The following is a 54,673-nucleotide window of genomic DNA, read 5'->3' on the forward strand; positions in this document are numbered from 1 at the left end:
GGCTCTACACGTCTTCGCTGCCGGTGTCCATGCGGACAATCCGGGGCTGGAAGGTGCCGACCACGTCCACCAGATCGCGCTGGCGGCCAATCACCTCTTCAATGCGCTTGTAGGCCTGGGGCGCCTCGTCAATGCCGCCGCCCAGCAGCGTCACGCCGCGCTCTTGCAAGTAAGCCTGCACGTCCTTTTTGGCCAGGGTGCGCTCGGCGGCCTTGCGGCCCAGCACGCGCCCGGCGCCGTGGCTGGCGCTGCCCAGCGCCTGCGGATTGCCCCGGCCGCGCACCACGAAACCGGGGTCGGCCATGCTGCCGGGAATCAGGCCCAGCTGCCCGGCTTCGGCGGGAGTGGCGCCCTTGCGGTGCACGATCAATTCCTGCTCGCCCACCGTCTGTTTCCAGGCGAGGTTGTGGCTGTTGCGCACCTGCGCCAGCGGCTGCACGTTCAGGGCGCGGGCCAGCCGGGCGTGAATCAGTTCGTGGTTGGCCAGCGCGTAGCGCCCGGCGAGGTTCATGGCCTGCCAGTAGGCCTGCCCCTCTTCGTGGTCCAGGGGCAGCCACGCCAGCTTCTTGGCCTTGGGGGCCAGGCCAGGGTGCAGGCGCTCGGCCAGCCCTGTGAAGTGCCCCGCCACCTGCGCGCCAAAACCCCGGCTGCCGCTGTGCGACAGCACCGCCAGATACTCGCCAGCCTCCAGGCCCAGGTCACCTTCCGGCAGGGTGAAGGTGCCGAACTCCACGAAATGGTTGCCGCTGCCCGAGGTGCCGATCTGGGTGGCCGCCTTGTCGAACAGGTGGCGCAGCAGCGCCTGATCGCGCCACGTGCCTTCGTGCAGCACCTCGTGGTCCGGGCGGTCCCGCTTCTCAAAGGCCACGCCCGCCCCAAAGCGGGTGTGCTTGAGCAGCAGCGCCTTGCCGTCCTCGGCGTGCAGGCCCTGGGGGGCCAGCGGCAGCACGCTGAGCATCATGGAGCAGCCGATGTCCACACCCACGCCGTAGGGAATCACCGCGTTTTCGGTGGCCAGTACGCCGCCAATGGGCAGGCCGTAGCCCACATGGGCGTCGGGCATCAGGGCGCCGGCGCGGCTGACCGGCAGGCGCATCGCCACGTCCATCTGGGTGCGGGCGCCCGCTTCAATCAGGTCCTCGCCCCACACCGGGTAGGGCAGAGGCGTGGGGCGCAGTTCGGCGCCTTTTTGCGCGTCACGCTTGGCCTGCTGCGCGGCCAGTTCGGCGGCCAGCGCGGCGTAGACGCCGCCCGCCAGGTACGCTTCGGGGTTGGCCTGCACCGCGCGCAGTTCCGACAGAATCTCATCGCGTTCCAGGCCCGCTTTTTCACGGGTGGCGGCGGCGGTCTGCGCCAGGGCAATGGCTTTTTTCTCCAGGCCAAGTTTTACAAGGTGTTTGCCGTTCATGGGGGTCTCGTTTCAGGGGGGAGAGGGGGCGGGAAAGTGGTCAAGGGAAGGGCGATCAGCGCCGTCTGCTGGGTCGGTCATGGGGGGCCTCCTGTGCCCTGCACTGTGGCGCGCGGCGCCGGAGCGCGGCATCGGCCAGACGGCCGAGGGGACGCTAGGGCAATTCGCCAGCCCGGCCCAGGGGCATGGTTCATTTCATCCCCCAGGTCCCCCTGGGCAGATGAGGCGACGCTGGCCGGGCGTGAAGCTTGGGACCGGGCCATTAAGGCATGAAGGCTGTGCAGAGGAGGACCGGGCCTGGTCTGGGCGAAGCGCGGGGGCCGTGGCGCTCTACAGGACAGGAGCCGTGGAGCAGCGCCTAGAGCGGTTGACGAAAGAGTCCCCTCATGAGGATTCCGGTTGATCAGTTATTCCATAACTGATCAACCCGACCGGAGGGAGAAGGAAAAACGGTGACGGGTAGGAGTGGAAGCACCGAAGCGAAGCGGAGGGACTGTAACGGATTATCCGGAATCCGTATCACCCCTCGCTGCGCGAGGCCCTCTCCCACGAGGGGAGAGGGTCAAGAACCAACAGCATCTTTATGTCAAACGCTCTAAGCCCCCCGTGGCCCTCAGCGCACCGCGGGCCAGCCGCGTGCGTCTAACGCCAGTTGCCGCGCTTGCACGGGCACGCGGCGCAGCAGGCGAAAGCCGAAGCTGGTCCAGCGCCACTCGCTCAGGGCCTGCCCGGGGGCCTGCGGGGCTGCGTAGGTGACTTCCAGGGTGACCAATGTGCCGTCCGGGCGCACCGTCAGCGCCGAGACCGGCTGAAACAGCGCGCTGCCCACCCAGACTTCCTGATAGCGCCCCCCGGGCCGGGGCCGCAGCACCGCAATGTGGGCGCTGCGGCCCTGGGCGTCGCGGTTGGCGGTGATGGGCGTGGGGGCCGCCGCCCAGCGCCCGATGGGCCAGTCGCGCCAGGGTCGCCAGAGGGCCAGCACGCATTCGGGCTGCCGGTCGCCCGTCACGTCGGCCCAGGCCTGGCTGCGCACGTCCCAGTCGGGGGGCAGGGTCAGGGCCGGGCAGGGGGGCGCGGGGCGCATCTGGAACGCTGGCCCCCACTGGCCTCCCGGGTTCAGCGCGCGCCAGGGGGGTGATCCGGCGCCGCCGGCCAGGGCCATCGGCAGCGCCAGCAGCAAGATCAGCCCCCACTGCCGGGTCAGCATGGGGGCAGGCCCAGGCGGCGCAGGGCGGCGCGGCGGTCCTCGCCCGTGGCGGGCCCCACGCGCCCCGCGCGAATGCGGGTGGGCACGGCGCAGGCGGCGCCCACCTGCCGCAGCGGAACGCGGACCACCGCGCCCACGCGGGTGGCGGGCAGCGCCTGATCAAACAGCAGGTTGCCCAGGCTGTAGAGCACCAGCGCGGGGCCCCGGGGGCCGCGCCGCACCTCGTGGCCCTGCAGGACATGGGGCCCGCTGCCCGCCACGAGGGTGGCCCCCGCCGCCACGAGTGAGCGGGCCTGCGCGCGCTGCCGGGCCGTGGTCAGGCCGTATTCCTCGCCCCAGTGCGGCAGCACCACCACCCACGCCCCCTGCGCCGCCGCCGCCCGGATGGCCGCCAGGGGGGGCGGCGTGCGCCCGTCGTCCAGGTAGGCCACAAAGGCCACGTGTTCGCCGCCCACGCGGCTCAGGGTGGGTGTGCGGGTCACGGGCACCACCCCGGCGGCGCGCAGGGCGGCCTGCGACTGTGTCTGCCCGGCCGGCCCACCGTCGCGGGCATGGTTATTCTCGGTGCCCAGGTGGGTGAAGGGGGCCAGCGCGGCCACCCCCGCTGGCGGCGCGCGCAGGTCAATGCCCGGGGTCTGGCGCGGGGTAGTCGTCAGAGGGGATTCCAGATTGGCGGCGGTGGCCTCGGCGCGCAGGGCCGGGGCCACCCCCGCCAGCGCGGCGGGCCAGTCGCTGGCATTGGCTGCCGCCACCCCACGCGCGAGGCTCACGTCGCCCGCCACTGCCAGCACCGGACCCGCCGGGGCCCTGTCCCGCCCACCCGACACCAGCAGGGCGCCCAGCGCGAACAGCAGCAGGCCGACCCCTCCCGGCCAGAGGATGCGCACGTTCACGGCGTTCTGGCCTGCCCCGCGCTCAAACGGCCTGCCGTCCATTGCCGGAACAGCCAGAACAGAACGGGCTGTTCCTCTCCTGCGGAGCCTTCCAGGTTCAATTCCCGGAAATCCATATTTCTTCTGTGCTGCGCCGCTCTGCGAGGCCCTCCGGTTGGAGACATTCCAGAACGTCTGATGGAATGGTTCGGAAACCGTCTCACTTCACCACAATGCCGCTCAGCCACGGGTGCAGGGGCGGCACCTTGCCGCTGCGCAGCTGGGCGCGCCACGTCTCGTTGGTCAGGCGGCTGCCAGCCGGCACCGTGAATTCGTACTGGCTGTACACGCCGCCGCGCGCCACCTGCAGGCCGCCCCGGCCATCGGGCACCACCGCGTACAGCTCGTGGATATAGCCGGTGGCCTGTTCCAGCGCCCGGCCGTTGCCCGTGGCGACATCGGCCACCACGGCCGCCATGTCGTTGTCGTCGAACTCGCTGGCGTTCTCGCCGTCCTGGGGGTCAGCGCTGGCCAGTTTCATCTGCTCCAGCCAGCCGCCGTACAGGTGCAGCCGCTCGTAGTCGTCGGCGCTCAGGGCCTGCCCGGCCAGCTGCCGGGTGGTCGCCATGTTCAGGAACGTCAGCATGGAGCGCAGTTCATCCAGGTTCTGCTTGGTGCGGGCCGACAGCACACCCTGGCCGACCAGCACCCGGCGGGTCAGCGCCTCCAGGGTCAGCAGCCGGGTCCACACCGCCGCATTGGGCTCCACGTAGCCGCGCGCGGGCTGGGGCTCGGCGCCGCCGCCCATCTCGGCCATCGTCTGTTTGGCGTACAGGATGGTGTCGTGGCGCAGTTCGGTCCACGAGCCCAGGGCGGTGAGCATCTCCTTGCGGGTCCAGGCCGCCGTGCGCATAAAGGCCGGGTAGCGGGCGTCGCGCGCGGCGGGCCGGGCCAGCGGCTGCAGGGCGTACAGCCAGCCGCTGTACACGTTGGCGGTCCAGTCGGCTTCTTTTAGGGCGGCAAAGCTGGCGCGCACCTTGGCCATCTGCGGCAGGTAGTTGGCGTAGCGGTCCTCGCCCGAGCGGCGTAGTTCGTTCAGCGCGGCGTCGCTGCCCAGGGCCGCCAGCAGGTCCAGGCCGCGCGGCAGCCAGCGTTCCTGGCCCTGGGTGCCCACCTCGCGGTACACCAGCCGCTGAAAGGCCGCGCCGTCCAGGGTGAAGCGCTGGCCCATCAGGCGGAAGCCCAGGGTGTCGCGCTCGCGCGCCTCGCGGCCCTCGCCAGGCCGGACCACGGTGAACAGGCTGTTCACCTGCGGCGGGGGCAGCTTGGCCAGCGCCGCCTGGAAGGTGCTCAGCACCGCCGGGTCCGCCAGCCGGCGCACCTGCCCGCCCGTGGCGGCCTTCAGGGCGTCGGCGTACTGGCGGTAATCCAGGTCGTCGCTGCGGCCAATCAGGAGGGCGGTGGGATCGTAGATGCGCGCCCAGAGCTTCTGGGCCTCGGGGTTGCCGCTGATCAGGTTGGTGAGCAGCGCGGCCACGCGGGTTTCGCCGGGGCTTTTCACGCGCAGGTTCAGGCGGCCCAGCCACATCATGGTGCGGAAATAGCGCTTCAGGGCGTCGCTGCGGGTGTAGTGGCCGCGCGGCACGTACTGCGAGTAATCCTCTTCCAGATTGGTGGCGGCAAAGATGGGCGACGTGGCTTGGCCCTGGTGGGCGTCAATCAGCCGCACCTCCTGGGCCACCAGGGCCGCCACCTCGGCCGGGGGGGTGGTGGCCGGGTCTATCAGTTCCTGCGCCACCGCCAGGTAAGCCAGGGCGCGCCGGGCGTCGCCTTCCAGGGCCGTGCCCTTCAGGGCGGCGTGCTGGCGCCGGGCATCCGCGACCAGCAGCGCGGTCATGCGGCGCAGGGCGGGCGACAGGGCCTCGCGTTCCAGGTCGCGCAGCAGCTTGCTGAACACGAGGTGGTAGGCGTGCAGCATGGAGTCGGTGGTCACGAACACCGGCTGGTTCAGGTAGCGCGTGGCCTCGTACACGCCGTCGAAGTGCGCCCAGGTGGCGGGCGCGATCACGAAGCCGTTCTTGCTCAGGGCCGCGCGCTGGGCGGGGCTCAGACCGCTGGTGCCCACCTCGGGGTCCGAACGCAGCAGTTCCTGGTTCTTGATGGCCGAGAGGTTCAGCGGCAGGGTGTACGAACTGGGGGCGGCCAGGGCGGCAGGGAGCAGGGCCGCGCCGGGCAGGGCCAGCAGCAAGGTGAGGGTCAGGCGGCGCATGGGGCTGTCATACCACGCCGCCTTCTGGTCGTTGTCGGCAGATGCCGGGAGAGAGAAGGGGCTCCTGGGCTGATTCAGGAAAAGGTTGCCTGTTCCGAGGGTTTCCTCGGGTTACGCGATGTCATCAGGTCCCCAGAACTCAAAGGCCCGCCAGACCCGCTGCTTTTCTAGTTGTAGTAAATCTTGTTCCACCACGTCACGCATTGAGGGGTGAAACACCACCTCCAGCGTGCCCAACCCTTTCATCCGAAGTTCCGCCGCAAGGTCAAGGAGGACGCCCAGATACATGACGCGCTCGTCTGGAGTGACCTGTGTCACACCATGATGATTAACACGCAGGTGGGTCAGCACGTTTGGGTATACACACCGTAAACAATCCCAGAAGGCATTGAAATTCCTCCCGAAATACGAACTGTCCTCAAAAATCGGATTCAGGTGCTGACGCTGCCCATCATAAATACACGCGCCATAGCGCTCGAACACCGCCTGGGCAGTCTGTAGACCGGAAGGAAGGTCTACTGTCAGACCATCCATTGCAGGACAGAGTGCCTCTGAGAACGTGAGGCATGACCGCAGCGCCTGGGTCTGCTCTGTGCCCTCCGTCCAGGCCCGTGGATCAAGACTGAATTCGGTTCGGTGCTGCCATAAGGTTGACTGCACGCCTCGCCAGATGGTTCCAGGATGGGTTTCGCTCAGCACAGCAAAGGTTTCCATCCAGGCCTCAAGCGTGGCCCTCTTCGCCTCAGGCATCCCCGCACTCAGAGGGGTCATGGGCACGGCGAAGCAGAACCGGTACCCCACTTCTGTAGGCTCAACCCAACTGGCGCACTCCACGGCTTCAGAGCCCACGCCCAGCGTGGCACCTCGGTAGATTTCCGTCTTGGCACTCCAATTCCAGGTCGTTCGGTCAGGCTCCTGCCGGTCATCGACCCCCTGCTCCAAAAGCCCCTGAGACCAGACCCCTCTCAGCTCTGGATGGCGCCACACGTCCACCCAGACCTCCCCCAACTGGCTCGCCTGCGGCACATCAAGCGTCCACTGCAGGATCGTTGTCCACTGACTGGGAGCGGAGAACAGCCTGGGCATACGATTCCACCATTCGGTGTGAGCAAGGGGATGCCGAGTTTGAGGGCCCCAGTGAGTCGAGCGCTCAGACGCCATAAGCGCACTCTATGATGGCCCGCTGAGCCCTGGGGCCAGAAGGGGAACCCTCAATGCTGCCTACGACGCTGTCTGTGCCAAACACGCACTTGGGTTGCCCCAGAGGCATTGAGGGTCAACCCCTGGGTGGCTCTGGGAGTCGTTATGGGCTGCATGGGTTACAGCAGACAGTGGCGGTCAGCGTTCGTCTTGATGTGGCGCCTAGACCCGCAGCGCGGCTTCGGCCTCGGCGGTTTCGTTCCAGGGGAGGGTCTCGGCGGCGCGTTCCAGCGTGTCTTCGGGGCCCTTGCCCGCCAGCAGCACGGTGTCGCCGGGCCGGGCCCCGGCAATCGCCGCCCGGATGGCCTCGCGGCGGTCCGGAACGCGGGTGAAATTCGTGCGCCCCGCGTCCCGCGCGCCCCGTTCCATCTCGTCCAGAATCTCGTCCAGCGGGGTGTCGCGGCAGTCTTCTTCCGTGAAAAAGGCGTGGTCGGCCAGCCGGGTGGCGACCTCGCCCAGCGGCGCGCGCTTACCCGGGTCGCGCGGGCCGCCCGCCGACCCGATCACCACCAGCAGCCGCCCCGGCGTGGTGGCGCGCAGGGTGCTCAGGGCCTTGTCCAGGCTGGGGGGCGTGTGGGCAAAGTCCACGATCACCCGCCGCCCCTGTGGGTCAGGCACCAGCTGCATGCGGCCGGGCACCCCGGCAAAGGTGGCCAGCCCGGCGCGCAGCTGCGCCACACCCGCCCCCAGGTGCGCCGCCGCCGCCATCGCCGCCAGGGCGTTGGCCACGTTAAAGCGGCCGATCATGGGCAACTGGGCGTCGAACTCGCCCAGCGGCGAGACCACATGAAAGTGCAGGCCGGTGGAGCGCTCTTCAACGCCCCCGGCGCGCCAGTCGGCGTGTTGGCCTTCGGCGGAATAGGTGGTTTCCTGGGGGGCCACGCCGCGCAGCTGGGCGGTCCAGGGGTCGTCCACGTTCAGCACCGCGAAGGGCGAACGCTCGATCAGGCGCCGCTTGTCGGCAAAGTAGCGGTCCATGGTGCCGTGAAAGTCCAGGTGTTCGGGGCTCAGGTGGGTCCAGATGGCCGCCGACCACGCCACGCCGCGCACCCGGTCCAGGGCCAGGGCGTGGCTGCTGGCTTCCAGCACGGCGGCCTGTGCGCCCGCTGCGATCATCTCGGCCAGGGTGGCCTGCACCTGCGGCGCCTCGGGGGTGGTGAAGTGCGCGGGGAAATGGCGCAGTTCGCCGTCCGGCAGCTCGTAGCCAGCGGTGCTCAGCAGGCCGGTGCGCAGGCCAGCGGCGCGCAGCAGGTGGCGGGTGAGCCAGCTGGTGGTGGTCTTGCCGTCGGTGCCGGTGACCCCCACCACGCGCAGGCCCTGGCTGGGGTGCCCGGCCAGGGCGGCGGCGGCGTCGGCCAGGGCGGCGCGGGCGCCCGGCACCGTCAGGTAGGGCAGGGGCGAGGCAACGCCTTCGGGCAGCCCCTCGCCCAGCACCGCCACCGCGCCCGCCTGGGCCACCTGTGCCAGAAAACTGTGCCCGTCAAAGCGCGCGCCGCGAATAGCCACGAACGCGAACCCCGGCTGCACCCAGTCGGCGTTGTGGGTCACCCCGGTGACCTCGGGGTTGGCGTCGGGGGCACTCAGGTGCAGGGCAGCGGCCAGCTCGGCAAGGCGCATGGGGCGCATGATACGGAAAGGCGGTGGCGGCAGGGCCAGAGGGCGTGGTCTGGAGGGGTGCCCAGCGCCTGAGATGCGCCACTGTCGCCGTCTACATGCTGCAGAGAGCCCCCGGCAACCCCGCTGCTTTTTCTTCTGCTCTTGCCAGGAATCCGCAGAACTGCGCGCCCGAGGAGAGAAGCAGGTCAGGCGCCCCACACGATCTTTTCGTCACGGCCACCGCAGCCGCCTTGACCACTGGCCGAGCCCTTGTTCAACCATCGTTCGGACCGTTTTTAAGCGAGGCGAGCAGGCCATGAGGGAAACGTCGTCGGAGCCGCTGGGCCCGCTCACCTCCTCTGCTTCGCATCTCCATGAATCCCCCGCGAGGGGAGAGGAGAGCAACAGCGTGCTCGTCGGGCCGCTCTACACGAACGGCCCAAATTGTCCGAGCGGTGGTGTACACGGTGCCGTTCTTGGGGGACCGGGGCCCCTGATGGCCGCTTGTGGCCCTGTGCTGACCTGCGGCACACTGGGCGGCAGGAGGCCCACCACACCTTGTCTGACCCCATTCATCCCCACACCCTGGCCCAGCTGCAGGCGGCCTGGGCGGGGGTATGTGCGGGCGGGGGGCCGGCCCTGGTGGTGCTGTCGGGCGCGGCGGGCCTGGGCAAAAGCCATCTGGCGCGCGCCTTGCAGGATCACGCCGCGCGCAACCCGCAGGCCGCCGCCGCGTTGGCGACCCCGCCTGCGCTGGTGGCGCCGCTGCTGCGCGCCCTGCCTGAACTGCTGAGCTCGCGCGACCCGGCCCTGATCGCGGCGGCCCGCCCGCACCTGGACCACCCCTGGCCCGCCGTGTTGCCGCCCCCGGCCGGGCCCAGCGACCCGGCCGCCACCCTGGCGCGCGCGGTGTCGGGCGCTCTGGGGCGGGCGCGGCCCCTGCTGCTGATCGCTGAAGACCTGCACGACCAGCCCCCCGAAGCCCGCGCCCTGCTGAACACCCTGTGGACCCGGCTGGTGCTGGACAGCGCCCCGGCCCTGCTGCTGCTCACCACCCGCCCGCTGCCCGAGCATCCGGACGCCGCGCGCACGGTGGAGGACCTGGGCCGCAGCGCCCAGCTGGCCCGCGCCGCCGAGGCCAGCAGCGTGCAGCACCTCGCGCTGGCGCCCCTGGACGCCGCTGGGATCGACGCCCTGCTGCGCGCGGTGCTGGGCGGGCCCGCCCCGCCCGAACTGGGCGCGTGGCTGCTGGCCCACGCCGAGGGCCACCCCCTGCGCAGCGCCGAACTGCTGCGGGTGCTGCGTGAACGCGGCGCCCTGCAGCGCGCCGAGCACCACTGGCAGTTCACGCCGCCGCCCGCCGGGTCGCTGCCTGCGTCGCTGGAAGCGGTGCTGCGCGAGCGGCTGCGCCCGGTGCAGGCCGCGCGCCCCCCCTGGGCCGCCCTGAGCGCCCTGGCGGTGCTGGACGCCCCCACGCCCCCGGCGGTCTGGCGCCGGGTGGCGGGGCTGGGCGAGGGGCCCTTTGCCCAGGCCCGCGACTGGCTGCTGCACCGGGGACTGGTGCGCCTGCACCCGGAGGCGGCCGGCTATATCTGCGCCCATCCCCTCTACCCGCCGCTGGTGCGCGCCGAGCTGGACTGGGCCGAGCTGGAGGGCCTGCACGCCCGCGCCGCCCAGGTGCCGGGCCTGGACCCGCTGGCCCGCGCCCGCCACGCCCGGCACGCCGGGCTGCCCGAAGCCCGCGCCCTGACCGAACAGGCCCTGGCGCTGGCCCAGGCGCGCGCCGCCCCCCACGACGTGGTGGCCGAAGCCCGCGCCCTGCTGGACGAGGCACCAGACCACCCCGCCGCCCAGGCCGCGCTGGTGGCCGCCCTGGACGCCCTGGGCGAGTGGCAGGCGGTGCTGGCCGCCACGGAGGACGACCCGGCCGCCCTGCCACTGGCGCCGCTGGCTTTCCGCGCCCAGGCGCTGGCCGAACTGGGCCAGCTGCCCCAGGCCCTGGCGGCGGCGCGGCTGGGCCTGGAACGGCTGGCCCCCGAAGACCACAACGGGCGCGCCCACCTGCAACTGGAAGACGTGCTGTACCGCACCCTGCTCAACCAGGGCGACCTGGACGAGGCCGAAGCCGGCCTGCGCGCGGCCCTGGGCGTGGCCCACGACCCTCTGCGGCGCATGGGGCTGCTGGATATCCTGGCGCGCCTGTACCAGCGCCGGGGCGACTACCACCTGTGCCTGCACCTGGGCCGCGAGGCAGCCGCGCTGCTGCCCGCCGTTCCCGCGCTGTCCGGGGCAGCGGCCGAGCGCGCGTGGCGCACCCTGAGTTCGCTGGGGGGCAGCGCCATTCACATGTCGCTGTGGGCCGAGGCCGAAACCCACCTGCGCGCCGCCCACAAACTGCTTGTGCGCCAGGGCCATGTGGCCAGCCTGATGGTTGTGGAGGGCAACCTCGCCTATCTGGCGCTGATGCAGGGTGACTACCCGGCCGCCGAGGCCAGTACGTGGCGCCAGCTGCACCGCGCCGTGGCCAGCGGCAACGCGCGGGTAGAGGGCGCCCTGTTGTGGAACCTGGGCATCTGCCGGCTGTGGCGCGGCGACCCCGAACAGGCCCTGGCCCTCATGCGGCGCTCGTACGCCGCGTGGCCCAGCGTGGGGGCGGCCAACCCCAGCGACTTTGCCGAGGCCCTGGCCCTGCTGGGTCGCCTGGACGAGGCCCGCGCCGAACTGGCCCAGCCGGACCACGACTTTTACCCTGAACACCCCAATTCGCGCGCCCGCGTGTACCTGCTGCTGGGCGAGCCAGAGGGGGCCCTGCGCGAGGTGGCCCGCCTGCGCCCGGACGACGGGGCCGGCCTCCAGGCCCGCGCCGCCCTGATCCGCGCCCAGGCGCACCTGCGGCGCGGTGAGCCGGAGGCGGCGGGCCCGGACCTCGCCCAGGCCCTCACGCTGGCCCAGGCTGCGCAGCACCGCAGCGTGCTGGGCGAACTGCTCCTTACCCGCGCGGTGTGGCGGGCGCAGTGCCCCGCAGAACAGCACGGGGACGCCGCCGCCGACTGGCACGCCGGGCTGGCCGCGCTGCAGGCGGTGGACGGCCAGGGCCACCTGCAGTTCGTGCGCGCCTGCTTTCCGGCCCAGGTGGCCCTGCTGGACACGGCCCCCGCGCCGGGCCCCGCCCAGGCCCCCCGCGCCCGGCTGCGGCTGCTGGGCAATGTGGGTGTGGACCAGCCCGGCGGCGCGCGCCCCTGGCGGGCGCGCAAGGTCAAGGAACTGCTGGCCCTGCTGGTGTGTGCCCACTACGGCGGCGCGCCCCCAGCTCTGGGCCGCGACGCCCTGGCCCTGGCCCTGTGGCCCGACGCCGACGAGACCAGCGCCGAGGCCAACTTCCGCAAGACCCGCACCCGGCTGCGCGAGGCGCTGGCAGGCGCCGCCACGCTGACCCATACCCCCCAGGGCTACGTGCTTTCAGGCGTGCAGGCCGACCTGGACGAGTTCCTGGCGGCGCTGCAGGCGGGCCAGGATGCCCAGGCCGCCGCCGCCTACACTGGCCCTTTCCTGAACGATGTGGACCTGCCCGCCGCCGCCGAGCTGCGTGACACCCTGCACGCCCGCTGGCGCGCGGCGGTGCTGCGCCTGACCTACCGCGACCCCCAGGGCGGCCTGCCGCACCTGCGCCGCCTGCTGGCCCACGATCCCCTGGATCTGGACGCCACCCGCGCCCTGCTGGACACCTTTGCGCGCCTGGGCGACCACGAGGCCCACGCCCACACCCTGCGCCGCGTGCAGACGCTGTTTCACGCCGCGCTGGGCGAGGTGCCCCCCGAACTGGCCGCCGTGGCGGGGTAGGCAAAGGGCCGCCGTTGCCGTAGCGGTCAGCGGCACTCTGGGACCCAGCGCTGTGATGGGGCAGACTTAGCCGGGCCTGGAGCGGTTGACCAAAGCATCCCCTCACCCCTCGCGGGAGAGGGTCGAGAACACACATCATCTTCATGGCATCTGTTCTCAAGTGACGTGCTTCTCCCCCGATCGCTTGCCGTGTTCCCCTCTCCCCTGGTGACGCCTGATGTGAAATGAGGGTCAGGGGAGGGCGAGGAGGTCCCACTTGGCGCCCAACGGCCGATCCCAGAGCGCGTTGAGGATGATCCAGGCGTTGTGGGCGGCCACTTTGGCACTCAGGCGCACCCACCAGCCCAGCAGCGATTTGGTGCGGGGACGTTCCAAGGCAAACCAGTCGTGGAGTCGGCTGAAGGCCGACTCGACCACCTGCCGTTTGCCGGCCAACCACCGTCCCAACCTTTGGTGTCTGGCGTGTCTTTGGGTCACGACACGTACGTCGAAGGCCTCGTGCCAATGAGTCTGCCAGGCCTGTCCCGCATAGCCGTCATCCGCCAGGATGACGATGGGCTCAGTCGCTTGCCCGGCGGCGTACCGAGGCCCCAGTGGGCCACTGGGGCCTTTGCGCTGTCCCCTGTGGCGATGCGACGGGCCCAGCAGTGCGGTGAGCGCCTCACCTGTGGGTGGCTCCGCCAGTGGGTCGGCGCGCCAACGCAACAACCCTTCGAGCAAAAAGCGTTCTTCCGTGTTGGCGGGACCGCTGATAAACCCGTGGATGAGGCCCTGGTCACTGACCAGGGCCACCAGTTTCACCCCATAGAAAAACCGCCGGTCCACGCCGCCTTTCCCGATAGCGGCCCCATCGCCATACACCCGCCCAGCGGTGCCCCGCACCTTGCTCAGCAACGACACGCCCGTGCCATCCACCGCTTGGTACAGCGGCGCATCTTCCAGTGCAGGCACGGTCCTGGCCCTCCGGGCCAGCGCCGGACCCAGTCACGCCCACACGCCCCAGAGGTCGCGCAGATGCCGGTTATACCCTGACTGCTCCGGCAATCGGGGGAACGCCCCTGGAAACCGATGGCGCACATAGCACAGGAAGGCCCGCTCGCTCAGCTGCGGCAGGGATTGTCCCAGGATGCCCAGGGTCAGCACCTCACTGTCGCTCAGTCGCCACGCTGGACCGGGCCGCCGGGAACGCGCTTGAGGGCAGTCGCGCAAGGTGTCATCGACCAGGCAGTACAGTGTCGTCAGGACGGTCTCGGCGTCAGGAAGGTGTCTCACAGCTTCTTCCTACCGCTTTGAGTCCGTCCCAACTCTCATTTCACATCAGGCGTTCGTGGGAGAGGGAGGGAGGAGCGCAGCGACGGAAGGGTGAGGGGGCCACCGAGTGGCTCGGCCGGGTGTGGCATCCATTAAGTCCCGTCTGACACGGTTTCCGTTCAAGCCGTGATCGAGTCGGGACACCGCCGGTTCGATCCTTCCTTTCCCAGGGACGGGTTTTTCCCCCTCGCTCGGCTCGGGTTAAACCGTTGTTGGCACGGTTCAAGCGAAGTAGAAATTACATGTCCGGGCTTCCGTCCTTACCGTACATGGCGGTACAGCCCGGCGAAGGTCACGTTCAGGCCGCCGCATTTCTGGTTGTCCTGCACCAGCAGCCACGGGCCCAGCGGCCACAGGGTCAGCGCGCAGTCGCCGTCGGCATACAGCCAGCGCCGGGGTGAATCGGCGCGGCGCAGTGGGCCGTTCAGGTGGCCCACGTTCACGCTGCCGCCCGCCGTGGGAAACACCGCGCTGCCCGTCAGCACCAGCGCCCCCGAGGCGTCCCTCGCCTTCAGGGTCAGCCCCGCGTTGGCGTCGCGCTCCCAGGTGCCAGTGTCCAGCGCGGCAGGGAGGGGCAGGGGCTCGGTGTCGCCCGCCTTCAGGGTGCCGCTGCGGCCCGCCTCGCCGGGCACGTAGGTGCAGCGCTGTCCAGCCACCGCCGGGCCCTGCAGCACCAGTTCGCCGCTGCCCAGGCCCAGGGGCACCGGCGTGCCGCGCGCGTCAGTCAGGACCGCCCGCACCGCAGTGACGCGCGCGGCGCGCAGGGTGGCCGGGTTCAGGGCATTCCAGCTCTCGGGGCAGGGGGCCGGCGTGGCCGCGCCCCGGGGCTGCGCCGCGCTCCAGGCCGCAGCCAGCAGGCCCAGCAGGGGCAGGCACCGGGCGAGGCGGGTCATGCGCCCAGGGTAGCGCGCCACGACCGGCACCGGGCCCCACCCGCCTCAGCGCAGCAGCGGCAGGCCAAAGCCGTGGGCCTGCACCCGCGCGCACACCCATTCAAAGGCCTGCCCATCAGCCACGAAATCCAGCTGGTCGCCGGGCACGCGCACCACGGGGCAGGCGTCAAAGCCCGCCACCCAGCTGTCGTACAGGCGGCTGAGGCCCCCCAGGTAGTCGTCCGGGATGTCCTGCTCGTAGGTGCGCCCGCGCTGGGCGATGCGTTTTTTCAGGGTGGGCAGCGAGGCGTCAATGTGAATCAGAAGGTCCGGCACGCGCAGCGCCGGCCGCACGCCCTCGTACAGCCCGCAGTAGGTGGCCCAGTCGCGCGCCTCCATGTGGCCGCTTTCAAAGAGGTTGCGCGCAAAGATGTTGGCGTCTTCAAACACCGTGCGGTCCTGAATCACGTACCGCGCGCCCGTCACCAGATTCAGGTGCTGCTCTAAGCGGCGCGACAGAAAGTACACCTGCGAGTGAAAGGAGTAGCGCCGCATGTCCCGGTAAAAGTCTTCCAGGTAAGGGTTCTCGGCATACGGCTCGTACACCGGCCGCAGCCCGTAGCGCCCCGCCAGCATGCGTGTCAGCGTGCTCTTGCCGCTGCCGATGTTCCCGGAAATGGCGAGGTACATCAGCGCGCTCCGCGCGGGGAGGCGGGAGACGGAAAGCGGGGCGTGGGACAGGCGTGGGTTTCCTGCGGCCCGCGTACCGCGCACGGCTCCCTGTTCATCAGTCCGCCGCCTGCCCGGCGCGCAGGGCCTCGTCAATACGGGTCAGAATGCGCGCCTCGTCCTCGGGATTGTTCACGAAATCCAGCCCGGCGGCGTCAATGGTCAGCAGCGGGTGGGGGTAGGTGCGGAAATACTCGTCGTAGCGCCCCGTCAGGTCGGCCAGGTACTCGGCTTTCATGTCCTGTTCAAAGGGGCGCCCGCGCAAGGCGATGCGGCGCAGCAGTTCGCCCGTGTCGGCGCGCAGGTACACCACGAGGTCCGGGGTGGGCAGCCGGGGCGAGAGGTGGGCGTACAGGTCCTCGTACAGCGCAAATTCGGCGTCTTTCAGGTTCATGGCCGCAAAGATGAAATCCTTGTCGAACAGGTAGTCGCTGACCACCGAGTCGCGGTAGAGCCCCGGCTGCCACAGCGCCGAGAGCTGCTTGAAGCGCGAGAGCAGAAAGAACGCCTGCACCTGAAAAGCGTAGGCCTCGGGCTGGCGATAGAACTTCGCCAGAAAGGGATTTTCCTCCACCACTTCCAGGTTCAGTTCGGCGCCGTACCGCGCGGCCAGGCGCCCGGCGAGGCTCGTTTTTCCCACCCCGATGGGGCCTTCGACAACAACGTACATGACAGGCCAGAGCATAGCGTCCGCCGCCCAGGTGAAGGGTGGATGAAGGGCCTTGACAGCGGGGGTGGGGCGGGGGGAGGGAAGGCCGCGCCCCCGCCGCGTGAGGGCCACGGGCGGGGGCACTGCTTTACTCGTCTTTGGGCTCGTCTCCAGGCTTTTCTCTGGGCGGGTCGGGGGGCTTCAGGCGGCCAGCGTCGCGCGCCGCGCGGGTCAGCAGGTACTCCATCTGGGCGTTCACGCTGCGCAGGTCGTCGGCGGCCCAGCGTTCCAGGGCGGCGTACAGCTCGGGGCTGATGCGCAGGGGAAAGTTCTTGCGCGCCACTAGTACAGGCTGCCGGCGTTCACCACCGGCTGCGTGCCGCGCTCGCTGGTCAGCACCACCAGCAGGTTACTGACCATCTGGGCCTTGCGTTCCTCGTCCAGCGTCACGATGTCCTGCTCCGAGAGCTGGCGCAGCGCCATTTCCACCATGCCGACCGCGCCCTGCACAATCTGGGCCCGCGCGGCGATCACGGCGCCCGCCTGCTGGCGCTGCAGCATGGCCCCGGCAATTTCCGGCGAGTAGGCCAGGTGCGACAGCCGCGCTTCCAGCACCTCCACCCCAGCGTGGCGCAACCGGGCGGCCAGCTCGCCTCCCAGGGCCTCGGCCACCTCGTCGGCGTGGGCGCGCAGGCTCATGCGGCCGTCCTCGTAGGCGTCGTAGGGGTACTGGCTGGCGAGGTGGCGCAGCGCGGTTTCGGCCTGAATCGCCACAAACTGCGAGTAGTCCTCGACATCAAAGACCGCCCGCGCGGTGTCCACCACCCGCCACACGATCACGGCCGCAATCTCGATGGGGCTGCCGCCCGCGTCGTTCACCTTCAGCCGCTCGCTGTTGAAGTTGCGAATCCGCAGGCTCACGCCCCTGCGCACCGTCAGCGGGTTGGTCCAGTACAGGCCGTTGCGCCGCTCGGTGCCCACGTAGCGCCCGAACAGGGTGAGGTTCATGGCCTGATTGGGCTGCACGATGAAAAACCCCGCCAGCGCGAACAGCAGCGCCGCGCCCAGCAGCACGCCCGGCAGCGGCAAGCGGCCCAGCAGCACCGCCGCCGCCCCGGCCCCCAGCAGCCACAGCAGGAACATGGGCACCCCCGGAAGCCCGAAGGCGGGCCGTTCCACGCTGGCCACCCCGCTGCGGGGAGAAACGCCGCCCTGGGCGGCAGGCGTGGGGGCATGTTGCAGTTCATTCATAGGCAGACCTCCGGGGAGAACCCCTATCAAAGTGATATCACTTTGATGCCGGGTTTGCCAGAGGGGGGCGTGGAAGGGGGCAGTCTGGCTCTGGGCAGCGCCTCCTGCGGGCTGATTCTGGCGGTCTTTGCTTCGGTGCTCCAGCGGGGTGGGGGTGCACTCAAGGCGCGTTTGCTGGCCCCACGTCGCCGTTTTTCAGGCTCCTGCTTGCGGCCAGAGACGGGGTCTCGCCACAACAGCCCGGGTTCCGTCCTCCATCCGCTGCATGCATGAAAAAAGGCGGCCATTGCGTGGCCGCCTCTGAGGGGGAAGTGCTGGGCTCAGCGCAGGGTGCGCTTGAGGAGGGTCACCTTCACTGGCACCTGTTTCTTGTTGCGCCACACGGTCAGGGTGACCGTCTGCCCCGGGCGCTTGGCGGCCACGAAGCGGATCACGTCGAACGAGTCGCGCACGCGCTGGCCGTCCACCGCCACGATCACGTCGCCCAGGGGGGCCAGCAGCTGGTCGCGGTTGTTGCGCAGGCTGCCGCGCAGGCCCGCGCGCGCCGCCGCCGAGCCCGCTGCCACCTGGTCCACCAGCGCGCCTTCGGAGCTGCTCAGGCCCGCCAGCTGGCGCAGGGCGGGGTCCAGGTTGTCCAGGTCCACCAGGGTGGCGCCCAGGGTGCCGCGCTGCGGGACCCCAATTTTTTCCAGGTCGTCCAGGCTCTGGCGCACCAGATCGCCGGGCAGGGCAATGCCGATCACGCCGGGCACCAGCTGGTTGGCGGCGGCATTGGCGTCCGCCACGCCCACCACCAGGCCGCGCGAATCGAGAACGGGGCCGCCGCTGCTGCCCTGCTGAATGTTGGCCGTGGTGGCGAGGTACTGCCCCACCTCGTCGGCCAGCTGGTCCTGCCGGGGCACGTCACGGGCGCTGGCCGCCACGCTGAACACGCCGGTGCCCACAAAGTTGGCAATCCGCAGCGGCGTGCCAATGGTGATCAGCTTCTGCCCGGGAATCAGGCGGGCACTGGAGCCGAAACTCAGGGTGGCGGGCGCCGTGACCCCGGTCACGCGCAGAATGGCGATGTCAATGCCGGGGTCAATGCCTTCCAGCTTGGCCGGCACCCGGCGCCCGTTGAACAGCGTCACCGTGATGGCTTCTTGGTACTGCACCACATGGTAGTTGGTGACGATCAGGTCTTTTTTGTAGAAAAAGCCGGTGCCGGTCTCGGTGGGCAGGTCGCCGGGCTGCAGCCGCTCTCTTTGCAGGCGGTTGTCCACGCGCACCACGGCCTGCATGGCCTTTTGCACCACCTCCACCGTGTTGATCTCGTCGGTGGTGACCAGGCTGCGCTGGGCGGTCACAGTGCCGCTCAGGTAGGCCCCGCCCAGCCCCCCAGCCACCAGCGCCGCCAGCCCCAGCAGGCGCGCCGTCTTCATGTGGCGTCCAGGGCCCAGATCACTCGCCCCCGCCCCCGCTGCCCTCTTTGGGGCGCGAATCGGTGACATAAAAGCCGCTGCCCTTAAAGGCAATGCCGGGCCGGGCCAGCACGCGCTTGATCGGCGCGCCCGTATCGGGGTGCGCGGTGTAGGGCTCGTCGCGCATGCGCTGCTGCAGTTCGTAGATCTCGCCGGTCTGGGTGTTCTTGTAGAGATAGGTGGGCATGGTCTTTACCTTGATTTCGGGTTGTGGTGGCGGGGAGCGGTGCCCCCCCGGCGTTCGCGCCCCCATCCTAGCAAGTGCCCCGCTGCGCAGATGAAGGCGAAATGACCGGGTCTTGGGCCGGCATAGTCATGAGTGCTGTACTCACATGAGGCTAGGTAGGGGGGTGCTATGCTGCCGGGCGGACCGTTTGGTGTCCGGTCCACACCAACACAGGGCAGCGCAAGGCCCCCGGCAGCGGGGGAGACGAGGTGGAGGTTAGCGAAACGATCTGCGGATGCCTCCAGGTTCTTTGGCGTGCGAGCCTACCCGGTGCCCCCTTTCTTTGGGGGCGCGAATCTGCGGCCATAACCCCCGTGGCAACACAGGGACAAAGCCCAGAAGCATGCACAATCCAGACACCGGTACGGCGTGCGGTTGGCGAGTGGCCAATGGCAGATGGCGAATGGCTGTTTGGGCCTTTGCCCCTCTGCATGTGCCACCAGCCCTCTGGCCGCCACAAGGAGCCCCTATGTGCGGAATTGTTGGATACATTGGCCCCCGTCAGGCCCAGGACGTGCTGATCTCAGGCCTCGCCAAGCTGGAATACCGGGGCTACGACAGCGCCGGCATCGCCGTGTGCAGCGGCGAGCGCATTGACGTGAAGAAAAAGGCCGGCAAGCTGGCCAACTTAAGCACCCTGCTCGAAGGCCAGCCGCTGACCGGCACACTGGGTATCGGGCATACGCGCTGGGCCACCCACGGCCTGCCGAACGACACGAACGCCCACCCCCACGCCACCGAAGACGGCCGTATTGTGATCATCCACAACGGCATCATCGAGAACTACCTCTCGCTGAAAGAAGGCCTGATGGCCCGCGGCCACGAGTTCAAGAGCGAAACCGACAGTGAAGTGCTGGCCCACCTGATTGAAGAAGCCTACAGCGGCAACCTCGAAGAAGCCGTGCGCGCGGCCCTCTCGCAGGTGCGCGGCGCCTACGGCATCGTGGTGACGCACGTGGACCACCGCGAGATCGTGGCGGCCCGCACGGTCAGCCCCCTGGTGATGGGCGTGGGCGAGGGCGAGATGTTCCTGGCCAGCGACGTGCCCGCCCTGCTGGCCTACACCCGCAACATGGTGTTCCTGCACGACGGCGACATGGTGGTGCTCAGCGACGACGGCTTCCGCGTGACCGACCTGGCGGGCACCCCGCAGCAGCGCACCATCGAGCACATCGAATGGGACGCCGAGGCCGCCGAGAAGGGCGGGTACGACACCTACATGCTCAAGGAAATCTACGAGCAGCCCCAGGCCCTCACGAACACCCTGATTGGCCGCCTGCACGACGAAACCGGCGAGGTGAACCTGGACATCAACCTTGACCCCTCCTCGTTCAAGCGCATCTCGATCATTGCCTGCGGCACCGCCTTTTATGCCGGTCTGGTGGGCGAATACCTGATTGAGCAGCTCGCGCGCATTCCCGTGGAGTGCGACGTGGCCAGCGAATACCGCTACCGCGACCCCCTGGTCTCCGAGCACACCCTGGCGATTGTGGTCAGCCAGAGCGGCGAAACCATCGACACCCTGGAAGCCCTGCGCGAGGCCAAGAAGTTTGGCGCCCGGACCCTGGGTGTGATCAACGCCAAGGGCAGTTCCATGACCCGCGAACTGGACGACACCCTGTATATCCACGCGGGCCCGGAAATTGGCGTGGCGAGCACCAAGGCGTATACCAGCATGGTCAGCGCCTTCCTGCTGCTGGCGCTGTGGCTGGGCCGGGCGCGCGGAACGCTGAGCGCCGAGCAGGGCGCCGAACTGCTGCACGCCGCCCGCGAACTGCCCCGCCTGGTGGAAGAAGCCCTGGCCCCCGAGCGCGTGGCCCGCATCCAGGCAGTGGCCGAGAAGTACGCCATGGCCCGCGATTACCTGTTCCTGGGCCGCGGCGTGAACAGCCCCACCGCCTTTGAGGGCGCGCTGAAGCTCAAGGAGATCAGCTACATCCACGCCGAGGCCTACGCCGCTGGTGAGATGAAACACGGGCCCATCGCCCTGATTGACGAGCATATGCCCGTGGCCGTGATTGCCACCGAAAGCCGCCTGCTGGAAAAGACCATTTCCAACGTGCAGGAGGTGCGCGCCCGCGCTGGCAAGGTGATCCTGTTCCTCAGCGACGGCGACACGGAAAATGCCCGCCACGGCGACGACGTGATCTACGTGCCCCGCGCCCACGAGATGGTGAGCCCGGTGGTGAACGCCATTGCCATGCAGCTGCTGGCCTACTTCACCGCCACCGCGCTGGGCAAGGACGTGGATAAGCCGCGCAACCTCGCCAAGAGCGTGACGGTGGAGTAAGGGAGATTGAAAAAGGCGCGTCGAGTTCCGACGCGCCTTTTTCATTGCCAAACCGTAAGGTAAGGGCCTAATGGCGCAGGCTCTCCCGGATGTCAGCAAACTTATTCAGAGCATCCTACGGCATGACAAGAAGACCAATACGTTCAAAATGGCGCTGATACGTGCTTTGAATGACACTGCTCTTAACTTTGCGGCCTTACAGGGTAGAGGGCAGGGCATTGCCATTCCTACACGCGTCCTCGCGGAATATTGGGTGGGATACTACTGGCCGTTTATGGATGCTGAGCGCCCGGTTATGCAAGGGCCAAGAATTTTCCGAGCAGGCGTTCTGAGGCAGGACGTCGCTTTCCGAAAGGAACTAACCGAATTGAGGGAGCTTTGGCGGGCCTCTCTCTTTGGGTCTGACCGTCCCTCTGATGGCGTTGTGCTCGTCAGTGAAATGAAGGTCAATGCCCACGCTGGCGAGTACGGGCCGGAAATGCTGCGAAAGTACATCCAGGTTCTACGGGTGGTGGCGAAGTGTGTGGAGCAGCCGATTACTTACTCTGGCGGGGCAAGCAACCAATACGCTGTTTTTTCGCGTCAGAGATATTTGAGAGACCTACCCGCAGAGGTTGTGCCGCTGCCTGGAGCCAGGCCAGATGAACTTTGCATTGTTGTGCCAGATTGTATGTGGGAAGGGTTCAAATTCTACTCAATGTTCGTGGACGCGCTTTGCATCCACGAATGGAGCCTATTCACCGAGAACGTGACTCAGGTGGTGGAGGGCGTCAGCCGAGGCGGCGTCTATCAGGCACTGACTGACAGGCCTGATAATAGACGTCCTCTCACCTGGGAACGGAACCACATTGATCTCCTCCTCTTAGAAGGAGAAACCCTTCTCTGCTTCTGGACGAAGAGGCAGCTTCGTTTAGGTGCTTATGATGTTGACCACATCATTCCTGTCGCAACGTATCCAATCAATGAACTCTGGAATCTTGTTCCGTCTGAATCGAGGTTTAATCAGCATATTAAGCGAGCACTGATGCCTGCAGAGGAATGGCGCAGTACCCTGCCTCAACGGCTTGTGGAGATTTACTCGTTTTACCAGCGTAGCCCCGCATTGGGAGAAGCGCTAAGACAAGGTGCCAATTTGCGCTTTGCAAACGATCAGATTTCAAATTTGCCGAGTTTGGCCAATGCTGTCACAACGATGGTTTTCTCGGTGGCTGATTCAAAAAACACTCCTCGGTTCAAATATTTCTCCTGAATTCGCCAACAGCATCAGAAGTTAACAGGATGACCGCAATACAATCTTGCCTACTCAACCCCGCGCCCTCACTCTTCCAGCGCACCCGTCCCCAGCCCGGCCTCTTCCCATAAGTCCCGCCCGCCCCACGGGCCGCGAATGTCCAGCACGGCGAAGCGGGCGAACAGTTCCTCGCGGTACCACCCTTCGCGGTGGGTGCGGGCCATCACCTCGCGGTGCGCCGCGCCGCCGTAGGCAAACGCCTTCATGGCCTGCGCACTGCGCCACACGCTGAAGGTGGCCTGATGCAGCAGCGGCACCTCGCCCATGCCCACAGCGGCGATCAGGCCCGGCGTGCGGTCCAACTGGTGCTGCGAGGCCGGCACCGCGCGCCAGAACCGCACCAGCCGCGTGGGCCGAATGGCCGCGCGGGTGAGCACCGCCACCGGCCCGCCGGGGTCCGTCCCCCGGGCCGGCTCGCCCCCAAAAGGCTCGGCGCCGCCCCAGCGCCCCCGCCACCGCTCCGGGCGCAGCACGGCGGTGCAGCTCTCGGCGGCCAGCGCACGTTCCTGAGCCCGCCAGGCACTGGCTTCAAAAGCCTCAAGGTCGTCCAGGGAGGACCACACCGCAAAGCGCGCCCAGCGCCGCAGGTCGGCACTTAGGGTCAGCGCGCTGCCCTGGCCGGTGCCCAGCAGGCGGTAAAAGTGCAGACCCGGCACCTGCCGCAGCTGCCCGTGGTCCGACCCCATGCGCGACAGCCCCTGCCGCACAGCGCGGGGGGCGTAGGTGTTCAGGGTGAGGGTGGCCACCTGCGCGGCGGCTGGCCCTGGGGGGTGCGTGGCCATGCCGGGCGCTCCTTGGGGAAATGAATTGCCCTTCAGGATAGGCCCAGGCCGCAGCGGGGGTGAGGCGCGAGCTAAAGCCCCGTTGAGGAACAGGGAGAAGGGCCCCGGGGGGCCCCACGGGTGTCTTGGTGGCGCCGGCGCAGGGGCCAGGGGCCCTGTTCCACGAACAGAGCCCACGAACAGAGCTGGACGCTTGTGCGCCCAGCTCGCCTCAGTCGCCCGGTGTCAGAACCCGGCCATATCCGAGGCCACCGCATTGTTCGGAATGTTGTAGACCCCGTACACTTCCCGGTCCATGAAGGCGTCGGGCAGGTAGGCGTAGCCGCCGTCGCCAAAGCCGCAGCTCCAGGAGTTCTTGATCACGAAGTACCCGGTGGGCAGGGCAAGCTTCACGCTCACCAGACCGCCGATCTTGGCGTCGTAGGTCTGCATGCCGGTGTTGATGTACCCCACCACATGAACCGCGTGTCCGCCGCGCACCTTGCCGCCCATCAGGCCCAGGTTCGGCAGGCCGTTGGCGCCAATGGCGTCAAAGGCGGGATCAACATTGAAGCCCAGAATCAGCTGGTCGCCCCGGTCAATCATCTGGCGCAGCATGGCGCGGCGGTAGGCGCGGGCGGCGTCGCCACTGCCCAGGAAGTTGCTGGCCAGGGCCACCCAGACTTCGCTGCCCTGCGTGGCGCGGAAGTTAAAGGCGGCGTTTGGCGCAATGTCCCATTCCGGCTTCCAGGCGCAGTTGTTGGTGCCGCCCTGGCAGACCAGCTGCGCCTGCGCGGTGGTGTCGCTGCACGCCTGATTCGCGTAGTTCAGGCAGGAGTTTTTGAATTCCGTGATGGGTTTGGTGATGTCGGCGGGAATGCGGACACGGCTGCGCGAGGGGTTGTACTTCCAGCGCACCTCGGTGGGGATCATGCGCGCCTTGCCAATGATGTCGTTGAAATCGCCCCAGCCGGCGCCGTCACCCAGCACGCCGTCATCGCCGCGCAGCCAGTAGTAGGCGTACTGCTCGCTGAGGTTAAACGCCCCCTTGTTGCGCCGGGCGATCAGGGTTTCCAGCGCCGAAACGTAGGCAAACGCCATGCAGGTGCCGCGTGCGCCCTGGTCCTTGATGGTGGTGATCTGGTTGATGGCGTTGCCGCGCATCTGGCTGAACAGGGCGTTGGTGGGCGTAAAACGGCACGCACCGTCGCTGGGATTGTTCACGAAGCCGCCGCCCAGTTCGTCCTGGGGCTGGGAGGGCTTGGGGGGCGCGGCTTTGACGAGGTCCACGACGGGCACGGTGATGCGGACATTCGGGGCGATGTTCACCGCGCGCACCGACTCCGGTGCCAGGAATTCACGCGGCACCGGGTTCTGCTCGCTCAGGCCGAACGATTTCAGGATGGCGGCGCGGTTGGCGGCGGCGCTGGCCTCGGCCTGGGCGACGCTCAGGGCCACCGTGTCCTGACCGTACAGCAGCACAGGTTTGACTTCCCCGGTGCGGAGGGTGACGGTGGAGGGAACCGTCAGGCCCCGGGGCAGGGCCAGGGCGGCGCGGGCCACGTCTGCGCGCAGGTCGGCGGCCCCCTGCAGGTTCCGGACAAGGTCCACGCTGCGGTTGATCTCGGCGTCGCGGGCCTGAATGCGCGCGGGCAGGTCCTGCAGGTTCAGCTGCAGCACGTTCGGGGCCTGCAGCGTCTGCTGAAACACGGTGGGCGCCACGCGCAGCACATTCAGGTCCAGGTTCGCAATCTTGATGGGCTGCAGCTGCAGGCCCGAGAGGTTCACGGTGTTCTGGGCCTGCGCCCCCCCAAACAGGGCGGCGCTGAGGGCCAGCAGGGCGGCGGCGGGGCGGGCGGCGCGGGACAGGGTGGGCATGGTGGTCTCCTCCTGGGGGGACACGAAAGGGGGCGGGGTGGGTCTTCAGTACACGGCGCCGAGCGTTGCGTGGGCGTTGCGCGCCCGTGGGCCCTGCGGTCTTTCCGTGCACGCAGTTCAGCACCCGGGGCGTGATCAGGGCGTGATCGGGCAGATGGTGGATGGTCGATGGCAGATGGCATAGGGCCTGCGAGGGGGTCTGGGGCGGTGGGGGTGGAGCGGGGTGCGAAGGGTCGAGAGGTCGAGGGGACCCCGGCGGGAGTGGGACTCCTGGTCTGGATCGTGGGCGGGGTGCGAAGGGTCGAGAGGTCGAGGGTCAAGAGGTCGAGGGGGGGGCGCGCAATCCCCTTCTCGACCTCTCGACGCCTCGACGTCTCGACCTTCTCTCCTCACCAACAAAAAGCCCCCAGGGCAGCGCCTGGGGACCACCGGGGGGGGCCTGAGCCCTTAGCGGTTCATGATGTGAATGGCCTGCTTATGCACCGCCTCGGCGGCTTCCAGCACGCTTTCGCCCAGGGTGGGGTGGGCGTGGATGGTCAGGGCGATGTCGCTGGCGGTGGCGGCCATTTCCAGGGCCAGGCCAGCCTCGCCCAACATGTCGCTGGCGTGGGGGCCCACGATGTGCACGCCCAGCAGCAGGTCGGTGTCTTTTTCCACGACCATCTTCACGAAGCCGTCGGTCTGTTGCAGGGTCATGGCGCGGCCCGAGGCCGACAGGGGGAACACGCCGGTCTTAATCTCGTAGCCCTTGTCCTTGGCTTCCTGCTCGGTCAGGCCCACCCAGGCCAGTTCGGGGCTGGTGTACACCACGCCGGGAATCGCCACGGCGTCCTGCTCGGCGGGTTTGCCGGCAATCACCTCGGCGGCCACCAGCCCTTCTTTCATGGCCTTGTGCGCCAGCATAGGGTTACTCGCCACGTCGCCAATGGAATAGATGTGCGGCACGTTCGTGCGCTGCTGGCGGTCAGCGGGAATAAAGCCGCGCTCGTTCACAACCACGCCCGCCGCCTGGGCGTTCAGGCCGTCGGTGCGGGGGCGGCGGCCCACGGCCACCAGCACGCGGTCAAAGACCTCCACCGTCTTGGTGCCGGTCTTCACGTCTTCCAGTTCCACGTGAATGCCGTCGGCTTTCTTCTCGGCCTTGTTGGCCTTGGTCTGCACGGCAATCTCGATGCCCTGCTTTTTCATGGCCTTCTGAAATTCCTTCACCGCGTCGGCGTCGGCGCCCGGGATGATGTTGGGCAGGAATTCAATCACTTTGACCTTGCTGCCCATGTTCGTGTACACATGCGCGAACTCAAAGCCGATCACGCCGCCGCCCACGCACAGCATCCGCGCGGGCACGGGGTCGGGCATCACCAGGGCGCCGGTGGAGTCCACGATCTGCACCTGGTCCACCTCCAGCCCCGGCAGCTTGGCCGGCTCGGAGCCGGTGGCGATGATGATGCTGCCGGCGGTCACGGTCTTGTCGCCCACCTGCACGGTGTGGTCATCCACGAAGCTGGCCTGCCCTTGCAGATGCGTGACCTTGTTCGCCTTGAACAGCGAGCCCACGCCCCCGGTCAACTTCTTCACGATGCCGTCTTTCCAGCCGTTGAGCTTGGCGATGTCCATCTTCTGCTCGCCAAAGGTCAGGCCGAAATCGGCGGCGTGCCGCGCGGCGGCAATCTGCTCACCCGCGTGCAGCAGCGCCTTGGTGGGAATGCAGCCCACGTTCAGGCATACGCCACCCACCGCTTCACGTTCGGCGCAGGCCACCTTCAGCCCCAGCTGCGCGGCGCGGATCGCGGCGTGGTAGCCGCCGGGCCCCGCACCGATCACAAGCACGTCGTAGTCAAAGGATTTCGTCATGCGGTCAGTCTAGCGCCCCCACCACCCACCTGCCCGCATAGCTGGACGCGGCCGATTCACAATTCCGGCTGGTCAGTGCCCGCCCGGCGCGGCGTCCAGAAAGTCGGTGACCACGCGGTTGAGCACCCACCAGCCCTGTGGGGTGGCGCGGAGTTGGTGGCCCTCCAGTTGTAGCAGCCCCCCCGCCACGTTCTCGGCAATAGGCGCCGCGTACACCCCAGCCACGTCCACTCCGCTGCGCCGCGACAGGTCCGCCAGATCCAGCCCCGCCCTGAGCCGCAGCCCCATAAACAGCGCGTCTGTAACGTAGTCGTGCGGAAAGATCGCTTCGGCCTCGCCCGCCTCACCTGTCAGCCACTCGTGCAGGTGCGGATTCGTGCGCCGGAAGGTGAGGGGGGGGTGGGGTGTAGGAAGTGGGAAGTGGGCAGTGGGAAGTGGGGTGTGGGCCGTGGGTAGTGGAGCGCCCTGCGCCGCCTTGTCCTGCCCTTCGCCATCGGCCATCGGCCATCCGCCATCCGCGCCCTTTCCATCAACCATCGACCATCGACCATCACCACCCGGCAAAGCCGGATAGTGCCCCGCCCCCCCCGGCCCCAGCCCCAGGTACGTGCGGCCGTGCCAGTAGGCGAGGTTGTGCTGCGACTCCTGCCCCGGGCGGGCGTAGTTGCTGATCTCGTAGCGGGTGAAGCCGGCCGCCGTCAGCAGCGCCTCGGTGCGCTCGAAACCGCGCCGCTCGTCGTCCTCGTGCACGGTGACGCCCCGGCGGGCGAACTCGGTGCCGGGCTCAATGGTCAGGGTGTAGGCGCTCACATGGCCCACGCCCAGGGCCAGCAGGCCGTGAATATCGTCGTCCAGTGGCTGGCCCGGCACCGCCGTGATCAGGTCGCCGCTCACGCGCAGGCCGCGCGCCACCAGGGTGCGCACGGCGTCGGCGGCCTGGGCGGCGGTGTGCTGGCGGCCCAGAAAGGTCAGGGTGGGGTCGTGCAGGCTCTGCACCCCCACGCTGGCGCGGTCAAAGCCCAGGGTCTGCCAGTGGGCGGCGCGCGCCGGGCTGACGGTGCCCGGGTTCACCTCCAGGGTGTTTTCCCTGCGGCCCCAGCCCAGCCTGGTCTGCACGCTGCTCACCAGGGCCTGCAGTTCGTCGTCGCGCAGAAAACTGGGGGTGCCGCCGCCCAGATACACGGTGTCCAGGTCCACGGCGTAGGTCTGCGCCAGCTGCGCGGCCTCCTCGTCCAGCCGCGCCAGATACCGCTCCACCAGCCCGGCGCGGCGCGTCAGAACATGAAAGTCGCAGTAGGGGCAGATGGTGGGGCAAAACGGCACATGCACGTACAGGTGCCGCACCACCGGGTCGAGGCGGCTGGGGCCGGAATGGGCAGGGCTGGTGCCGGGCGAACTCACGCGCGGCAGTGTAGAGCGGCCCAGGGCGGGGAACTGTTCTGCGGCGCCGCTCAGCGGCCGTGGGGCGTGCGGTCCATCCAGGCGGTCAGGGCCTGGGCCACACCCTCTGGGGCGGCCACCACCACGGGCAGCCCCAGCGAGGCCACCGCGCCCGCCGCCGCGCACTCGCCCTGCGGCGCATTCAGGCCGTCTTCGCCGCTCCAGGCGGGAAAAGCGCCACCCTCGCGGTAGTGCAGGGCGTCACCTGCGACCTCGTGGTCGGGCACGGTCACGGCGGGCCCACCCGAGAGGGCCTGCGGGGCCACCACCACCACGCCCCGGGGGCGCTCCTCGCGCAGGGCGGCCAGCAGCGGGGTCAGGCCGTCGTGCACCAGCAGGGCCACGCGGCCCTTGCCGTCCAGGTGTTCAAGCTGGGCCGCCAGCGGCGCGGCCAGTTCGGGCGGGGTGGCCACCAGCCACCCGTGCCCCCCGGCCCGCCCCTCGAACAGGGCGCGGGCGCTGCCATACACGTCAGACCAGGTGCGGGTGTGCTGCATGTGGGCAGGATAGCGGGCCCCCGCGCACAGGGCACACTGAAGGCATGACCCCGACCGACCCCCATCCGCTGGACGCCCCCAAACGCGACGCGGCCACCGCCGACCTGCCGGCCGTGCGCCGTGGCCTGGAGGGGCTCCCGGCCGCTCCCCTGGACCCCCACGGCTGGGCCGCCGGCGCCGAGGACACCCTGCGCGCCGTGATCGGCATGGAGCGCAAGGCCCAGATGGAAATGCGCATTGGCCTCGAAGGCCACCTGGACGGCCTGCCCCTGCGCCGCACCGCCCCACTGGCAGACATGCCCCTGCCCGAATTGCTGCGCGAACACCGCGAAGGCCGCGCCATGCTGCTGCGCGTGCTGGACCGCCTGCTGGCGGTGGGAGAGAAGACCGAGGTGCGCGCCTGGACCTACGGTGAAGAGGTGCCGCCCGCCGTGTACCTGCTGGCCCTGCGGGGGCGTCTGGAGCGGCTCTCGGGGCTTATTGCCGCCCAGCGGCTCAGTCCGTGAAGCGCAGGAGATAGCCGTCGGGGTCCTGCACCAACAGCTGGCGGACCGTGTGCAGCGTTTCTCCCTCGGCATAGGTGGCGGTGTGCAGCGGCCGGAACAGCGGATACCCGGCGCCCTGCAAGCGGGCGTGCAGCGCGTCAAGATCCGGGGCCACGATCTGAAAGTTGAGGCCACGCCCATAGGGCCGTTCCAGGGGCCCCGTGGCCCAGCCCGCTTCGGGGCCGGCCTGTTCCAGCATCCACTGCACGCGGCCCAGGCTCAGGTAAGCAAACCCGGGCCGCGTGTAGTGCAGCGTGAAGCCGAACAGACGCGTGTAGACGTCCAGGCTCTGGGTCAGGTTCTGCACGGTCAATTCGGGCACCAGCGGCGCCCACTCGGTCACTGGCACCAGGGAGACGTCTTCGGCACTCATGCCTGTACCCTACGGCGGTGGACCGGGGGCCGTCATGCCAGCCGCTGACCTTTTACGCCCCCCGGCGGTGCGGTTTTGGCATCCTGACCTTGACCCGGCCGGTGCGCCCGCCATTGCAGCGGCTGCCGTACTTCACTCGCCATTCCACCTTCGCCTGCCGGACACTCCGAAAGCCAGGGATTCGCATTGCCCTCAGTGTGTACCGGAACTCTGACAGGAGGCTGTCAGGGCCTAGAGGAAATCAAAAGGGTGGAAATCAAAAGAGTGGGAACCAAAAGAAAAAAGCCGCCTTCTTCGGCGGTGATAAGAACAACATAGCGCGGTATGCAGCCCCGGTCAAGCACGATCAGGGAAGAGGAAAAAAGGCGGCTGGGTGCGGCGCAAAAGGAAACCAGGACCGACTGACTATGCAGCGTGGTGGCGCCGGCATCTTCCTGCACAGATGAGGGCACGGACCAGCGAGCCCAAAAACAAAAAAGCCGCCCTTCGCGGACGGTGATAAAGACAAGATAGCGTGGTATGCAGGCGGGGTCAAGGGCCCGAATTGGATCAGGAAAACAGAGTGTGGGCGCGGTTTTTCGGCCGCGCAGGCGTGCGAGGAATGTATACGCGCTGCTGCGTGGCCCATCTCCTCGGTTGCCGCATCAAAAAGACGGGCAAATCCAGGGAATCTCTGGCTTCTGTCAGGAGGAGCAGTGGTCCTCTCCCAGACCCACAACAAAAAAGCCGCCCTTCGCGGACGGTGATAGAACCAAGATAGCGTGGTATGCAGCCGGCGTCAAGTTCAGCAGGTCGGTCGGAAAAAGGCCGTGCAGCACAGCGCCCCCGGGCACGACCCCCAGGCTCGCCTATTCAGGTCAGGGCCGGCAGCAGACTGACCACCGCCGCGATGGTCGGCACACTGAGCACGGAACTGAAAAAGGCGGTGCGGGCCACGGTGTCGGCGTCGCCGCCGTACTCGCGGGCAATCAGCAGGGCGTTGACCGCTGTGGGCATGCTGGCCGAGAGCACCAGCACCGCCAGGGCCGGCCCACCCAGGCCGCACAGCAGCCCGGCGCCCAGGCCCAGCAGCGGGCCCCCCAGCAGGCGCGCGGCGGTGGCCAGGGCCACCCGCAGGTCCAGGCGGGGCCAGCCAGCAGCCCCCAGTTGCAGGCCCAGCGACAGCAGCACCACTGGCAGGGTGGCCTGGGCCAGCAGTTCCACCCCGCGCATCAGCCCGGCGGGCAGGTGAAGGTGCAGGGCCCGCAGCAGCAGGCCTGCGCCCACCATCCACACGGCGGGCAGGCGCACCATGTTCAGCAGCAGGGCCGCGCCGGCCCGGGGCTGGCCGGGCACCCCGGCGCTGTACACCACGGGCGCCACCAGATACATGCCCACAAAGGACATCAGAAACAGCAGCGTGGCCTGGGCAAAACCCGTCTTGCCAAAGGCGAACAGGGCGATAGGCAGGCCCATGTTGCCGCTGTTCCAGATCGCCACGCTGGCCATCAGGCTGCGCTGTTCCGGCACCGGGCGGCCCAGCCCGCACAGCCACCCCAGGCCCAGGCAGCCCGCCACCGTCAGGGCGTAGGCTGCGCCCAGCGCCAGGGTTTCGCCCGCCTGCACCGGGGTGGTCAGCAGCACCTCCAGCACCAGCGCCGGCGAGAGCAGATACAGCGTGATGCGCGCCACCGTGGCCTGATCAATGGGCAACCGGGCGGAGAGCAGGCCGCCCAGCCCGGCCACCAGCAGCACGGGCAGCAACACATCGCTCAGCGCCTGCCACACAGGGGCCCATGCTGGCACGGGCGGGCAGGGCCCGGGGCCGGCCCGTGCAGGCAGGTGGGGTGGGGGCAGCCTGGACGACCCTTCAGAACAATTGTGGAGTCGTGAGGAAAGTGGAGTGAGGCGCATCGATTTGAGTCGCCCTGGTGTAAGGCGAACTGAGTTCAGATCACGCCAAACTCCACCTCTTCCACGACATATCCCCATAGGCTGACGTCCTCGCCTTGGGTTGATGCATCCAGGGCTAAAGGATCAATGGCATTCAGGCGTTCGCGCAAGTGATCGGCGCGTGCACGGGTCGCCGGCGTGCCCGGCAGGTCGTCAGTGCCCGGCTCATCTTCCTCAGTGCTTAGGGGGCGAGCGACGAACTCACGATGATACATAGCCATGCAACACAACAAGGCTTCGAGCGAGGTGTTGATGAAGGTCAGGCCTGCGTCATCTCCCGCCCAGATATGACCAGTATGCGCCTCAAGTAGGACAGCCACACCAGCGTCCGTTTCCCCAATGCAGATCCCGTGAAGATCACCGACCTGGATGGAGTAGAACGCCTCAGCGGCGTAAAACCGAATGACGAGATTGCCACCATCCGTCGCGGTGGTTGGGAGCCCTACCTGCGTCAGAAAGACCGCATTCTCCTTCTCAAGTGTCCACGGCGTTAAAGTGGTGGGCTCATAGAGGCGCAGCGCCTGTCCCCACTCGGCGCGAATCAACCTCTGGCACTCATTCACGCTGCAAGCTTACCGGCTGACAGCTTGCCAAGCATTGCAGATGAGCGTGATTCTGTGAGAGGTGGCGCCCACATGAGCTGGCGCTGACAACACGGCTATCTGTCAGGCACCAATGGGAAATGCAGACCGGAGCGCGGTCTGCAAAGTATCGTGCAGGTGTCTGCTCTGGGTTTGTTTTATCGCGCAATACCGTGCACGAGCCGACCTTCTATGCTCTTGAGTGGTTTGGTAGGCAGGTGGGGGTGGCCGGCTTCAGCTGGCGGCCAGCAGCAGGCGCGTGGGGCAGGGGGTGCCCACCAGCGCAGGCCAGTCGCGCCCCACCGCCGCTTCGTCGTGGCGGCGCTCCAGCAGGTATTCCTGCACGCGGGCCATGCTCAGCAGGCCGCCCGGCACCCCCGCGCTCAGGGCCTGCACCTGCGCGTCGGTCCAGGCCGGCCAGAAGCGGCGCAGCATTCCGGCCACCTGGTCGGGCGTGGCGTTGCCTAAGGGCAGGTGCCGGTCGGCGCGGCCCGGGCGGATCAGGGCGGGGTCCAGCCCCGACAGGTGGTTGGTGGTCATGAAGGTCACGCGGCCCTCGCCCGCCGCCACACCGTCCAGGGCATTGAGCAGGCCGTTGAAGGACAGCTTCACGGCCGGCGAGCGGGGCTCGCGGCCCACGAAGACGGCGTCAATGTCTTCCAGCAGCAGCAGGGCGCGCCGGGGCAGGTTGCCCAGCAGCGTGTTCAGGCGGTCATCGGTCAGTTCGGGGGCGGCCAGATTCAGCACGCACACGTTCAGGCCGTAAGCGCCGGCCAGCGCCGCCACAAGGCTGCTTTTGCCGTTGCCGGGCGGGCCGTGCAGCAGGTAGCCCCGGCGGTAGGGAATGCCCATGTCCGCGTACCAGTCGCGGTCCTGAAAAAAGGCGTCCAGATCGCTGCGCAGCGTGTCCAGTACGCCGGCGCTGTAGATCAGGCTGGACAGCGGGCGTGCCGGGCGGCGTTCGGCCAGGGACCAGCTGTCGTAACTGGGCACGTGGATCTCGATGCGGCCGTCGCCCCGGCCGGCGGTGGCCTCGTAGGCTTCGCGCAGCAGCTCGGCCACCACCGGGCGGGCGCGGCTGAGCATGCGAAAGGTGAGGTTGTGGTCAAAGCCCCCGCTGGCGCGGCCCGGCAACTGGCGCTGGGTGCGGCTGGGGCGGGCCAGCAGCCAGTGACCCCGGTAGCGCAGCAGCACCTGTCCGCTCAGAGGCACCAGCCGCACGTTCACCTCGTCGCCGTCGCGGTCCAGGCCCAGGCACAGGTTCTGGCCGCCCATCTGCTCGTTAAAGCGGGTCACCACGCCCAGGTGGCGCAGGTGCACGCCCACCGGCTGCGCGGCCAGCCACGCCGCCAGCCAGGGAAACGCGGCGTCGTCGCCCTGCACTTCCAGCGTGAGGGTCGCCCGGCCCTTGAGCCAGCTCCAGAGCTGCGCGGGCAGCGTGCGGGCCTGCACGGCCAGCGCGCTGAGCACGGCAATCAGCAGGCCGCCCTGGGCCAGTTCGTTGTGGGTGAGGGTGTGGCGGACGGCGGCCTCCAGCTCACGCCAGAGGGTCAGGGGATCAGGAATGGTCATGGGGGGTTTCCGCAGGAGCGTGGGGCGGCCGACCTTCCGGGAAGCAGAAGGTGCGTACTGGGGGCCGCGCAGGACACGGGGGCGGGCCCGGTTGCCCGCCGCAGGTACCGGCGCCGCTGCTGGCAGCGCTGGCTGTGTCCTCAGCATAGGCGGCCCAGGGCGCGGCCTCCTGCGCCAAATGGCCCAAGGCCCACCTGACCGAGTGGCGGGTGGGCGGGTGCCAGCAACCGGCCGCGCCCCTCTTTCCAGGGCGCGGCCGATCTGGGAACAGCGGCTTGAGGGCTGGGGCCTAGCTCAGGTGAATGGGCAGGGTGGGGGCCAGCCACACGCGGCCGGTGCCCCGATAAGCCTGCACAAACCCTTCGCCGGTCTTGCCACTGCCCAGCAGGCCCCGGGCGCTGCGCTCCACCTTGAACTCCAGGCCGTCGGTGTAGGCCACCACCAGATTGCCGTCCACCTTCAGGGTCTCGCCGCGCAGTTCCAGCACCTGAAATTCTTCGGGCGGCACCGGGCTTTGCAGAGCAAAGATGCCGCTGCCCGTCAGCTTGGGCTGCACGCGGCCCTCGCCGCTGCCCACCGCCTGGGCAAAGCCGTGGTTCACATGCCGCCCCACCGTCAGGTCGCCCACACAAGCCACGAAGGCGCCGTCATCCACGATCAGGCTCTCGCCGCGCAGTTCGCCCAGCAGCAGGTGCAGGCGGGTGGGTTCGGTAAACAGCGTGCCGCTGCCCTTGTAGGCGGTTTTGTACATGCCTTCGCCCGTGGCCGCCGCCGTCACCGCCCCGCGCAGAAAGCCGCCCAGGCCGCCGCCACTGCCGCTGGCGCTGACCGCCTGCATCTCCAGTTCGCCGCGCAGGTACTGCAGGGCGCCGGGTTCCAGCACCGCCTGCCCGCCGCCCACATGCACTGCCAGCTGCCGCCAGCGCCGGGGGCGCGATAAGGACTGGTGGTAGCCGCTGAGGGGCGCTTCCATAGGTGCGGCGCTGTACTCAATAACTTCCAGCTTGTGGCCGTGGGCGCTCAGTTCGCGTTCGGTGCTGCCGGTCCAGGTAAAGTCCATGTGGGCGGGTACGAGGAAGATAGTCCAATCGTTCCCAGGGTCACCATGCCCCGGCGTGGTGCTGGCCCGAGGGCCCTCCCTCACGCCAGGGTCAGGGCGCGCAATTCATGCAGCCCAGGCGTGTGCAGTTCGGCGCGGTCGCGGCCCCCCGCCTTGGCCACGTACAGCCGGGCGTCGGCCAGCTTCAGCAGGTCGCCCACCGCCGGGGCTTCGTGCAGCGTGGCGCCGCCCAGGCTGAGGGTCACGGTGACCCCGCCTGTCATGGGCGCGCCGCGCACCGCCTGTTGCAGCGCGGCGCTCAGGGCGTCGGCGGGCACGCCGGGGGAGAGCAGCACCAGAAATTCCTCGCCGCCCCAGCGCGCTGCCTCGCCGCGCCCGGCCAGGGTCCGGCGCAGCCGCGCGGCCACCTCGCGCAGCACCTCGTCGCCCGCGTCGTGGCCCAGGCGGTCATTGATGGCCTTGAAGCGGTCAATGTCCAGCAGCAGCGCCGCCGCGCCCTGTCCGGCCTGGGCGGCGCGCTGCAGGCGGTCCATCATGGCGCGGCGGTTGGGCAGGCCCGTCAGCGGATCGGTCAGGGCCAGCCGGGCGTAGGCGAGGGCCTCGGCGCGTTCCAGCGACACCGCCCGCCCAAAGGTGGACAGGTGCGCGGCCAGCAGCCCCACCAGCCCCAGTTCCCACAGCAGGGCCACGGCGCCGCCCCGCAGCGCCACGGCCACGCCGTAGGCCGCAAAAACCCCCAGCACGTAGGCCAGCGCCCCTGGCAGCGGCAGGGTGCTGAAGCCCGCCAGAAACAGAAAGCTGCCGGCAAACAGCAGCTGCGCGGGCACCTCGCCCCCGGGCGGCACCTTCAGCAGCTGGGCCAGCACCAGCCCCGTGGCGGCCAGCAACACCCCGTAGTCCACCCAGCGCCAGGGCACGCGCCGGGTCAGCAGCAGGGCCCAGGCGCCCGCGCAGACCAGGGCGCCCAGCAACGGCCAGTGCGCGCTGGCCCCCGGCTGCCCCAGCAGCAGCGCCCCCACCGCCAGCTGGATGACACTGGCCAGCCCGCTCACCCACAGGTACACCCGGCGGCGGTTGGCCTCCGTCAGGCGCCAGCGCGGCCGGGTGTTCATGGCCCCACCCTACGGGGGACCCCCTTCCAGTTTTCTCACGCATGGAAAGACTGAACGTTAAAGGATAAAGGCGCGTGCCTCAGCCACCAACAAAAAGTCCCCAGGCGTGAACCCGGGGACTGCTTGGCTGGGTGTGCTTAGACGGCGAGCACCTGGCGGCCGTCGTAATAGCCGCAGCTGGGGCAGATGTGGTGGCTGAGCTTCTTGGCGTGGCACTGGGGGCACTCGCTCAGGTTGGGGGCCACCAGGGCGTGGTGGCTGCGGCGCATGTCGCGCTTGCTCTTGCTGGTCTTCTTCTTGGGAACGGGGTGCTTGGCCATGTTGGGTTCTCCTGGGCCGCGCGGCGTTTGCTCGCCGGGGCGCGATTCTCGGGCCGCAGGGGGGCGCCCCCGGCCGAGACAACAGCCGGGAGTATACCATAAGCCGCCCAGGTGAAGCCACGGCCAGAACAGGGGGCGCCGTGGGGGAGGGCGGTGGACTGGGCGAGGCCCGCTACAGTGGGGCCGTGCACGAGCTGGAATGGTCGCCCATCACGCTGGAAGCGGGCCTGCGCGCCCTGGACCTGATTGGCGTGCTGGCCTTTGCCCTGTCGGGGGCGCTGCTGGCGGTGCGCAAGCGGTTCGACCTGTTTGGCGTGCTGGTGCTGGGCTGTGTGACGGCCGTGGGCGGCGGCGCCATCCGCGACACCCTGACCGGACAGACCCCGCCCCTCTTTCTGCGCGACGAGGCGTACCTGTGGGCGGCGCTGCTGGGCTCCGGGCTGGCGTTTCTGTTCGGGGCGCGGCTGGCCCGCTTTGAACGCACCCTGAGCGTGTTTGACACGGCCGGGCTGGCGCTGTTTGCGGCGTCGGGGGCTATTGGGGCGATCAACTTCGGGCTGGGGCCGCTGGGCGTGGTGTTTGCGGGCATGCTCTCGGGGGTGGGCGGCGGCGTGATCCGCGACCTGATTGCCAACGAGGTGCCGGAAATCATGTACCGCAGCGAGCAGCTGTATGCCACCGCCGCCGCTGCGGGCGCGCTGACGGTGTGGCTGCTGTACCCGCATGTCACGCCGTTTCAGGCGCAGTTTGGCGGGGCGCTGGTGGTGGCGCTGCTGCGCTGGCTCTCGCGCCGGGGCTGGGCCCGCCTGCCGGTGCGCCGCCTCCCCGAGGGCTGACAGCGGCTGCCAGCTCCACCCTCGGGCCAAGAACGCCCCTCAATTCCACTTCTGCCGCTGTCTTTTCCAGAGACTCACTGCGTTCGGCCCAGATGCATTGAGGGGAGATACCCTCAATGCATCTGGGCTCTGCTGTGAGAAGAAAGGGAAGCGCGAATCAAACAGGTCAATCGGAGCGGGAGAGAGCAATGGTTCGGCTGGTGTTCAAGCCTGGCAAGGGGGCAGGGGCGAGAACGTCAGCTGAGAGGTCGGGTTCCCCATCCCAGCCTCTGCGGGTCCCTCACAAGGAGGGAAAGCGAAAGAGTCGCGTTGATCGAGGCGCCCCGCCCCAGCTGAACCCGTCTGCAAAAACAGGGCTCGGGTGTGGTCTTGGCATCCCAGCCCCGTTCCCATTTCTGGGCCTTGCCGCCAGAAGCCACACCAGCGGTAAGCGGGCGTACAGGTGAGCGGGGCAGGCCCTGGTACAAGGGGAGGCCATGATTCACGATGCGCGTGTGCAGCCGCTGCGCCCCGGGGAAGCGGGCCGGCGCGGGTTCGTGTTGCTGTGGGTGCAGGCCAGCGTGCGGGTGCGCGACAACCACGCCCTGGAATACGCCGTGCAGGAGGCCAGCCGCCTGGACCTGCCGCTGGTGGCGGTCTTTGGCCTGACGCCCGCGTACCCCGAAGCCAACGCCCGGCACTACCTGTATCTCCTGGAGGGCCTGCGCGACCTGCGCCAGGGTCTGGCAGAGCGCGGCATTCCCCTGCGCGTGGCCCTGGGCACGCCGCCCGAGGTGGCCCTGCAAGCGGCGCAGGAAGGCGCGGCCCTGGTGGTCACCGACGTGGGCTACGTGCGCGTGGCGCGCGAGTGGCGGGCGTGGCTGGCAGGGCGGCTGACGGTGCCGCTGGTGCAGGTGGAATCCGAAGCCGTGGTGCCGGTGCGCGTGGCCAGCCCCAAGCTGGAGGTGGGCGCGCGCACCCTGCGCCCCAAACTACACCGCCTCTGGCACGAGTATCTGGTGCCCCTGGAGCCGCGCGAGCTGCGCCGCACCACCACCGACTGGGCCCTGGGCCTGGACCTGCACAGCCCCGCCGCGCAGGTCTCAGCCCTGCCCGTGGACCACAGCGTGCCCCCCGGCGCCGAGGAAGGCGGTGAGCACGCCGCGCTGGAGCTGCTGGAAGACTTCGTGACCCGCAAGCTGGAGACCTACCACCTGCGCCGGAGTGACCCCACAGTGGACGGCAGCAGCCGCCTGAGCGCCGCGCTGCACTACGGCCACCTCTCGCCCCTGACCGCTGCCCTGGCCGCCCGGGAGCACCCCGGCCCCGGCACGGACACGTTTCTGGAAGAGCTGATCGTGCGCCGCGAGCTGAGCTTTAACCTCTGCACCTACAACCCCGCCTATGACCGCTACGAGGGGCTGCCCGCCTGGGCCCGCGCCACCCTGGAAGAGCACGCCGGGGACCCGCGCGAGGCCCTGTACACCCGCGAGGAACTGGACGCCGCGCAGACCCACGACCCCTACTGGAACGCCGCCCAGCGCCAGATGACCCGCACCGGGCGCATGCACAACTACATGCGCATGTACTGGGGCAAGAAGGTGCTGGAATGGACCCCCACGCCCCAGGCCGCCTACGAAACGCTGGTGTGGCTGAACAACCGCTACGAGCAGGACGGCCGCAACCCCAATTCCTGGGCGGGCCTGGACTGGGTGTTCGGGCAGCACGACCGCCCCTGGGCGCGGCGCCCCGTGTTCGGGATGGTGCGCTCCATGACCGCCGCTGGCCTAAGGCGCAAGTTCGACGCCGATCTGTACGCGCGCCAGTGGGCGTAGGAGCGCCCTTACAGTGGAGCCCATGAGGGCCCCCAGCACCCCGGAGCTTGCCTGCCACACCACCGCCAGCGGCGCACGCCTATACACCCTGCCGCTGCGCGCCTTTGCGGGCCTGCGCGCCAATGCCTACCTGGCCGTGCAGGGCGACCCGGCGCGGCCCGATTACACCGCCCTGGTGGACACCGGCAGCGCCCAGCCAGACAGCGTGGCGGACCTGCAGGCGGCCCTGGCGGCGGTGCGCGCGGCGGGTGAGGCGGTGGCCTGGGAAACGCTGCGCCGCGTGGTGATCACCCATCCGCACCCGGACCATGCCGGCGGACTGGCCGCCGTGCGCGCCCTGAGCCCGGCCCCGGTGGCGGCGCACGAGTGGGCCGTGCCCATCCTGGAACATCCGGAAGAGCGGCGCGACGCCTGGACCGCCGCTGTGGACAGTCACCTGCGCTGGGCCGGGATTCCGCTGGACAGTGACTACGCCGCCCGGCTGCGGCGCCGGGGCCAGAACCTGATGCAGCCGCCTGCCGGGCCCGTGGAGGCGCTGCGGGACGGCGACCGGCTGGACGGCGTCTTTGAGGTGCTGCACACCCCCGGCCACGACGGCGCGCAGGTGTGCCTGCGGCTGGACGAGGTGCTGCTCAGCGCCGACCACCTGCTGCCCCACCACTCGCCGCCGCTGATGCCCGAGCGCTACCAGCGGGGCGCGGGGGTGCGCCACTACCTTGCCTCACTGGACCGGGTGGCCGCACTGCCGGGGCTCACGCTGGCCCTGGGCGGCCACGACGGCCCCATGCCCGATCCGCAGGGCCGCATTCAGGGCCTGCGGGCGCGGCTACAGGCCAAGCTGGCCGCCGCCCGCGCCGCTGCCCAGAGCCCCACCACCATCTTTGACCTCACCCACCGCCTGCACCCCACCCTGCGCCCGCTGCAGGCGATCTTGCTGCTGGACCAGACGGCGGCGTTGGTGGAATATCTGGTCGAAACTGGCGCGGTGCAGGCCGACACCCGGGACGACGGCGCCCTGCTGGTGCAGGCCCGGTGAGCGGGGCGCCGCCGCCCGGGATGCTGGCCCACTGGGACGTGAAAACTTCGAACCCCCTGGGGGGCCGCCTGAACCAGCACTGGGCGGTGAGGGTGCAGGGGGAGCGTGCCGCCTTGCGCCGCTGGCACGGCGACGAGGCCCAGGTGCGCTATGAAGCGGCCCTGGTGCAGCAGGTTTCAGGTCTGGGCTGGGCGGTACCCACGCTGCTGGCAGAGCCGCTGCTGGCCCAGGGCGCGTGGTGGAGCCTGCACGCCTGGGTGCCCGGCACGGCGCCCGCGCGTGAGGCCGCCCGGCAGCGGGGCCGCTGGCTGGCAGAGGTGCATGCGGCCTTTAAGGCCCTGCCCCCGCTGCCGCCGCGCCCCGGCTGGCGCCCTGCCCACGCCGTGCTGCTGGACCCAGAGACGGAGACCCTGCTGGACCGCTGCGAGGCCGCCCGGCCCGCTGAGGTGCGCCTGTACCGCTGGCACCTGCACCGGGCCCGCGCGGCGCTGCTGGCCCTGCCCCTTCAGGATCGCCCCAGCCACCTGCTGCACGGCGATTTCACCGCCTGGAACCTGCGCGCGCAGGGCGGGCGCCTGACGGGGCTGCTGGACTTTGAGCTGGCCCGCCCCGACGACCCGGTGGCCGAGTTCGCGCTGGCGTGGCGCGGCGTGCACGACGAGGTGGTGGCAGGCTACGACGACCTGCGCCCCCTGGGCGACGAGGCCCGCGCCCTGCTGACCCCGCTGTGGTGGGCCCACTTGCTGGAGGGCGCCACGCTACACCTGCGCGCCGGCACCCAGGACGACGGCTGGACCGCGCGCAAGCTGCAGGTGCGCTCGCCTCTGATGGGCCCGCTCGCCGCGCCCTACCCGGGCTGAGGGGGCCGGCTGCGGTACCCTGGAGCGTTATGACCCCGGAGCGTTACGCCAAGATTCTGCGCGTGCTGAGCAGGCGCCAGCCCACCCTGACGGTCCTGATGGACGAGGTGAACAAGCCCCACAACCTCTCGGCCATCGTGCGCACCTGCGACGCGGTGGGGGTGCTGCAGGCCCACGCCGTGCCCCCCCGGGGCGGCAAGCTGGCCGACTTTGAGGGCCACACTTACGAGGCCACCAGCGGCAGCGCCCACAAATGGGTGCCGGTGCAGCGCCACGCCGACGCCGTGCAGGCCGTGCGCGCGTTGCAGGCCCAGGGCTTTGCGGTGCTGGCCACCCACCTCTCGCAGCGCAGCGTGGACTACCGCGAGGCCGACTACACCCGCCCCACCTGCCTGCTGCTGGGCGCCGAGAAATGGGGCGTGTCGGATGAAGCCGCCGAGGCCGCCGACATGAACATCGTCGTGCCCATGTTTGGAATGGTGCAGAGCCTGAATGTGTCGGTGGCAGCGGCGACCATTCTGTTCGAGGCGCAGCGCCAGCGGCTGGCGGCGGGCCTGTACGACGCGCCCCAGCTGAGCCCCGAGCAGCTGAGGGCCTGGGCCTTTGAGTGGGCCTATCCGGAGCTGGCCCCCGCCTACCGCGAGCGCGGCGAAGCCTACCCCGCGCTGGACGAGCACGGCCAGATCGTGGGGGGCTGAGAGGGGAGACCGGGGGCATCCGGGTTTCCGAGTGTGCTGCCCCGGCATAGAGGTCTGTTCCAGCCACCGGATGCCTCCCTGGCGGACCAGACCGGTTGCGTGCAAATCGTTCATGAACCCTGAAGGGCGCCGCGCTGGGGTTCGCTAGACTGGGCAGCGCCGCGCCTCTTGAGCCGCCCTCCGAGGGGGCTGTGGGGCCAGAGGTTTTCAACACATGAACAAACTCGTGAAGCAGGCGGCCCACGCCGCCACCGGGGGCCGCTGATGTTTGGCCTGGAGATGCCGCCCATCAACGCCGAATTCTGGGCGATTCTGGGCACCCTGATTCTGCTGGAAGGCCTGCTCTCGGCCGACAACGCGCTGGTGCTGGCCGTGATGGTCCGCCACCTGAAGGGCGACCTGCAGCGCAAGGCCCTGGCTTACGGGATTGGCGGGGCCGTGGTGCTGCGCATTCTGGGCGTGCTGCTGGCCAGCTACATCCTGGAATACTGGTGGCTGCGCGCCTTTGGGGCGGCGTACCTCGCTTACCTGGCCATTTCCCACTTCGTCAAGCAGCGCAGCAGTGAGGACGAGGCGGACGGCAAAGCCAAGGGCCGGGGCTTCTGGGCCACGGTGGTGCTGCTGAACCTCACCGACCTCGCCTTCAGCGTGGATTCCATTCTGGCGGGCGTGGCGCTCATTCCGCGCGGCATGCCCCGCGAGCAGGGCCTGACCATCGTGGTGTTCGGCGGGATTATCGGCCTGATCCTGATGCGAATTGCCGCCACGGTCTTCCTGAAGCTGCTGAACAAATACCCGGCCTTTGACCACGTGGCCTACGCGCTGGTGGGCTGGATCGCCGTGAAGCTGGGGCTGGAAACACTGGAAGCCGCCCACGAGATCTACCCGGCGGTGCCCTACTGGCACATGCCCCCGGTGATCTTCTGGGGCATGATGGCCGCCATTGCCGTGATCGGCTCCTTCCTGGCCACGCGCAAGCCCGCCATGTCCGACGCGGCGGCTGGCGCCCGTGCCAACGCCGTGGTGGACGAATTTGACGACACGGTGGCCGACGCCTCCGACGGCCGCATAGACGGGCGCTGAGCCCAGCGCACCTGACCACGCTCACGCGCGGGCCGCTTTCCCCAGGGAGGCGGCCCGCGCCGCTGTGGCCTTGCCCATATGCCCTGACCTGCCGCCTTTGGGACCAGCGTTACACTGGCCCGCATGAGCGACCAACTGGACACCATCCGCAGCCTCGCCAAGAAGACCGACAGCAAGATTCTGATGGTCGTGCTGGACGGCGTGGGCGGCCTGCCGCTGACCGTGAACGGCGACAGCGAACTGGCCGCCGCCAAGACCCCCAACCTGGACGCGCTGGCCGCGCAGAGCCAGCTGGGGCAGGTGGAACTGGTGGGCGCCGGCATCACGCCGGGCAGCGGCCCCGGGCACCTGAGTCTCTTTGGCTACGACCCCCTGAAGTACGTGGTGGGGCGCGGCGCCCTCTCGGCCGTGGGCATCGGCGTGAAGCTGGCCGCAGGCGACGTGGCCGTGCGCGGCAACTTTGCCACCCTGGGCGAGGGCCGCGTGGTGCACGACCGCCGCGCCGGGCGCCCCAGCGACGCCAAGAATGCCGAGATCGTGGCCCGGCTGCGCGCCGCCATCCCCGAGATCGAGGGCACCCCGGTGGAGATCTACACCGAAAGCGAGCACCGCTTCGTGGTGGTGTTCCGCGCCCAGGGGGGCACGCCGCTGGGCGCGGGCCTCAGCGATGTGGACCCGCAGGCCACCGGCGTTCAGCCCCTCGTGGCCCAGGCGCACGACGAGGCCAGCGGGCGCACGGCCGCACTGGTCAACGCCTTTGTGGCCCGCGCCGAGGCTGCCCTGGCGGGCGAGCCCCAGGTGAACGGCGTGCTGTTCCGGGGCTACAGCGACGTGCCGCACTTCCCGTCCTTTGACGATGCGTACGGGCTGCGCGCCGCGTGCATTGCCAGCTACCCCATGTACAAGGGGCTGGCGAGCCTCGTGGGCATGGACGTGCTGGAAGTGCAGGGCACCGAAGACGCCCTGGACGGCAAGGTGCAGGCGCTGGGCCAGCACTGGGCCGACTACGACTTCTTCTACTTCCACGTCAAGAAAACCGATTCTGCCGGTGAGGACGGCGATTTTGCCGCCAAGGTGAAAAAGATCGAGCTGTTCGACGCCCTGCTGCCGCAGCTGCTGGCCCTCAAGCCCGACGTGCTGGCGATTGTGGGCGACCACAGCACCCCCAGCAAACTCGCCACCCACTCGTGGCACCCGGTGCCCCTGCTGATTCACAGCGAGTACGGCCGCAAGGACACCGCCGCCCGCTACACCGAGGAAGAAGCCCAGAAGGGCAGCCTGGGCCTGCGCCGGGGCACAGATGTCATGCCGCTGCTGATGGCCAATGCCCTGAAACTGAACAAGTACGGCGCCTGACCGTTGCTCCCAGGGGCACGGCAGAGGACACTCTGAACGGCTCAGACTGAAAGCCGCGAAGATTCGGAAAAGGCAGCGGCCCCAGCGGAAGGGAGGGGCCGCTGTTGGGGCGCACCCGCAGCGTGGCCCCGGCTCGGCAGCCGCTGGGCTACGCCTGCACCCACAACGGCAGGGCTCCGGCCCCTTTGCCCCACTCTTTCCCTGAAAATCAGCTCAAGGGCGAAGGCCAATGGGTGTCAGGTCACGGTCAGTTTTGCGCGGCAAGGTGGAGGCCTTGGGTGGCCCTGCGGCCACCGGGAGGGAATGTCTATGCGAAAAGCCCTGATCGTGGCCGCGCTGCTGCTGACCCCAGCCGGCGCCCAGACCCTGAGCGTGAATATCAGCGCCAGCGTGCCCTACCCCCAGATTCTGCAGACGGCGGCCAATGTGGCGCAGCTGCTGTCGCAGGGGGTGCAGGTGTCGTTCCTGACCCCGGGCAGCCAGCCGGCCGCCACCCTGAGCCCCAGCGGCAGCCTTGTGGTGAACCCCGCGTCGCCGGATGGCACCCGCCTGACCCAGGTGCAGGTGACCACCCCCACCCCCAGCGGTCCCATCCGCGAGATTTACCCGCTGGCCCAGCCGCTCACCGTGGGCCAGAATGTGCAGCCCCAGAGCATTGTGGTGCGCGGCCAGGACGGCACAGCCCGCCCCCTGACGAGCGTGATGGGCCGCCAGGCCGCCTGGGCCAAGGCCCCGGGCCTGCAGAAGAAGCCCGGCGGGATGCCCCCGGGGCAGTACAAGAAGGCCCAGGGCAGCAAGAAATAACCGGCCCCCCTCGTCCCCGCCCCTTCCCACATGGGCGGGGGCTTTGCCATGCTGGGGCGTGCTCCTGCCCCGCCCGCTACTGGTGCTGGACCTGGATGAGACCCCCTGGCACGGCGAGCTGGGCGAGGCCACCCAGGTCACCTTTGCGCTGCGGCCCCACCTGGGCTTTTTTCTCCAGGCCGTGGCCCAGGCCTACGATCTGGCGGTGTGGACCGCCGCCGGCAACGACTGGCTGCAGGCAGGGTTACAGGCGATCAAGCACGAAACGGGGGTGGATCTGGCGGCCCAGGCCGTCTTTCTCTGGGACCGGGGGCGCTGCACCTGGCGCCGGGACGAGGCCGGCGCACTGCACTTCCGCAAGCCGGCCCGCAAGTTCCGGGCCCGGTGGCTGCGCGCCCGGTATCCCCGCGAGCGGATTCTGGCGGTGGACGACCTGGCCGCGAACTATGCCTGCGGGTATGGCCACCTCGTGCGCGTGACCCCCTGGACCGGCGCCCCCGACGACACCGAACGGCTGGACCTCGCCCGGTATCTGCTGCAGATTGCCCCCGTCCCGGACCTGCGCGCCTTGGAAAAGCGCGGCTGGCGCGCCCGGCTGTAAAGGTGGAGTGGGGGCGAGGCAGCGGCGACGGCCGAGGCGGCTGGCGCCCTGACCCTCTCTGTCAAGGCCTCGGGCTGTAGCCGCAGGGCCACAGCTGCCGCACCCTGCCCCTAAGCCAGCCCGCCCTGGCCGCCCCGGCTCTGAAACGAGACCCAGGCGGCCTTCAGGCGCGCGGCGGCTTCGGGCAGGCGGGCGGGGTCCAGGGTAAAGGGCAGGCGCAGGTAACGGTCGGGCAGGGGCGAGACCCCCATGCTGGCGCCCGGGAACAGCCGCAGGCCGTGGCCCGCGGCGTGGTGGGTAAAGCGGCTGGCGTCGGGGGTGGGCAGCTGCACCCACAGAAACTGGCCGCCGCGCGGCACCTCAAAGTGCCACTCCGGCAGCTCGGCGCGCAGCAGCCCGGCCAGCAGGTCGCGGGCCGGGGTCACGGCCTCGCGGCGGGCGCGGCGCAGCCCCGGCAGGTCGGCCAGCAGCTGCAGGGCGGCGTGCTGCGCCATCAGGCTGCCGCCAAAATCGGCCAGGGTCTTGGCCTGGGCCAGCGGCGCGGCCAGCGGGGGCGGCAGGCGCATCCACCCCACCCGCAGCCCCGCCCAGTACAGCTTGGAGAGCGAGCCCACGTTGATGATCGGGGCCTGCGGCGCAAAGGCGCTGATGCGGGGCGGCGGCGGCTCGTCGGTAAAACCCAGGTCCAGCAGCGTGTCGTCTTCCAGGGTGGGCAGCGCGCGGTCGTGCAGAAAGGCGGCCAGCCGTTCGCGGGCGCGTGCGGGCAGCACCTGCCCGGTGGGGTTCTGAAACGTGGGGGTCAGGAACGCGAGGCGCGGGGCGTGCGCGGCGGCCAGCCGCATGAAAGTGTCGGCCTGCAGGCCGTGGCCTTCGACCGGCACCCCCACCAGCTCGGCCCCGGCGGCGCGCATCACGTCAATGGCGCCGAAGTAGGTGGGGGTTTCCAGCAGGGCCACGTCGCCCCGGCGCAGCAGGGTAGCGGCACTCAGGGCAATGGCCTGCTGGGCGCCGCTGGTCACCACCACCTGCTCGGGCCGGGTGGGCAGGCCGCCCTTGGTATACAGCTCGGCCAGCAGGGCGCGCAGGTCCGGCAGGCCGTGGGGGTGATACACGCTCTCGCCAAAGGCGTGCTGGCTGGCGCGGCGCAGCTGCTCGCGCTGGGCATCCGTGAGCAGTGGCACCGCAATCGTGAAGTCCAGATCCGGGGCCGCGCCCTCGGCCACGGGCGTGCGCAAGGTCAGCAGCGGCGCCGTGCGCGGGGCACCGGCCGACACCCGGGTGCCGCTGCCCACCCGCCGGGTGAGCCAGCCGCCTGCCGTCAGTTCCTCGTAGGCCGTGACCACGGTGGCGCGGCTAACCCCCAGCAGGGCCGCCAGTGGCCGCTCGGCGGGCAGGCGTTCGGCGGGGGCCAGTTCGCCGCGCTCAATGGCGGCGCGCACCTGGGCCTGCAGGCGCCCATGCAGTGGCCCCGGGTGCTCACGCCAGCCGCGCAGCAGGGCGGTCCAGCGCGGGGCATCAGGCCAGGATGGGGCGGGCATGCCCCCAGGGTACAGGCCAGTGCCGTGCAGACAAGCAGGCCAATTTCCAGGCCATTGCCCCTCCCATACAGGCCAATGCCGGGCGCACACTGGGCCGCATGACCACTGCGCGCGCCCGCTGGCGGCCCCTCACCTTCTGGCAGGACAGCCACCCCAGCGCCGTGCTGGCGGGTGCGGTGGCGGTGCTGATCGGCTGGGCCGGGCCCAACGTCCTGATCTCCGCCGTGGCCCAGGCCGCCGACCTGCCCAGCAGCGTCGCCATGTCGTGGCTGTGGGCGCACGCGGTGTTTGCCGGCGTCACGGGCATCGTGCTCAGCCTGCGCACCCGCATGCCCATCCTGAGCACCTGGAGCACCCCCGGGATCGCCTTTCTGGTCACCGCCCTGCCCGGCATCCCTTTCCCCGAGGCGGTGGGGGCTTTTCTGCTCTCGGGCCTGCTGGTGTTTCTGTTGGGGGCCTTTCCGCCGCTGGTGCGCGCCCTGCAGGCCATGCCGGCGCCGCTGGCCGCCGCGCTGAACGCCGCCATTCTGCTGCCCTTCGCTTTCCGCGCCCTGCAGGCGTTCGGCGAGGCGCCGGCCCTGGTGGGCGTGATGATCGCGGCCTTTTTTCTGCTGCGGCCAGTCGCGCCGCGCTGGGCGGTGGCGGGCGTGCTGCTCAGCGGCGTGGTGGCCACTGCGGTGCTGGGCCTGGGGCACCCGGCGCCGCTGACCCTGGCCCTCACCCGCCCCGAATTCGTGTGGCCCCAGTTCAGCCTGCACGCCACCCTGAATCTGGCGTTGCCGCTGACCGTGCTGGCCTTTACCGGGCAGTTCGTGCCGGGCTTCGGGGTGCTGAAAACCAACGGCTATGAACCCGCCCCCGGGCCCATCCTGCGGGCCTGTGGGCTGGCGAGCCTGGGCGCGGCCGTCTTTGGCTGCCACAACCTGACGCTGGGGGCGCTGCTGGCGAACATCGTGAGTGGCCCCGACGCCCACCCGGCGGCCGACAAACGCTACGTGGCTGCCGTCTGGGCGGGCGCCCTGAACATTCTGGTGGGTCTGTTCGCAGGGACCTTCCTGCACCTGATGGGCCTGCTGCCGCCCCAGGCCCTGGCCGCCCTGGCGGGACTGGCGCTGCTGTCGGCCACCGGCAACAGCCTGCACGCGGCGTTTCAGGGGGCGGCGGCCGGCAGTCTGGCGGCCCCGGTGGTGCTGGCGGTGACCCTCAGCGGCGTGGCGCCCCTGGGCATTGGCGCGGCTTTCTGGGGCATTCTGGCGGGGCTGGCTGTGTACGCCCTGGAACGCCGCAGCTCTCAGGCCACCTCCTGACCCTGGCAGACTCCCGGGGCCAGCTCGCCCTCTTGACAGTTCGCCCAGGACCCGCTATCCTTATGCTTCTGGTCCGACGGGGCCGTGCAGTGCAAGCCACGACCTTCCACGCGGAAGAGGGCACAAGTGCACTTGAGGGAGGCGTCCACCTCTAGGATTGACAAAAACACGGACGCGCGAGCAGAGGCGATTGGCCGGTCACCCCGGCGCCTTTGAACCACAAGCAAACGCGGCTTCCCGAAAGAGGGAAGCCGCTGCTGCTTTGGCTGGGTGGGTTCAGGGGGCCGGCAGGGCCGCGCAGGTGGCGGCCTCAGCGCCGGGCTCCAGGCGCAGCGCGCAGCGGCGCGTGCCGTCCTGGCTGCGCAGTTCGCCCGTGCGCGCAGTGGTGCTGCGGCGCACGAGGCCGTAGCCTTCGTCGTCCAGCGGAATCCGCTCGCCGTCCAGGTACAGGTCGGCGTCGGCAGCGAACTCGCCGGGCGCCCAGGCAAAGCGCACAAAAGTGGACACGGTGAAGTTGCCCCGCCAGTCCACCAGGGTCAGGCCGGTGGGGGCGGGCACCACGTTCAGGCCGCCCTCGGCCACCGCTACGCCCAGCGGCACCTCGGGGCTGTTCACCCGGATGCCCAGCACCTGCCCGGGCCGCACCTCGGTGATCAGCAGGTCGCCGTTGGCATCGGTGGTCACCACCCCGGTGCCGTCCACGATCAGGGACAGGCGCGGCACGCCGGTGCGCAGGTACACCCCGCGCAGGGCCAGCACCGGGTTCAGGCGCACCTCGCCGCCCAGCAGGCTCAGGGCGCCGCTGAGTTGCCCCGAGGCCGCGCGCGTGCTGGCCAGCAGGTCCAGTTTCACACCCTGGTTTAGGCTGTACCCCAGGATCAGATCGCCGGGTTCGGCGGTCAGGCTGATGTTCTGGGCGGGCGAAAGCTGGTAGGCCACCGTGGCGCTGGGGGCGATGCGCCCCGGGCTCAGGTTCACCGAGCCGCCCGCCTGCAGGGCCGGCGAGAACACGTAGCTGCCGCGCAGCTGCACCCGGTAGCCGCCGGGCAGGGCGGCAGCATTCAGGGTCACCGAGCCCCGGTCCATGACGGCGCGGGTTACGCCCACCTCGGCCTCCCAGGTGCCGGGCGCAAAACTGCTGCTCAGGCGGCCGTTGAAGACCCAGGGTTTGGCGTCGTAGTTGGCCCGGACCGCCACGTTGCCGGCGGCGCGGTTTTGCAGGGGCAGGGCGGCGCTGGCATTCAGGGCCAGCGGTCCGCGCACGTAGTCAGCCCCGGCGCTCACCGTGACCTGTACCGGGGGCGGCACCGGGTCTTCGGGGGCGGGGTTGGCTTTTGGCGCTGGGCGGGCCACGGCCACGCCCAGGTTGCCGCTCAGGGCCTGCCCTTCAGGCATGTTCGGCGCACTGGCCCGCGCCTGCACCGAGGCGCCCAGCGCGCCACTGGTCGAGCCCTGCACCTGCCCCTGCAGCAGCAGGTTGGGGGTGGGGGCGCCCTGCACCGCCAGTTCGCCGCCCCACTGGCCCCCGGTGCGGCCCACCTGGGCGCGGGCCAGCAGGCCGCCGCCCGGCAGTCCGGCGGTGGCGGGCACCTCCAGCACCTGCTCCCGAATGCCGCTGTCGCTCTCAATCAGCAGGCGAATGGTCTGGCGGCCCTGGCCGCTGAGGGGAATATTCAGCAGCGAGATCTCGCCCCCCGCCACCGACAGGCTGCCCAGCAGGGTGGTGTTCACAAACACGGCGATCTCGGCCGGGCTGTCCAGTTGCAGGGTCAGGCGCGGGTAGACGCGCTGCACATTGCGCGCGTACGTGGCCGTGACGCCGGCATACTCCGGGGCAGAAAAGCCCACCTGCCCGGTGCCGGGGGTGGCGTTGTAGGCGGCGTACAGCGAGAGCTCCGGCGTCACCGAGAACTGGGCCGTGGCCCGCAGCTGCGTGCGCGCGCCGTCGAGGGTGCGGGTGTACAGCGCGCCCACGTAGCCGGTCAGGCCCTTGACTGCGCCGCCCGCGCCCACATAGGCCTGCGTGGTCGTGAAGCTGGTGGCGGGTGTCTCCGGGGGCCGCTCGCCGCGCAGGTCGTAGGTGAGGGTGGTGCGGGCGCCAAAATCCACCCCAAAAGCCGGCACCACGGGCGGAGGCTCGCGGCGCAGCGCCGTACTCACGTCAATATCCCGCGTGCCCAGGCGGGCGGGCGCGGGGCGAATCAGCAGTTCCTGGGTGTCCTCGCGGTAACTCAGGGTCAGGTCTGGGTTCAGGCGCAGGTAGCGCACGCCGTCGCACAGCACTTCGGCGGCGATGTAGGGGGCCTCGGCCGGGCGCAGCACCTCGGGGGGCAGCAGGGCGTCGGTCACGCGGGTGCCTTCGCGGCTCAGGCGCACCACCACCGTGCCGCGTTCCGAGGCGCCCACGCGCACGGTCAGCAGCTCTTCGGGGGCTTCGCAACTGGCTGCCGCCTGCCCCAGGGCCAGCAACCCCAGCAGCGCGGCCCGCTTAAGGAAGGGCAACCGTCTGCACCAGGGTCTGCCCGTCCTCGCCGGTGTAGCGGATGGTCAGGGGCCCGCTCTTGTTCCCCAGCCCCACCAGGGTGAGGGTCTGGCTGCTGCCGGCCAGCGCCGAAATGGCCTGCATGCCCAGCGAGGCCCCGCCGCGCGAGAGCGTGACATTGCGGTAGATGGCGCGGCGCTGCCCGGCGTTTTGCACCGTGAGCACCACGTTCTGGCCGCTGTCCTGCGCCGTGAACTGCACCTTGGGCGTCGCCCCAGGCTGGGTGACGTAAATAGGCAGCGAAAAGGTCATGGTCAGGTTCAGCCCTGCCTTGGCGTCCTTGCTCAGATCGGCGCTGACCTTGGGCAGATCCACACCCTCAATCGCTTCCTGCTGCACCAGCAGGCGGTAGGACAGCTCGGTGTCGCCGGGCTTCTTGCGCAGGCCCACGCGGATCACCTGCGAGCCGCCGGGCTTGACGGTGAACGACGCCGGATTCACGATCAGGTCGCGGGTGTCGAGCAGCACCAACTGGCCGCCCTCCACTTTCCAGACGCGGGGCACCACGGTAAAGCGCGCTGGGGCCGCCGTGCTGTTGATCATGGTGGTTTCGGCCACCAGATTCTTGGTGGCGTCCATCTGCAGGGTGGTGGGGCTGAACCCAAAACTCTGCGCCCCCGCTGCACCTCCCAGACTCAGAGCAGCGGCCGAGAGCAGCGCCGCGCGCAGCCACAGGTGGGCGGCACGCGGCCGGTGGGGAAGGGAGGTGGGCACAGCAGGTGTCTCCTTAAAAAGGGGTGGGGCCGCTCAGGGCCGCACAGGGCGAAGAAGCAGGGTCAGGTGCAGGTCGTAGTCGCCCACGGGCACCCACTGGTCGGCCGCGAGGCGCAGCGGAAACGACAGCGTCTGTGTGCCCATGATACGCAGGCCCGTGCGCAGCGGTGCGGCGCTGGGCACCGTTAGCGCCAGGGCTTCGCCCCGGCCACGCAGCGAGAGCAATAGGTCGTCGCCAGACACGCGCAGGGCCGGGCCTTCGAGTTCCAACACGGCCTCGTCGCCCGGGTCCTGGCACAGCACGGTGATGTTCAGTTGCCCCAGGCTGGCTTGCTGCGCCGAGTAGGCGGGCAGCTGCACCTGCGCCTGCTGCACCACACACGCGGCGCGGGCGCTGCCCAGGGCAGCGGCGCTGAGGCAACACAGCAGGGTGGTCAGCAGGCGGTTCATCAGCGGCGTACCTCGGGAGTATCAGAAGGGCGAAGCGGGCGGCTGGTCGCCAGAGAGGCTGACCGGCACGCCCGCTGGGGAGTGATTTAGTACTCGACGGTGACGTTCACGGTGCCGACGTAGTCGCCCACCATGGACTCAAACTGTCCGGCCGTGGGGGTGAAGCTGGCGGTCAGGAAGTAGGTGTCGCCGTTGCCACCGGCCACGTTCTGCTTGTTGAAGATGATGCTGTAGGCGCCGTCCAGCGTCTTATTGTCGTCGTTGTAGTTGTTGGCGCCAGCCTGGGGCTGCAGGCGCAGGCTCATGATGCCCGTCAGCACCACGTTGGAGGACGCGGGCGAGTCAATCTGGCCGGTGAAGCTGCCGCTGGTGTTGCTGGCAGTGGCGTCCTTCATGGCTGCGGCGCGGATGGTCACGCCCGTACCGGTCTGGCAGCGCATGATGGGCGCGGTCCCGGTCGAGATGTTCGAGGCCTGGGGGGTGCCCATGGTGCCGTTGTAGGTGGGCACGACGCTGTTGGTGTAGCTGGGGTTCATGGCCACGGCGCAGCCGGACACCACAGTGGTGCGGAAGTTCAGGTTGGTGCTGCTGCTGCTGGCGGCGCTTGCAACGCCCAGGGTCATGGCCACGGCGGTCATCAGTGCTTTTTTCATAACATCCTCCCGTTTGCAAGGACCCCCGCAGTGACACTCCCCTGCCACGCTCCTGATGAGCGGTGATCCCTGCGCAACAAGGTCACTTTAAGGAAACCCAAATCCACTGTCAACCAAAGTTTTTGCCGTCTGGATGGGCTTGGACGCAAAAAACTACCCCCATGAACGTTAAAATAAACGGCAGAATTTTAACGTTCAGATGAGAAAAGGTGCCTGTCGCCGCCCTCACGCATCTCTGGGGGCGTCCAACGTAAAAGCAACGTAAAAAATCCTGGTGGCCCGTACGAAAAGTCCCCCGGCGGGGGGGTGGGGTGTGCCGGCACAGGGCGGCTGCTCTGTCCCTGGGCGCAGCCGGGAAGGAAACACGTCCTCAGAGCGGTCACCAGATGACCGCAAGGATTTACCTGCAGGTGATGTGGGTGCGAGCAAAGCGAGTGACCGCCACAGACAGCGGTTGGCGTGGCGTTGAGGACGGTTCCTTGCTCCTCTGGGCGCAACAGATGACCGCTGTCATACGCCGTTTGGGCCAAGTCCCGTGGAGCAGGCACGCCCCACCCGCATCTGGGGTGAGGCGCCGCCTGTGGCCGCTTCATACGGCTTCCGGATGATCTGTTTCAGCCCCTGCGCTTCGCTCCGGTGCGTCCACGCCTCTGGGTCACCGCTTTTCCTGCTCTGCTGCGCCGCTCTGCGCGGCCCTCCGGTCGGGTGAATCCCTTGTTCCACAACCCATGAACCGGAATCCTTATCAGTACCGCACCAATCCGGCCAGCCCGCCAAATTCCCGCACCAGTCGCTGAGCGTGCTCGCCGTGCACCCGGCGCACCTCAATGCCGTACAGGTCTGTCAGGTCGGGCAGCAGTTCTTCCAGGGTCACCCGTTCCATCAGGCTGTCGTCCAGCGGGCTGTGGGGCACGTCCTTGCGGCTGGTGAAGTAGGGCACCTCGCGGTTGTGGCTGCGGTACAGGTGCAGCTGCGAGCCGTCTTCGGGGATGACCAACTGGTACACCCGGGCCTCCTGCAGCAGTTCCAGCACCCGTTCCATCTCCATCACGCCGCGTTCCTGGACCTCGTTCAGCAGGGCCTGTTCGGCGCGGTGCCGGTGCTCGGTCAGGAACGGCTGAATTTTCTCCAGAATCTCGGCCGGGTTCACCCAGCCGGCGCCGCCCGTCACATTGGTTTCGCCAATGACCTCAAACGGCGCTTTTTCGGGCAATTCGGCCTTGAATTCCGCCACCCGCTGCACCGGGCCCACCAGCACCAGGGCGCCAATCTCGGCGCGGGTCAGCAACTCGGTCAGTTCGGCGGCGATGCGGTTGTAAAAGCGCTGCTGAATGGCGGCCTCGCGGTTCTCGAACAGGTCGGTGCCGCTGTCGCTGCGCGGACCGCTGCCGGGTTGCCCGCGCCCCGCCCCGCCGCTGCCCGGCGCCCCCGGCACATGGCGCGTGCCGGACACCATGGTGTCCCAGCGGTCGCCGTCGTCCAGGCGCACATTCTCTTCTCGGCGCAGTTCCAGCAATTCGCCCTGGCGCAGCAGAAACAGCCGCGCCCATTCCCGGTCCACGGCCAGCACCGCCGCCGAGGGCATCAGGTCCAGCAGGCCCGCCAGCAGCGACTTGAGTGGGCGGCCATAGTGAAAGCGTTCAGGCAGGTCCGCTTGAATGTCGTGCCGCTCGAAAAAGTCGGCCCCCACCACATACAGCGCACTTTTTCCTGAACTGGTGCGCGCCTGCCCCAGGTCTTCAAGCACCTGAGTCATGACGGTGGGGGGCACGCCCGCGCCCTGCATCGCCAGCTTGACGCGGGTCTGCAGGCCCGTGCCTTCGTTGTCGGGCAAGGTGGGGTTGTCGTTGATGACCCCCATGAACACCATGGTGTTGTCTGGAAGCTGCTGGATCCGGCGAATGGCGGTTCTGGAAATCATGTGGCCATTGTTGGGACGTGCCCCTGGTTGCAGCCGTGCAGTTGCCGAACTGACTACCAGTCAAAAC

General features: G+C 69.3%; 48 protein-coding genes. 14 read left to right on the forward strand and 34 right to left on the reverse strand.

Annotated features, from left to right (window positions below; all coding sequences use genetic code 11):
- Nucleotides 1–4: 4 nt before the first annotated feature.
- From K7W41_RS20840 to K7W41_RS20865, 6 genes are all read right to left on the reverse strand, one after another.
- Nucleotides 5–1,408 (reverse strand): RtcB family protein, encoded by a 1,404-nt coding sequence (locus tag K7W41_RS20840; RefSeq protein WP_224612255.1) that lies wholly within the window; start codon nt 1,406–1,408, stop codon nt 5–7.
- Nucleotides 1,409–2,021: 613 nt separating this feature from the next.
- Nucleotides 2,022–2,615 carry a hypothetical protein gene (locus K7W41_RS20845; protein ID WP_224612257.1) on the reverse strand — a complete coding sequence of 198 codons (594 nt, stop codon included), beginning with the start codon at nt 2,613–2,615 and terminating at the stop codon, nt 2,022–2,024.
- Nucleotides 2,609–3,550 carry a CapA family protein gene (locus K7W41_RS20850; RefSeq protein WP_224612259.1) on the reverse strand — a complete coding sequence of 314 codons (942 nt, stop codon included), beginning with the start codon at nt 3,548–3,550 and terminating at the stop codon, nt 2,609–2,611. The genes K7W41_RS20845 and K7W41_RS20850 overlap by 7 nt, the downstream gene beginning before the upstream one ends.
- A gap of 157 nt (nt 3,551–3,707) precedes the next feature.
- Nucleotides 3,708–5,756 (reverse strand): DUF3160 domain-containing protein, encoded by a 2,049-nt coding sequence (locus K7W41_RS20855; RefSeq protein ID WP_224612261.1) that lies wholly within the window; start codon nt 5,754–5,756, stop codon nt 3,708–3,710.
- A gap of 111 nt (nt 5,757–5,867) precedes the next feature.
- Nucleotides 5,868–6,842, reverse strand: a complete 975-nt coding sequence (locus K7W41_RS20860) for a barstar family protein (RefSeq protein ID WP_224612262.1) — start codon at nt 6,840–6,842, stop codon at nt 5,868–5,870.
- Nucleotides 6,843–7,118: 276 nt separating this feature from the next.
- The gene (locus K7W41_RS20865; RefSeq protein WP_224612263.1) at nt 7,119–8,573 is read right to left on the reverse strand and encodes a UDP-N-acetylmuramoyl-L-alanyl-D-glutamate--2,6-diaminopimelate ligase; all 1,455 of its coding nucleotides are present in this window, start codon (nt 8,571–8,573) and stop codon (nt 7,119–7,121) included.
- Nucleotides 8,574–9,110: 537 nt separating this feature from the next.
- Between K7W41_RS20865 and K7W41_RS23630 the strand changes: the two genes are divergently transcribed.
- Nucleotides 9,111–12,392, forward strand: coding sequence for an AAA family ATPase (locus K7W41_RS23630; RefSeq protein ID WP_263490008.1), 3,282 nt, complete (start codon nt 9,111–9,113; stop codon nt 12,390–12,392).
- Between the two features lie 231 nt (nt 12,393–12,623).
- On the opposite strand, the gene K7W41_RS20875 is transcribed toward K7W41_RS23630, so the two are convergent.
- The 9 genes from K7W41_RS20875 to K7W41_RS20915 form a co-directional block, all read right to left on the reverse strand.
- Nucleotides 12,624–13,343, reverse strand: coding sequence for a hypothetical protein (locus K7W41_RS20875; RefSeq protein ID WP_224612264.1), 720 nt, complete (start codon nt 13,341–13,343; stop codon nt 12,624–12,626).
- Nucleotides 13,344–13,376: 33 nt separating this feature from the next.
- The gene (locus K7W41_RS20880) at nt 13,377–13,664 is read right to left on the reverse strand and encodes a hypothetical protein (RefSeq protein ID WP_224612265.1); all 288 of its coding nucleotides are present in this window, start codon (nt 13,662–13,664) and stop codon (nt 13,377–13,379) included.
- Nucleotides 13,665–13,963: 299 nt separating this feature from the next.
- Nucleotides 13,964–14,596, reverse strand: a complete 633-nt coding sequence (locus tag K7W41_RS20885; protein ID WP_224612266.1) for a hypothetical protein — start codon at nt 14,594–14,596, stop codon at nt 13,964–13,966.
- Nucleotides 14,597–14,641: 45 nt separating this feature from the next.
- On the reverse strand, nt 14,642–15,265 hold the full coding sequence (locus tag K7W41_RS20890) for a deoxynucleoside kinase (RefSeq protein ID WP_224612267.1): 624 nt from the start codon (nt 15,263–15,265) through the stop codon (nt 14,642–14,644).
- Nucleotides 15,266–15,362: 97 nt separating this feature from the next.
- Nucleotides 15,363–15,974 carry a deoxynucleoside kinase gene (locus K7W41_RS20895; RefSeq protein WP_224612268.1) on the reverse strand — a complete coding sequence of 204 codons (612 nt, stop codon included), beginning with the start codon at nt 15,972–15,974 and terminating at the stop codon, nt 15,363–15,365.
- Between the two features lie 127 nt (nt 15,975–16,101).
- Nucleotides 16,102–16,296, reverse strand: a complete 195-nt coding sequence (locus K7W41_RS20900; protein WP_224612269.1) for a hypothetical protein — start codon at nt 16,294–16,296, stop codon at nt 16,102–16,104.
- Entirely contained in the window at nt 16,296–17,204 is a 909-nt protein-coding gene (locus tag K7W41_RS20905; RefSeq protein WP_224612270.1) for an SPFH domain-containing protein, read from the reverse strand. Before K7W41_RS20905 ends, K7W41_RS20900 begins: the two co-directional genes overlap by 1 nt.
- A gap of 320 nt (nt 17,205–17,524) precedes the next feature.
- Nucleotides 17,525–18,625: a S1C family serine protease gene (locus tag K7W41_RS20910; protein ID WP_224612272.1), complete on the reverse strand. Its 1,101-nt coding sequence runs from the start codon at nt 18,623–18,625 to the stop codon at nt 17,525–17,527.
- A gap of 19 nt (nt 18,626–18,644) precedes the next feature.
- Nucleotides 18,645–18,851, reverse strand: a complete 207-nt coding sequence (locus K7W41_RS20915; RefSeq protein ID WP_224612273.1) for an FmdB family zinc ribbon protein — start codon at nt 18,849–18,851, stop codon at nt 18,645–18,647.
- 508 nt (nt 18,852–19,359) lie between these two features.
- On the opposite strand from K7W41_RS20915, the gene glmS reads away from it, so the two are divergent.
- Together glmS and K7W41_RS20925 are read left to right on the forward strand one after the other, a co-directional pair.
- The gene (glmS, locus tag K7W41_RS20920) at nt 19,360–21,180 is read left to right on the forward strand and encodes a glutamine--fructose-6-phosphate transaminase (isomerizing) (protein ID WP_224612275.1); all 1,821 of its coding nucleotides are present in this window, start codon (nt 19,360–19,362) and stop codon (nt 21,178–21,180) included.
- A 70-nt stretch (nt 21,181–21,250) separates the two neighbouring features.
- A complete protein-coding gene (locus K7W41_RS20925; RefSeq protein ID WP_224612277.1) occupies nt 21,251–22,429 on the forward strand; it encodes an HNH endonuclease in 1,179 nt (392 codons plus the stop codon).
- Between the two features lie 68 nt (nt 22,430–22,497).
- Here the strand turns inward: K7W41_RS20925 and K7W41_RS20930 are convergent, their stop codons facing one another.
- The 5 genes from K7W41_RS20930 to K7W41_RS20950 form a co-directional block, all read right to left on the reverse strand.
- A complete protein-coding gene (locus tag K7W41_RS20930; protein WP_224612278.1) occupies nt 22,498–23,253 on the reverse strand; it encodes a hypothetical protein in 756 nt (251 codons plus the stop codon).
- A gap of 225 nt (nt 23,254–23,478) precedes the next feature.
- Nucleotides 23,479–25,110: a C1 family peptidase gene (locus tag K7W41_RS20935; RefSeq protein WP_224612279.1), complete on the reverse strand. Its 1,632-nt coding sequence runs from the start codon at nt 25,108–25,110 to the stop codon at nt 23,479–23,481.
- Between the two features lie 447 nt (nt 25,111–25,557).
- Entirely contained in the window at nt 25,558–26,961 is a 1,404-nt protein-coding gene (gene lpdA / locus K7W41_RS20940; protein ID WP_224612280.1) for a dihydrolipoyl dehydrogenase, read from the reverse strand.
- A gap of 72 nt (nt 26,962–27,033) precedes the next feature.
- On the reverse strand, nt 27,034–28,362 hold the full coding sequence (hemW, locus tag K7W41_RS20945; RefSeq protein WP_224612281.1) for a radical SAM family heme chaperone HemW: 1,329 nt from the start codon (nt 28,360–28,362) through the stop codon (nt 27,034–27,036).
- A gap of 50 nt (nt 28,363–28,412) precedes the next feature.
- Complete coding sequence (locus K7W41_RS20950; protein ID WP_224612282.1) at nt 28,413–28,898, reverse strand: hypothetical protein; 486 nt, start codon at nt 28,896–28,898, stop codon at nt 28,413–28,415.
- Between the two features lie 44 nt (nt 28,899–28,942).
- On the opposite strand from K7W41_RS20950, the gene K7W41_RS20955 reads away from it, so the two are divergent.
- A complete protein-coding gene (locus K7W41_RS20955; RefSeq protein WP_224612312.1) occupies nt 28,943–29,404 on the forward strand; it encodes a hypothetical protein in 462 nt (153 codons plus the stop codon).
- Here the strand turns inward: K7W41_RS20955 and K7W41_RS20960 are convergent.
- From K7W41_RS20960 to rpmF, 8 genes are all read right to left on the reverse strand, one after another.
- Entirely contained in the window at nt 29,394–29,816 is a 423-nt protein-coding gene (locus tag K7W41_RS20960; protein WP_224612283.1) for a bleomycin resistance protein, read from the reverse strand. The two genes, K7W41_RS20955 and K7W41_RS20960, sit on opposite strands and share 11 nt — an antisense overlap.
- A 224-nt stretch (nt 29,817–30,040) precedes the next feature.
- Nucleotides 30,041–30,256, reverse strand: coding sequence for a hypothetical protein (locus K7W41_RS20965; RefSeq protein WP_224612284.1), 216 nt, complete (start codon nt 30,254–30,256; stop codon nt 30,041–30,043).
- Nucleotides 30,257–30,668: 412 nt separating this feature from the next.
- Nucleotides 30,669–31,583, reverse strand: a complete 915-nt coding sequence (locus tag K7W41_RS20970) for an AEC family transporter (protein ID WP_224612286.1) — start codon at nt 31,581–31,583, stop codon at nt 30,669–30,671.
- A gap of 161 nt (nt 31,584–31,744) precedes the next feature.
- Nucleotides 31,745–32,293 (reverse strand): SUKH-4 family immunity protein, encoded by a 549-nt coding sequence (locus K7W41_RS20975; protein ID WP_224612287.1) that lies wholly within the window; start codon nt 32,291–32,293, stop codon nt 31,745–31,747.
- 270 nt (nt 32,294–32,563) lie between these two features.
- The gene (locus K7W41_RS20980) at nt 32,564–33,901 is read right to left on the reverse strand and encodes an AAA family ATPase (protein WP_224612288.1); all 1,338 of its coding nucleotides are present in this window, start codon (nt 33,899–33,901) and stop codon (nt 32,564–32,566) included.
- A gap of 289 nt (nt 33,902–34,190) precedes the next feature.
- The gene (locus K7W41_RS20985; RefSeq protein ID WP_224612289.1) at nt 34,191–34,961 is read right to left on the reverse strand and encodes an AIM24 family protein; all 771 of its coding nucleotides are present in this window, start codon (nt 34,959–34,961) and stop codon (nt 34,191–34,193) included.
- Nucleotides 34,962–35,041: 80 nt separating this feature from the next.
- Entirely contained in the window at nt 35,042–36,073 is a 1,032-nt protein-coding gene (locus K7W41_RS20990) for a GGDEF domain-containing protein (protein WP_224612290.1), read from the reverse strand.
- A gap of 137 nt (nt 36,074–36,210) precedes the next feature.
- Complete coding sequence (rpmF, locus tag K7W41_RS20995) at nt 36,211–36,393, reverse strand: 50S ribosomal protein L32 (protein ID WP_107137128.1); 183 nt, start codon at nt 36,391–36,393, stop codon at nt 36,211–36,213.
- 185 nt (nt 36,394–36,578) lie between these two features.
- On the opposite strand from rpmF, the gene K7W41_RS21000 reads away from it, so the two are divergent.
- The 9 genes from K7W41_RS21000 (at nt 36,579) to K7W41_RS21040 (ending at nt 45,481) form a co-directional block, all read left to right on the forward strand.
- The gene (locus tag K7W41_RS21000) at nt 36,579–37,229 is read left to right on the forward strand and encodes a trimeric intracellular cation channel family protein (RefSeq protein WP_224612291.1); all 651 of its coding nucleotides are present in this window, start codon (nt 36,579–36,581) and stop codon (nt 37,227–37,229) included.
- Between the two features lie 476 nt (nt 37,230–37,705).
- The gene (locus tag K7W41_RS21005) at nt 37,706–39,043 is read left to right on the forward strand and encodes a deoxyribodipyrimidine photo-lyase (protein ID WP_224612292.1); all 1,338 of its coding nucleotides are present in this window, start codon (nt 37,706–37,708) and stop codon (nt 39,041–39,043) included.
- 22 nt (nt 39,044–39,065) lie between these two features.
- Nucleotides 39,066–40,079 (forward strand): MBL fold metallo-hydrolase, encoded by a 1,014-nt coding sequence (locus K7W41_RS21010; protein ID WP_224612293.1) that lies wholly within the window; start codon nt 39,066–39,068, stop codon nt 40,077–40,079.
- Complete coding sequence (locus tag K7W41_RS21015; protein ID WP_224612294.1) at nt 40,076–40,939, forward strand: phosphotransferase enzyme family protein; 864 nt, start codon at nt 40,076–40,078, stop codon at nt 40,937–40,939. The genes K7W41_RS21010 and K7W41_RS21015 overlap by 4 nt, the downstream gene beginning before the upstream one ends.
- 29 nt (nt 40,940–40,968) lie before the next feature.
- On the forward strand, nt 40,969–41,637 hold the full coding sequence (gene trmH / locus K7W41_RS21020) for a tRNA (guanosine(18)-2'-O)-methyltransferase TrmH (protein ID WP_224612295.1): 669 nt from the start codon (nt 40,969–40,971) through the stop codon (nt 41,635–41,637).
- Between the two features lie 264 nt (nt 41,638–41,901).
- Entirely contained in the window at nt 41,902–42,720 is an 819-nt protein-coding gene (locus tag K7W41_RS21025) for a TerC family protein (protein ID WP_224612297.1), read from the forward strand.
- Nucleotides 42,721–42,843: 123 nt separating this feature from the next.
- Nucleotides 42,844–44,076 (forward strand): 2,3-bisphosphoglycerate-independent phosphoglycerate mutase, encoded by a 1,233-nt coding sequence (locus tag K7W41_RS21030; RefSeq protein ID WP_224612298.1) that lies wholly within the window; start codon nt 42,844–42,846, stop codon nt 44,074–44,076.
- A 309-nt stretch (nt 44,077–44,385) separates the two neighbouring features.
- A complete protein-coding gene (locus tag K7W41_RS21035) occupies nt 44,386–44,880 on the forward strand; it encodes a hypothetical protein (RefSeq protein WP_224612299.1) in 495 nt (164 codons plus the stop codon).
- Between the two features lie 58 nt (nt 44,881–44,938).
- Entirely contained in the window at nt 44,939–45,481 is a 543-nt protein-coding gene (locus tag K7W41_RS21040; protein WP_224612300.1) for an NIF family HAD-type phosphatase, read from the forward strand.
- A gap of 110 nt (nt 45,482–45,591) precedes the next feature.
- On the opposite strand, the gene K7W41_RS21045 is transcribed toward K7W41_RS21040, so the two are convergent.
- Complete coding sequence (locus K7W41_RS21045) at nt 45,592–47,019, reverse strand: aminotransferase-like domain-containing protein (RefSeq protein WP_224612301.1); 1,428 nt, start codon at nt 47,017–47,019, stop codon at nt 45,592–45,594.
- Nucleotides 47,020–47,117: 98 nt separating this feature from the next.
- Here K7W41_RS21045 and K7W41_RS21050 point away from each other — a divergent pair, with 98 nt between their 5' ends.
- On the forward strand, nt 47,118–48,326 hold the full coding sequence (locus K7W41_RS21050) for a benzoate/H(+) symporter BenE family transporter (protein WP_224612302.1): 1,209 nt from the start codon (nt 47,118–47,120) through the stop codon (nt 48,324–48,326).
- Between the two features lie 276 nt (nt 48,327–48,602).
- Here the strand turns inward: K7W41_RS21050 and K7W41_RS21055 are convergent, their stop codons facing one another.
- The 5 genes from K7W41_RS21055 to K7W41_RS21075 form a co-directional block, all read right to left on the reverse strand.
- On the reverse strand, nt 48,603–50,828 hold the full coding sequence (locus K7W41_RS21055; RefSeq protein WP_224612303.1) for a hypothetical protein: 2,226 nt from the start codon (nt 50,826–50,828) through the stop codon (nt 48,603–48,605).
- Nucleotides 50,815–51,582, reverse strand: coding sequence for a fimbrial biogenesis chaperone (locus K7W41_RS21060; protein ID WP_224612304.1), 768 nt, complete (start codon nt 51,580–51,582; stop codon nt 50,815–50,817). Before K7W41_RS21060 ends, K7W41_RS21055 begins: the two co-directional genes overlap by 14 nt.
- A 33-nt stretch (nt 51,583–51,615) precedes the next feature.
- The gene (locus K7W41_RS21065; RefSeq protein WP_224612305.1) at nt 51,616–52,032 is read right to left on the reverse strand and encodes a hypothetical protein; all 417 of its coding nucleotides are present in this window, start codon (nt 52,030–52,032) and stop codon (nt 51,616–51,618) included.
- A gap of 86 nt (nt 52,033–52,118) precedes the next feature.
- On the reverse strand, nt 52,119–52,685 hold the full coding sequence (locus K7W41_RS21070; protein ID WP_224612308.1) for a hypothetical protein: 567 nt from the start codon (nt 52,683–52,685) through the stop codon (nt 52,119–52,121).
- Between the two features lie 745 nt (nt 52,686–53,430).
- Nucleotides 53,431–54,606 carry a VLRF1 family aeRF1-type release factor gene (locus K7W41_RS21075; protein ID WP_224612310.1) on the reverse strand — a complete coding sequence of 392 codons (1,176 nt, stop codon included), beginning with the start codon at nt 54,604–54,606 and terminating at the stop codon, nt 53,431–53,433.
- Between the last annotated feature and the right edge of the window lie 67 nt (nt 54,607–54,673).

The organism is Deinococcus multiflagellatus, from assembly GCF_020166415.1.
Taxonomy (GTDB): domain Bacteria; phylum Deinococcota; class Deinococci; order Deinococcales; family Deinococcaceae; genus Deinococcus; species Deinococcus multiflagellatus.

Excerpts from the sequence above, each read along its gene's own strand:
- K7W41_RS20925 (WP_224612277.1), top strand. The coding sequence starts at position 21,251 with ATGGCGCAGGCTCTCCCGGATGTCAGCAAACTTATTCAGAGCATCCTA.
- K7W41_RS20915 (WP_224612273.1), bottom strand. The coding sequence starts at position 18,851 with ATGCCCACCTATCTCTACAAGAACACCCAGACCGGCGAGATCTACGAA.
- K7W41_RS21030 (WP_224612298.1), top strand. The coding sequence starts at position 42,844 with ATGAGCGACCAACTGGACACCATCCGCAGCCTCGCCAAGAAGACCGAC.
- K7W41_RS21045 (WP_224612301.1), bottom strand. The coding sequence starts at position 47,019 with ATGCCCGCCCCATCCTGGCCTGATGCCCCGCGCTGGACCGCCCTGCTG.
- K7W41_RS21035 (WP_224612299.1), top strand. The coding sequence starts at position 44,386 with ATGCGAAAAGCCCTGATCGTGGCCGCGCTGCTGCTGACCCCAGCCGGC.
- K7W41_RS21075 (WP_224612310.1), bottom strand. The coding sequence starts at position 54,606 with ATGATTTCCAGAACCGCCATTCGCCGGATCCAGCAGCTTCCAGACAAC.
- rpmF (WP_107137128.1), bottom strand. The coding sequence starts at position 36,393 with ATGGCCAAGCACCCCGTTCCCAAGAAGAAGACCAGCAAGAGCAAGCGC.
- K7W41_RS20865 (WP_224612263.1), bottom strand. The coding sequence starts at position 8,573 with ATGCGCCTTGCCGAGCTGGCCGCTGCCCTGCACCTGAGTGCCCCCGAC.
- K7W41_RS20860 (WP_224612262.1), bottom strand. The coding sequence starts at position 6,842 with ATGCCCAGGCTGTTCTCCGCTCCCAGTCAGTGGACAACGATCCTGCAG.
- K7W41_RS20850 (WP_224612259.1), bottom strand. The coding sequence starts at position 3,550 with ATGGACGGCAGGCCGTTTGAGCGCGGGGCAGGCCAGAACGCCGTGAAC.
- K7W41_RS21005 (WP_224612292.1), top strand. The coding sequence starts at position 37,706 with ATGATTCACGATGCGCGTGTGCAGCCGCTGCGCCCCGGGGAAGCGGGC.
- K7W41_RS20960 (WP_224612283.1), bottom strand. The coding sequence starts at position 29,816 with ATGAGTGCCGAAGACGTCTCCCTGGTGCCAGTGACCGAGTGGGCGCCG.
- K7W41_RS21065 (WP_224612305.1), bottom strand. The coding sequence starts at position 52,032 with ATGAACCGCCTGCTGACCACCCTGCTGTGTTGCCTCAGCGCCGCTGCC.
- K7W41_RS20985 (WP_224612289.1), bottom strand. The coding sequence starts at position 34,961 with ATGGACTTTACCTGGACCGGCAGCACCGAACGCGAACTGAGCGCCCAC.
- K7W41_RS20990 (WP_224612290.1), bottom strand. The coding sequence starts at position 36,073 with ATGAACACCCGGCCGCGCTGGCGCCTGACGGAGGCCAACCGCCGCCGG.
- lpdA (WP_224612280.1), bottom strand. The coding sequence starts at position 26,961 with ATGACGAAATCCTTTGACTACGACGTGCTTGTGATCGGTGCGGGGCCC.
- K7W41_RS21010 (WP_224612293.1), top strand. The coding sequence starts at position 39,066 with ATGAGGGCCCCCAGCACCCCGGAGCTTGCCTGCCACACCACCGCCAGC.
- K7W41_RS20955 (WP_224612312.1), top strand. The coding sequence starts at position 28,943 with ATGACCCCGACCGACCCCCATCCGCTGGACGCCCCCAAACGCGACGCG.
- K7W41_RS20905 (WP_224612270.1), bottom strand. The coding sequence starts at position 17,204 with ATGAATGAACTGCAACATGCCCCCACGCCTGCCGCCCAGGGCGGCGTT.
- K7W41_RS20885 (WP_224612266.1), bottom strand. The coding sequence starts at position 14,596 with ATGACCCGCCTCGCCCGGTGCCTGCCCCTGCTGGGCCTGCTGGCTGCG.
- K7W41_RS20895 (WP_224612268.1), bottom strand. The coding sequence starts at position 15,974 with ATGTACGTTGTTGTCGAAGGCCCCATCGGGGTGGGAAAAACGAGCCTC.
- K7W41_RS20910 (WP_224612272.1), bottom strand. The coding sequence starts at position 18,625 with ATGAAGACGGCGCGCCTGCTGGGGCTGGCGGCGCTGGTGGCTGGGGGG.
- K7W41_RS20980 (WP_224612288.1), bottom strand. The coding sequence starts at position 33,901 with ATGACCATTCCTGATCCCCTGACCCTCTGGCGTGAGCTGGAGGCCGCC.
- K7W41_RS20950 (WP_224612282.1), bottom strand. The coding sequence starts at position 28,898 with ATGCAGCACACCCGCACCTGGTCTGACGTGTATGGCAGCGCCCGCGCC.
- K7W41_RS20890 (WP_224612267.1), bottom strand. The coding sequence starts at position 15,265 with ATGTACCTCGCCATTTCCGGGAACATCGGCAGCGGCAAGAGCACGCTG.
- K7W41_RS21070 (WP_224612308.1), bottom strand. The coding sequence starts at position 52,685 with ATGAAAAAAGCACTGATGACCGCCGTGGCCATGACCCTGGGCGTTGCA.
- K7W41_RS20930 (WP_224612278.1), bottom strand. The coding sequence starts at position 23,253 with ATGGCCACGCACCCCCCAGGGCCAGCCGCCGCGCAGGTGGCCACCCTC.
- K7W41_RS21050 (WP_224612302.1), top strand. The coding sequence starts at position 47,118 with ATGACCACTGCGCGCGCCCGCTGGCGGCCCCTCACCTTCTGGCAGGAC.
- K7W41_RS20845 (WP_224612257.1), bottom strand. The coding sequence starts at position 2,615 with ATGCTGACCCGGCAGTGGGGGCTGATCTTGCTGCTGGCGCTGCCGATG.
- K7W41_RS20935 (WP_224612279.1), bottom strand. The coding sequence starts at position 25,110 with ATGCCCACCCTGTCCCGCGCCGCCCGCCCCGCCGCCGCCCTGCTGGCC.
- K7W41_RS20855 (WP_224612261.1), bottom strand. The coding sequence starts at position 5,756 with ATGCGCCGCCTGACCCTCACCTTGCTGCTGGCCCTGCCCGGCGCGGCC.
- trmH (WP_224612295.1), top strand. The coding sequence starts at position 40,969 with ATGACCCCGGAGCGTTACGCCAAGATTCTGCGCGTGCTGAGCAGGCGC.
- glmS (WP_224612275.1), top strand. The coding sequence starts at position 19,360 with ATGTGCGGAATTGTTGGATACATTGGCCCCCGTCAGGCCCAGGACGTG.
- K7W41_RS21025 (WP_224612297.1), top strand. The coding sequence starts at position 41,902 with ATGTTTGGCCTGGAGATGCCGCCCATCAACGCCGAATTCTGGGCGATT.
- K7W41_RS20840 (WP_224612255.1), bottom strand. The coding sequence starts at position 1,408 with ATGAACGGCAAACACCTTGTAAAACTTGGCCTGGAGAAAAAAGCCATT.